Raw genomic sequence first — 53657 nt, forward strand, 5'->3', positions numbered from 1 at the left:
CGCTGCCAGAGGGTCCATCTTGATCGTGTGGATTGTCCCATTCTCCTGACTGAGGCGCGCTGAATGTCGAAGGCATGTTTTGTCCTGGCATTTGCAGCTATGTGGCTGACATCGCCGCTGGCGCATGCCGATAATGTCGATCTGGCGTTGGAAGCTTTTCACGGGATTTGTCTTGCGCACGGGCCAGATTTCGAGCGAACCGCCGCTGTTGCAAAGAAGCGTGGATGGACACCGCTGTCCGGCGACGCAGCGCTTGCTCCGGTCGATGACGTAAAAGCCTTCCAGGGTTGGGTGGCGGCCGGCGACGACCTACCGGCCAAAACCATGATCGCGGTGACAAAAGCCACCTTGAACGGCAGGGCCGTGCAAACCTGCTCAATCAGGCTGTTCGATGTCGACCGCGCGGCATTCGAGGAGCGTTTTTTCGCCCGGACGGACGCCGAAAAAATCGGCGAGGACAGAAACGGGGCTCACGTCTCCAAACTCTACATATTGATTGCCGGCAATCGAAAGCAGCTCGTCCATTTGACGTCGCCAAGGTCCCGGATCAAGTCGAGCATGATCATTGCAAGCTCGATAGCCGATGATTAATCGGGGTGAACAGGCGGCCGATGGCGACCAAGGGTAGTGATTCCGAGGGTGCTACTCGTGGCGCCACACCTTGTAGGCCGAGATGACGAGGATAGCAGCCAACAGAGGCAGCAGCACTTTCTCTGGCACGATGCCCAACAACATGCCGCCGATCCATGTCCCGACAATCGACCCCGCAGCAATCAGGACCACGAACCATTTGTTCCTCGCAATTACGCCAAAGCTTTGGTCCTGCGAATAGCGGGTGAAACCGACCATCATCGTCGGAAGGCTCACCGCAAGCGACATGCTCCCGGCAAGCTTGATGTCGATCCCGAAAAGCAGGACGAGCGTGGGGACAAGCAGTTCCCCACCGGCTACACCAAGCAGCGACGCCACGACGCCAATGGCGAACCCGATGATGATCCCGGCAATGATCAAGGCCGGCCCGCTGAAAGGCGGCAGGCTTGTTAAGCTCTGATCGTGGCCAAAGACCAAGATGAGGGCGATAAGCAACAGTAGCGCGGCAATTACCTTATAGAGCGTTTCGGATTTGAGCCCTGTTGCCCATCCCGCACCGAACCAGGCACCGGCTAGGCTACCCGCCAGCAGATTGAGAATGACCGGCCAATGAGCCGCGACGGCGCTTAGCGGCACTGTAGCGGCCCGGAAGGGCAGGGCAGACGCAACCACCACCAAACTGGTGGCCTTGTTCAGAATTACCGCTTCAAGAGCGGCAAACCGGAACAGCCCGATGAGGAAGGGAAGGCGGAACTCTGCCCCGCCAAGGCCAATTAGTCCGCCAAGCGAACCGACGACAGCACCAACCACAAATGCCAGTATTCCGCGTCTTTCGACCATGCGGACGATATGCAGCAAGGGTGTGTGAAATTCCAGTCCGCAATCCTCGATGGCCCGTCTCTCGTAGGAGACGCGGACTTTTTTTGCGTTTGCAAGGACCTCGCGGTAGGAAACATTCCTCGGCATCGATCCGGAGCAGGAAGTTGAGCGATAGGCAAAGGATCATCTGGATGATAGCGCCGGCAATCCTTGCCGGCATCGCGGTGATCATGCTCAACCACTGGCTGAAGGGCGACTTTGGGTAGCTGCTCCGGTATGTCACGCGCATGGACGGCACAGGGTATCGATACGTCCCAATTCGGCCTGCTTGCAATGCCAGACGTGCTGCCTGACCGGAAACGATGAAGTGCGAGTGAAAATGCGACTGACAGGCATGGTATCAGGCGTCGCGCTGTTGCTCGCTTCCGCCGGGGCGGCGAACGCCCATCCGCATGTGTTTGCCGAAGCGAAGCTGGATCTGACCGTCGGTCCAGACAGGATGGTCAAGTCACTTCGGCATCTCTGGCGTTTCGACGACCTCTTTTCCAGCACTGTGCTGATGGAATTCGACAAGAATTCCGACCTTGTCCTTGATGCCAAGGAACTCGATGAAGTCGCCCTCACCATCCATGCGTCGCTGGCCGAGTACAACTATTTTCAGATGGTGACCTTGAACGGCAAGGACGTGACGATGGCGCCGCCGCCGAAATTCAGCGTCAGCTATGAAAACGATCAACTCGTCGTCCAGTTCGAAACGCAGCCGAAGGACCCGTTGGCTCTTGCTGGAAAAGTCAGCATCGGCGTCTACGACCCGACCTTCTACACGGCGATCGATTTTACCGACGACGACAAGATTGCTGTGGCTGGCCTGCCTGAAGGCTGCTCGCGCGCGGTCGTGCGTCCAGATCCGGACACGGCCATCGCGCAGAACCAGAAGAGCCTGACAGACGCATTCTTCAGTGACCCGACGGGGACCAATCTAGGCAAGATTTTCGCGACACGCCTTGAACTGACATGCGGCTGACGGGAGCCGGTTCGTCGCGCTGGCGGCTGCCACGCCGGCACTCTAGCCGATCAGGCTCGCTGCCCTAAAACCAGTCACTGTTCATGAATCGGAGCTTGGCATACTCTGGGCGCCGATGCCTTTTCCCGCCATCCTCTGGAACAGGTCGTCAGCCTGTGCCGGTGAAAGGCTCACGTCAGTGGCGACCCACCAGGCGAGGATCGCAAGAAATGCGCCGGCGATGAACTGAATGGCGAACTCGGCGGGCATGACGCGATCGCCGATCCGTTTCTCGACGAGTTCTTCCCGGACAGCTCGCCGGATACGCTCACGCAATTCGTCGTGGATCGTATCGCCGCTGCTTGCAAGCAATGCGTGGTGAAGCGGTCGGAATGCATGGGCGTGCTCGAACATGGGCAGGCTGAACTCGAACAGGCGGCTACCTGTTTCTTGGCTTGCCGCCTCGCGCCTGCGGCCAATCGACCGCAGATGCGCCTCGATTGTCGCGCTGCGCAGAGCATCCTTGTCGGCATAGTGGGTATAGAAGGTCGACCTGCCGACATTGGCCCTCTGGCAGATGTCGTCGACGGTGATGGCAGCATATCCCTGCTCCGGGATCAGGGCGATGAGCGCGTCCTGCAGCAGGCCGCGCGTCCGCGCGACGCGTCGATCGATCGTGTTCCGCTCGCCCGCACGCTCGATTTTCATGGCCATGGCCCTCTACAGTGCCCGGTTTCGGACATTCGGCGGTCCGGTGTCTGACAACACCATTTCCAGACATTGTGTCCATTATGGTACGCCAAGTCCAGGAGCTCAAATCGGGTTTGGGCACGCCGCAAGGAAGCAGAAGGTCGCCAGACATGCATTCATCTGATCATCACGCCAATAACGGACCGCATTCGCGCAAGAGGGTGATAGCGTTGGTTCTGCTTGCCAAACTGTCGCTGGTTGCCGGCTTCCTCGTCCTCGCCAAATTGGGCATGGGCTATGTTCAGGCTGGCGCTTGGACGGCGGCATTCCACGGACTCGTCCTCGCGGTGATCGCGGGACTGGCGCTGTGGGGCAGCCTGCGTCACAGGGGGCTCGTCGGCAACGGTGCGCAGAGCGCGAGCGACAGGGGCATTGGCATCGTCCTGCACCGGGCGGCCGCCTATGACTTGCTCGCGCGCATTCTGACCTTCGGGCGCGAGGGCCGCTTTCGCGAGTTCATGCTTCGCCCGGCAAAGCTCCAGCCCGGCGAAGCGATGCTCGATGTCGGCTGTGGAACGGGCACCCTTGCCATTGCCGCGAAGCGGCTGGTCGGTTCGGACGGAAGCGTCACCGGCGTCGATGCGTCGGCCGAAATGATCGAGAGGGCGCGCGCCAAGGCCGAGCGGTCCGGTCTCGATCTGACGTTCGTCAACGGGACGGCGCAGAAGCTTCCCTTCAAGGACGCGCAATTCGACATCGTCGTCGGCACGCTGATGCTGCATCACCTGTCGAAGCCCGTTCGATCGGCCTTCATCCGCGAGGCGGCACGCGTCTTGAAGCCGGCAGGCCGGCTGTTGCTCATCGATTTCGGCAGGCCGGTGTCCAGATTACCCAGGCTCCACAAGCATGGTCATGTCGATATGCATTCGGTCGCCTCGCTGTTGACCGAGAGCGGATTCCAGGTCAGCGATATCGGCGCGGTCGGCACCAAGAACCTGAACTACATTCGCGCCACGACGAATAAGGACCAGCCAGGCCAGGCGTCGCCGGCATCGCCGTGATCATGCTCAGGCACTGGCTGAATGGCGACCCGTTCTGAGGCGAACAATCACATATGGGCGTTGGCACGTCCCAATTCGGCCTGCTTGCAATGGCAGCTGTCCTGCCTGAACAGGAAACCCGAAGTGAGTCTTCGCCATGCGCTTTGAATTGACCTGCGGATGAGGCCGGTTCCAGCATGATGTTCCAAACCCTAATCGAATTCCAGCGTACGATCTATCTGGCGCTGGGAGAGCAGATCAAGCTGCTCTCGGCCGGCGGCGGCTGGCTGGCCTTCACGGCGTTTCTGCCGATGGGCGTTCTGTTCGGCGCGGCGCATGCCCTGACGCCAGGACATAGCAAAGCCGTGCTTGCCACGTATCTCGCAGGATCGGATGTCAGTGTCCGGCGTGGGCTTCTGGTGTCGCTGACACTTTCCTTCACGCATGTGACGATTGCCGTGCTGATCGCGGCGCTTTCGTTGCCGTTGGTGTCCATTGCCCTGGGCAGTGTTGGCCGTGCGCCGCTACTGGAAGACGTCAGTCGCGGCCTGCTTGGCCTGATCGGTGTCTGGATGATCTGGCGTGCCTTCCGCCATGGCCATCATCACCACAAGCACGAAGGCGAGGCGGTGGGGGTCATGGCTGGCTTGATTCCATGCCCGCTCACGCTCTTTGCGATGACCTTCGCTATCTCCAGGGGCGTTCCGGTCGCCGGCATTCTCTTCGCGATCACCATGATGGTCGGGGTGGCGCTGACGCTGTCTTGCGTGGCGGTGTTGTCGATCCTGTTTCGGGAGCGTCTGGTGCATTTTTTCGACAGCCGGCCACGCTTGTTCGATGTCATTTCGCGGTCCATCGAAGGCATTGCCGGCCTTATTCTTGCCGGTGTAGCCGTCTGGCAAATCTCTGCGCGTTGAAAGACGCTCAAGCAGACAGCCGGACGCAAAGCGTGGACCTTGCCGATGGATGGCGGGCTGGACGGCGCAATAGCGCCATCCGTCCGAACTCAGCGTGACCGTTTGCCCGAGCCGCGTTGCAACTCGCCAGAGGCCGACCTAGCTCTTCTTGACCGCAACTTTGTCGAGGGCTGCGCGCAGACCTTTCGCCAGCTTCTGCGCATCGTCGTTCGCCCAGAAATGCATGAAGAAGAGCCGGGGCTGCTCATCGAGCATGTGGCTATGCAGCGCGGTGATCTCGATGCCGTCGTGCTGCATGGCTTTGATAACCGGATCGACCTCCTTTGCCGTCAGCACAAAATCACCCGTGATCGCCGCCTTGCCGCCACCTGTCGATTGGAAATTGATCGCTATTGCCGAGCCCATGGCCGCCTGCACTTCCATTCCATTTTCCTCGACCGGCTCGGCGCGCGGAATGGTGAATTGGTAGACCGCACCATTGGCCTTACCCTTGTAGCCCATGGTTTGGTCGACACCGGCGGCGTCGAACTCGATCTGCGGAGCGGTTTGCGGCTGGGCGCCGCCTCCCATCGGTGTTTTGCTCAGCGCCAATCCGGCATGAAGCGCTGTTGCGAGCGCAACTGGGTCGCCTTGGCCGAAGGCGTGCATGTAGAGTGTCATCGGCTCCGCGCGCAGCAAGTGGTTGTGCAACCCGGTGATTTCGATCCCACCCTCTTCAAGCTTCTTCATGACCGGATTCACCTCGTCCTGCGTCAGAACGATGTCGCCCATGACCATTGCCTGATCTCCCATGGGTTCGAACGCGATCCAGCCTCCAAGCGCAAATCCTGGTTTCAGGGATATGCCATCGAGCGATACCTTCAGGTCCGTTCGAGGCAAGCCGACCCGGTAGACACCGCCAGGCATTTGGGCTCCGGATTTGCCGAGCGCCTGTGCGATTGTTTGCCAATCGGGTGCCGCCGATGCCGGTTGGAGCAGCGCCGACATCGCAATCAGCATTGTTCCGGTCACGAGTTTTGCATGCATGGGATTTCTCCTTGTGATCTGCCCCCATTGCCCAATTCGTTATGCGGCTGCTGGCTTCGAGGCCGGCGGCCAGCTGTGCGTCTCCCCCTTGCGGCGCGAGGCCCAGGCATAGAGCGCGTCGTAGACGACGAAGCCGTGCTTCAGCACCTCGTGGTCGTCAGGCGTCAGGTCCCGCAAACCCATGGAGATCGCGAGCAACCCTGCCGACTGTGGCGTGAGATCGTGCCGGTCCGTGTCAGCACCGCGCACGATTGCGGCAATGGTCACGATCGCTGGGTCGCGCTCAAGGCCGTATTTCGAGACGAAGGTGTCGAAACTGCAGCCGTCACCGACATGCGTGAATTCGACGCCGGGCACATCATACGGTGTCGCGCCCGTCTCCTGGGCAACGGAGATCACCTGATCGGGCGGTGCGAAGAGGAACTCCGGTTCCTTGTCGATAAAGCTCGCAATCAGCCAGGGGCAGGCGATGCGGTCGATGACAGGCCGTTCTCGGGTAACCCATTTCATGACGCAATCCTTTCTTCACTCATCACCAGAGGGACGGTTGGCGCGCCGATCGCATGCCAGGCGGCGATGCCGCCTGAAAGCGCACTTGCATCGACGCCGCGGCGGCGCAGTTCGGCGACGGCGTCGCCGCTGACCTGGAAGCCGTAGACGCAATAGACGATGACAGGCCTGTCCTTCGGCAGTTCATCGGCCCAATCGGCGATGGTCTCGGGCGCGCGAACTTTGGCCCCTGGCACCATATCGCTGCGTTTCGCCAGATCGTCGGCCAGGCAGACGTCGAGCACGACGAGATCGTCTCCTCGATCGAGACGCGCACGCAGTTCCTCTGGCGCGATCGCTGGAACCTTTTCGTCCGATGCCGATCCTGCTGAAGGATCGCGCTGCGTGACGGCTCGGCGATGGCGGGCAGCGACCCGTTCCCAATGGATGTTCTTCATGAAGGCATCGACATAGGCGCCGGCCTTGGCGCCGAAATCCATGTGGCATGTCGAGCGCGAAGATCGGAATGCCGCCGGCAAGGCAGTTGGTGTGATCCGCTGCCCATTGGATCGTCAGCCGATCGCGGCGCTCCGACCAGGTCAGCAGGGTCCATCCCGAACCGCCAGCTTGCGCCTTCGCACAAGCCATGAACTTCGCGCGCCAGGCCGCCACACTGCCGAAGTCGCGCTCCAGGGCAGCCGCGAGATCGTCTCCGGCATCGCCGGAGCCACCGAGCCCATCGAAATAGATCTCGTGCAGGATCGCTGAATTGGCGGCGACCAGTTCCTCGCGCTTCAGACCGTTGATGTCGAAGACTGGCGCCGCGCCCCAGTCGAGTCCGTCGAGCCGCTGTTCGATTGCGTTGAGGCGACGAACGGCACCGCCGTAATTGTTTTCATAGTGGCTTGCCAACAGCCGCTCGGAGAGGCCGACGAGGCGAGGCGGCTTGAACGGCAGCGGCATGATCTGGTGTGGCATCGGTTTCCCCACTCTGCGGCACGGCCCATCCGTGAGGAGGCGAACGCTATGCCTGAATGGGAAATGATACAAGTGTTGCATTTACCTTTGTTCGTGATACGGTTCACTTATGAGTGAGGGGCAATCGCAGGAGCAGCGCTGGCTGCTCCTGATCCATCAACTGCCAAGCAAGCCCGCCTACTTCCGGGTGAAGGTCTGGCGACGGTTGCAAGGCATCGGCGCGGTAGCAGTCAAAAGCACCGTTTACGCCCTGCCGGCCAATGCCGAGATGCAGGAGGATTTCGAATGGCTTCTCAAGGAGATCGTTGCAGGCGGTGGCGAGGCCATGATGTGCGAGGCGCGCCTTGTGGATGGTTTGTCGGATGCCGGGGTCAGGGCGCTCTTCGACGCAGCCCGTGACGCCGACTATGCGGAAATCGCCGAGGAAGCGCGCGCTCTGGCCGCAGCAATCAAGACCGACGCGACAGCGGAAAAACATGCGGAAGCGCGTCCGCAACTTGGCCGCTTGCGCAAGCGGCTCGCGGACGTCGTGACGATCGACTTCTTCGGCGCCAACGGTCGTCTCGCCAGCGAGGGACTGATCGCCGAGCTCGAGGCACAGCTTATAGAGGACAAGGCCATGACCAAGGAACCGAAGAAGGCGGCCGAGCCGAGCGAGCTCAAGGGCCGGATTTGGGTCACGCGCCGGGACGTGTATGTCGACCGGATCGCCTGCAGCTGGCTGATCCGTCGCTTCATCGATGCCGATGCGATCATTCGATTCGTGGCGGGCAAGGGATACGTGCCGAACGAGGGGGAATTGCGCTTCGACATGTTTGAGGGCGAAATCACCCATGAAGGCGACCGCTGCAGCTTCGAGGTACTGCTGGCCCGCGCCGGCATTACCGATACGGCTCTGCAGGCCATCGCCGAGGTCGTCCACGATATCGATCTCAAGGACGGCAAGTTCGGCCGCGAGGAAACCACCGGCATCGCCAGCCTGATCGCCGGTATCGCCATGGCGAATGCGGGCGACGAGCAACGGATCGCCGAGGGCGCTTCGGTGTTCGACAATCTCTATCGATATTTCCGTTCGAAGCGCGGGTGATCCGAGGATCTAACGATGGCCAATGCAGAGAGCACCGTGACAGCACCAAACCGACCAAACGACACGCCGGGTCATGGCGTTTCGTTCGCTGAGGCCACGCGGGTGTGGGCCCGAGTGGCCGCGCTCAGCTTCGGCGGGCCGGCGGGCCAGATCGCCATGATGCACCGCATCATAGTCGAGGAAAAGCGCTGGATCGGCGAGACCAGGTTCCTGCATGCGCTGAACTATTGCACGCTGCTGCCCGGACCGGAGGCGCAGCAGCTGGCCATCTACATCGGCTGGCTCATGCACAAGACCAGAGGCGGCCTTGTCGCCGGGATTCTGTTCGTGTTGCCAGGCGCGGTCGCCATCATGGCGCTCAGCTGGATTTACGCCATCTTCGGCAACGTCGGCGCCGTTCAGGCTCTCTTCTTCGGTTTGAAGGCGGCGGTCCTCGCGATCGTGCTTGAGGCGGTCTTGCGGATCGGCAGGCGGGCCCTCAAGAACAACGTAATGGTCGGGCTCGCGGCGTCAGCCTTCATCGCTCTCTTTTTCTTCGATGCGCCGTTTCCACTGGTCATCTTGATCGCGGGCGTGATTGGTTACGTGGGGGGAAGAGCTGGGTGGGCTGCATTCCAGTCGGGCAATGGACATGGCAAGGTCGGCGGCAAGCAGGTCGCCGATGCCGATACAGCGCTCGGCGAAGGGGTGCCGGCGCACGCCCGGCCGTCCGTCAGTTGGTCGCTGAAGATCGCGGCAGTTTTTCTGGCGCTGTGGTTCGTGCCGGTCCTGGCACTTCTGGTGTTTCTTGGGCAAGGCAATGTCTTCACCGACATTGCGATCTTCTTCTCCAAGATGGCGATGGTTACCTTCGGTGGTGCCTATGCGGTGCTTGCCTATGTCGCGCAACAGGGCGTGGATCACTATGGCTGGCTGAAGCCTGGAGAAATGCTGGATGGCCTCGGCATGGCCGAGACGACGCCCGGTCCGCTGATCATGGTCACCCAGTTCGTCGGCTTCATGGGAGCCTATCGGGCGCCGGGCGTACTCAACTCCCTTGTCGCCGGAACGCTCGGCGGTCTTCTCACGACGTGGGTGACCTTCGTCCCCTGTTTCCTGTGGATCTTCCTCGGCGCGCCGTTCATGGAAACAATGCGCAGCAACAAGGCCTTGTCAGCAGCATTGTCTGCCATCACGGCGGCGGTGGTCGGCGTGATCTTGAACCTGGCGGTGTGGTTCGCGCTTCACGTGCTGTTTCGCGAGCTGCGTGAGGTCAGCTGGCTGGGCATGACGCTGGACGTTCCCGTGTTCAACTCCATCAACCTGCCGTCTCTGGTGCTGACGCTCGGGGCGCTGCTGGCGGTATTCCGTTTCAAGATCGGTATGATCCCAGTGCTCGCCGCATGCTCGATCCTCGGCTTGCTCTGCGGGGTGGCCAGCGGATCGATTTAAGCTGAGCGGTCGGTGTAACCATTCTCCCGGCAGGAGGCATCCTTGACAGCCCAAAGGCCGATGAATGCTCCGCACGAACCGGCTGCGAGACGGAGGGTTGCACTCCTGCCTTCCGGTGCCGGGCCGGCAGCTACGTACCTGCTGGCCTCGAGAGGATTGCGGGCGTTCGGCGATGGACTCGTCAGTCTTCTGCTTCCGGCCTATTTGGCCGCGCTCGGCTTCAACGCTTTCGAGATCGGGGTCCTCGCGACGGCGACGCTCGCGGGTTCGGCCGCGCTCACCTTGGCAGTCGGGTTTGTCGCGCACCATTTCTCTCGCCGCTCTCTGCTGATTGCAGCCGCCGTCCTGATGGTCGTCACGGGGATCGCCTTCGCGTTGGTTCACGATTTCTGGCCGCTGCTCCTTATCGCATTCGTCGGAACGCTGAACCCATCCTCGGGCGACGTAAGTGTGTTTCTGCCGTTGGAGCATGCGCAACTTGCCCATAGCGTCACCGATCGCGACCGCACCGCGCTCTTTGCCCGCTATAGCCTTGTCGGTTCACTCATTGGGGCCGTCGGTGCTCTGGCGGCCGGAGCCCCCGATATTCTCCGACATGTTGCCGGGCTGGATATTAAGCAAGCGCTCCAGATCGCCTTCCTGCTTTATGCCTTTCTGGGAGTAGGTGCGCTGCTCCTTTATCGGCAACTGCCGGACGAGCCGCTCGATGCGAATGCGGTACCGGCGGAGCCATTGCGCAAGTCTCGAGCCATCGTCCTCACGCTCGCTGCGCTCTTTAGCCTGGATGCCTTTGCGGGAGGCTTCGTGGTCCAGTCATTGTTGGCTCTTTGGCTTTTCCAACAGTTCGGCCTATCGCTCGCTGCTACAGGTGCGATCTTCTTCTTGACGGGCATCCTGTCCGCCGGGTCGTATCTGCTGGCAGTGCAAATCTCCAAACGGATCGGGCTCGTAAACACCATGGTGTTTACGCACCTGCCTTCCAGTCTTTGCCTTTTGCTCATTCCCTTCATGCCGAGCCTCGGTCCAGTCATCGTCCTACTGCTGATCAGGAGCGCCTTGTCGCAGATGGATGTACCGACCCGCACCTCCTACGTCATGGCGGTGGTAACGCCGGGTGAGCGGGCCGCAGCGGCGAGTGTCACTGCCGTGCCTCGCAGCCTCGCGGCGGCCGCCAGTCCGATGCTTGCCGGCTCGCTGCTCGCAATGTCCGGTTTCGGTTGGCCGCTGCTCATCGCGGGCGTCTTGAAGATTGTCTACGATGTGCTTCTGCTTGCAATGTTCCGCAAGGTTCGCCCGCCGGAGGAACGACGGGACGGGCAGTAGCAGGTGCAAAATGCGGCCGAGCAGATCACTCGTCCCGTCGAGGGCTTGGTTGACGCTGCGTGGATCGCCCTCGCGATCCACGAAATCTTGCTTCGCTGATTTGACGAAGGCACGACTGAATGCGCGTTCCCCCGAGGAAGTCCTCAGCCGAGAATTAGGCCTGCCACGGCCACTTTGAACATTCATTCCGAATCTGCGCAGTGGTCAGACCCAAGTCTCCCAGCTGATGGTCTTCGAGTTCGGCCAGCTGTTCCCGTTGGCGATGGATTTCGATCCAGCGCGCCACCGATGCCATCGAGCGCACTAAATTTTCAAGGACGCGATGGGCACTTGCCTGTGGCGATGAACGCCTCGGCGTCTCAATCAGCAGGGGGTTCAACATTTCTCATCCTTCCGCGGTGCGCTGGTTGACGTGTGGTGCGGAAATGCTCCAATCTGCCCACGGGCGCAAAGCATGGTTTCTCGTGCTTGGCCCAATTTTTCTCATGACATGGTGCGAAATTGGCCCGCCGACTGCCATCACTCAACGCCCTCAAAGCCTTCGAGGCGGCGGCGCGCCACGAGAGCTTTACTAGGGCGGCGGACGAACGTTCCGTCACGCAGGGTGCGGTGAGCCATCAGGTGAAGGCGCTCGAACTCGAATTGGGCATCAGGCTGTTCGATCGCGAACATCAAAAGCTGAGCATCACGCGGGCCGGCCTCTCCTATCTGGAGGTGGTGCGCGATGCCTTCGACCGCATAGCTCTCGGCACGCAACGCATCCAGCATCTATCCCGGGCCGGAGCGTTGACGGTCAGCACGTCGCCCGACTTTGCCGCCAAGTGGTTGGTAAACCGCCTTGGCAGGTTTGCCGAGACGCACCCCGACATTGATCTCAGAATTTCCGCAACCATGCATCACGTCGACTTCGCGAGAGAGGACGTCGATCTTGCCGTGCGGCATGGCGATGGCAACTGGGCGGGGCATGATGTTGTCCGCCTGTGCTCCGAGCAACTGTTCGTGGTCTGCAGTCCCAAACTTCACCAGCGGATGCGCGAGCCGTCCGATGTGCTGAACTTTCCGTTGCTGCATCTTGATGACCGAAAGGACTGGTCGGGATGGCTCGAGGCCGCTGGCGTGGTCGATGCCGAACTCTCCCATGGGCCGGTCTTGAACCGCGCCAGCATGGTCATAGACGCCGCTATCGACGGCCAGGGCGTCGCACTCGCCCGCACCACGCTTGCGGCTTGGGACCTCATCAACGGGCGCCTCGTAAGGCCGTTCGCCACGACGCTGCGATTGTCCAAGACCTACTGGATCGTCTGTCCCAAGGCGACGTCGACGCTCCCTAAAATTACGACATTCCGTGACTGGCTGTTGGCTGAGACCGCCGATGATGTGCGCCGCCTCAAAACGCTCGGTCCATAGGCTTGAAGGGCTCAATTGTGCAACGGGCTTCTGCGACGGGCGAACGTCCGATTACCGGCCGCGAGAGGTAATTCGGACGAACGGCGATAAACGTAGATAAGAGTCCGCTAGCGCGCCAGCGCGACCTTCAGGATGGTGAGCCGCGATGTCCGGGGTGGCTATTCATACTGAGTTCTACCGCAGTCGGCGAGACCGGATGCTGGCTCGCACCAGGCCCTATGGTGCGCCTCGGGAGATGATGAGATGACCGATCTTCAGAAGATCATTTGGATGATAGTGCTGGCGATCCTCGCCGGGATCGCGCTGATTTTACTAAATCACTGGATCAGGGGCGACCTATCCGCAGCGCTGCCATTGACTTTGATCACCGAGAAGCCAGTTTGAGCTCGGCCGTCTGCAGAGAGGATTTGGTCAATCTGCCACTCATTGACCGGCAGTCAGCGACGCTGTTCAAGGCCGAACGGCGGTTGCGCGATAGCGGCAAATACGCTTCAGAGATGACCGTAGCTTTTTCATACAGAGGATATCATGCCGGCGGACGATGGTAGTCTACGCGACATTCTTGGAATTTTGTTGGTTCTCGTACTCGTAGGCGCAAACGGCTTCTTTGTCGCCGCCGAGTTTGCCCTGGTAGCGGTTAGACGCAGCCGCGTCGACGAGCTTGCAGCTGCCGGGCGTTTGAACGCCGGGCAGCTTCAAAAAACCTTGGTCAATCTAGATGCCAATCTGGCCGCGACCCAGCTCGGCATCACCATTTCATCGCTGGCGCTCGGCTGGGTTGGCGAACCCGCACTTGCCCATCTGATCGAGCCACTGCTCTTAGGAGCAATGGGGTCGCTGGCCACGGCAGCTTCGCACACGATCGCCGTCGCAATCGCTTTCATCATCATCACCGCTCTTCACATTGTCCTGGGCGAGCTGGCGCCGAAAAGCCTGGCGCTCCAGCGCAGCGAGGGCACCGCACTCTGGGTCGTACGCCCGCTCGGCCTGTTCCTTTTTCTGCTCAGGCCGGCGATCCTCGCTCTGAACGGTCTCGGCAATCTGGTGCTGCGTCTGTGCGGTCTGCGGCCGGGCACAGGCGAGGAGTCCTTGCATTCACCCGAAGAGCTGAAGCTGCTTGTGGCGGCAAGCCAGGAGGCAGGGTTGCTCCACCAGACTCAACAGGAACTGGTCGAGCGCGTGTTCAACATCGGCGATCGGCGCATCGCCGACATCATGACGCCGCGCCGCGATATCGACTGGATCGACACTGACGACAGCCCGGACGAGGTTCTGCGCACCATCCGCAAATGTCGCCATGAACAGCTTCTGGTCGGCCGTGGCGGGATCGACGAACCGCTCGGCATGATTCTGAAGAAGGATCTCCTCGACCAGGTGCTCGACGGGAAAACGCTCGATCCAATGGCGGTCATCCGCGACCCCGTGATCGTCCACGAAGGAACGCCAATATTCCGCGTCCTCGATCAGTTCAAGCGGGCGCCGGTGCGTCTGGCGATCGTCATCGACGAATATGGCGCACTGGAGGGGATCGTCACCCAGACCGATCTGCTCGAAGCCATTGCAGGCGACCTTCCGGACCTGGATGGTGAAGACCCCGATGTCCTCGAGCGTGATGACGGTTCCCTGCTGATCGATGGGATGATGCTGGCGCACGATGCCTTCGCTCGCCTGGGCTTTCGATCAGGGGCGGCAGAGGGAGATTTTCATACGATCGCTGGATTCGCTTTGTCCCAGCTGGGTCACCTTCCGGAAGCTGGCGAGCACTTTGACTATCAGGGCTGGCGCTTCGAGATCCTCGATATGGACGGAAGGCGGATCGACAAGCTGCTCGCCCGGCGTGAGTCGCCTACATCCAAGCCTGCAGCCATTTGAGGCCGAACGCACCGGGCGCGAGTATCGCTGTCGCCCACAGCAAGGCCGAGGTGACGTTGGCGATCTGAAACGTCAAAGTAGGCATCTCACAGACGCCCGCAACCAATGGAACGGAGGCGCGCAACGGACCTGAGAAGCGCCCGATGAACACCCCCAGCCCACCCCAGCGTTCGAAGAAGGCGCGGCCACGGGGCATCAGGTCCGGCTACCGCTTCAGCGGCCAGTAGTGCGATACCCTGTCGCCCAAGCGAGTGCCGATCCAGAAGGACAGCCAGTCGCCCAGCACAGCGCCGACGATAGCGGCCAGCCATAAGGGCCAGAACGCGATTCCGCTTTCGCCGATCAGGAAACCGACGCCAACAAGGATTACGGTTGCGGGAAGCAGCAGCGAAATGAACGCCAGCGATTCCCCGAAGGCCAGCATGGCCACCACCGGAATGCCCCATGCCTCATGCGCGCGGATAAAAGCGATCGTCGCTTGAGTGGTCTCGTCGAGGCTCATTCGCTGGTTCCCGCTTCACCCCTGCAAAGGGGCGCATCCCGATGCTTAGCTAGAACCATCCCCGCCACTTGAACCACGCCAGTGGAACAATGGCGCTGAGGCCGATCATTGCCAACCCATAGGGGTAGCCGAAGGCCCAGTCATATTCGGGCATGGTCTTGAAATTCATGCCGTAGATGCCCGCGATCAGCGTTGGGGGAATGCCGACGATCGAGACGATGGTGAGGATCTTGAAGATGTCGTTCTGGGCGATGCCGATCAGCCCGACCATGGCATCTAGCAGGAATTGCACCTTGTCAGAGAGATGGACCTCATAGTCGTCGAGCGAAGCCACATCTTGCTTCAGGCCGTTCATTCGCGACGCGATTTGCACGTCGCCCCAGTCAGCGGTCATCCCGCATGCGAAATCGATGGCGCGCCCAAGGCCCAGTAACGCATCGCGCTTTTCCGAAAGATAGTCACCCAGCCGGCCGACATGGCGCGATAGAGGACCTCGCCGCGTCGATCGCACGGCGCGGCCTGCTCCAGAGCCTTAACGTCCGGCCAGTATTGGATGGCGAGGGTAACGAGACCGGCATGTTTGAGGTGCCGGCTGGCTGGCGCCGCTATCGCGCGCTGGAACTGCTGGTCAAGCAGAAGCGCATGATCAAGACCGAGCCAGTTCCCTGCGTCGTCAGCGACGCCCACAGCGCGGTCCCGATCGAGGAGGACTCGCTGGCCGAGAATTTTCAGCGCGAAGATTTACATCCCCTGGATATGTTCCGGGCCTTCCAGACCCTGCACGATCAGGGCGCCAGTCATGAGGAGATTGCGGCACGCTTCTTCGTGTCCGCTACCTTTGTCCAGCAGCGCCTGCGGCTCGCAAAAGTTTCGCCCAAGCTGCACGAGGTCTACGAGCAGGAGGGAATGCAACTCGAGCATCTCATGGCCTTTACCGTGACCGACGATCACGCCCGTCAGGAGCAGGTCTGGGAGGCGCTCGAAAACTCCTGGTCGAAGGAGCCGCAGCAGATCCGGCGCCTGCTGAGTCAGCTGAAGGTCTTCCGGGAAGTGTTGCGGGCCGGTTCGACACGGCGAGCAGCGGCAGCGCTCGGGATAAGCCAGCCGGCCGTCAGTCAACATGTCAAGCAACTCGAGACCACGCTCGGCATCACACTCTTCAAGAGATCAGCCAACCGCATCGTCCCCTTGCAGGAAGCCTGGGAACTCCTACGAAACGTAGAACTTGCCCTAACGTCCCTGGATCGGCTGGAAGCGTCGATCTTCGCTATGAAGAACGAGGAAAAGCAACGGATTGCGATTGCCGCGCCCTCTGTTTTCGGTTTCGTGACCTTGCCCAAGGTTGTGGCGATCATCCACTCAAAGACCGCTTCGAATGTCCGCTCGATTTCGGGAAGCTACGAGCAGATCGGCGAGCACATCCTGGCAGGGCGGGCGGATCTCGGAATTTCGAGATTGCCCCTGGATCCACGTCTGTTTGAATGGGCGCCGCTCGGGTCGGCACGAAACGTATGCATCTTTCATCCCGACCACCGTTTCTCAAAACAGACCTGCATTGAGGCTCACGACCTGGCAGGCGAAACGATCGTCGATATCGATCCCCAGTTCGCCGCCCACCAAATGAACTTCAATGCCTTGCGCTTCGCCGGCGTTGAGCCGGACATACTCGTGGAATTCGATTGCAACGGTCACGAAGCCGGATACGTTTCGGCTGGCCTAGGCATTTCGATAACCAATGAGATCATCGCGCGTGAATACGCGGCGTTTAACCTCGAAGCAAAACCGGTGGAACCGTCCGCGCTCTATCACTACGTCGCGATTTGGCAGAAGGGCCGGACCTTTTCGAATGCACTGAATGTGTCGCTCGAGGCGATCATCGCCGCGTTTTTGCAGATGCCATCTGTGAGCGGGTGATCATCCCTAGAGGATGGTGTCTTCAACAGCGGCTGCCTTTGAATGAGGGGTAAGGGTTCATCCCTATCAGAAAACGATCAGCCCGCACCCCTGCAACAGAACGCGGGCTTTTGAGCAAAATTGTCCCGATGTTAGCTCGTCTTGATGCCGATCTTGCGGCGCTTCGCTGGCGCCGCTTCAGGCTCAGGCGCTACAGGCTTGCGGCCCAAGCCGATCGCCTTCGCCATCGCCGATCGCACCGCGGCGTAGTTCGGCGCAACCATCGGATAGTCGGAGGGCAGGCCCCATTTCGCGCGGTACGCATCCGGTGACAGACCGTAATGGATGCCCAAGTGTCGTTTGAGCGATTTGAACTTCTTGCCGTCTTCCAGGCAGATGATGAAGTCAGGCGTCACCGATTTCTTGATCGGGACAGCAGGTGTAGGCTTCTCTTCCGCTTTGGGCGGGGCTGCTCCCTGCAGCTTGCGGATTGCTCCGTAGGTATCGGAAATTACGCGAGCGAGTTCCGCGATTGGAACCGGGTTGTTGCTGACATAGGCGGAAACGATGTCAGTGGTCATCTCCAGCAATTCCGCGTCGGACTTGATAAGATCTGAAGGCATTTGGCCAACCTTTCATTTGCTCTCCAGGTGCCGTAGCCCCGATCTACCTCAGCAACCTCGCTACAGCAAAGCGCACCCGTTGCACAAGACAAGAAGCTGCAATGATGAACGCGGGCAGCAGTGTATGCCCGCGACTCTGCGGGCGACCTTTTGACACTCACATCTATGCGGCGCGCGCTGCCAACAGCGCGTGAAGAGCCTCCGGCTTCAGATGGGTGTAGCGCTTCAACATTTTCCAGTCCTTGTGCCCAGTTACCAGCGCAACTTGTTCGATCGTGAACCCGGCCTCGAAAAGGCGGCTTGTCCCTTCGTGCCGCAAGTCATGAAAATGAAGGTCGTGGATGTCCAGGTCCGCGCACCCTCGACGGAAGGCGGTGCCGACTGACCTATGATTGAAGGGGAAAATTCGATCATCGTCATTGCTTCGCTTGGCCAGTCGGTCCTCGACAATGGCCCATGCGTCGTACCCAGTTGCCGCGAACAAGGGCATGCGTTGATTGTTCCCGTTTTTATTTCGCGGGTCTTTCCGGTCACGGATGAGAAGCATCCGCGTGCGGGCGTCCATGTCGGACCACCGCGCCTTGCAGATTTCCTCCTGGCGCATCGCCGTTGCGACGGCGAAACGTATGATCTGACCAACCGGCGCTATTTGACGAGGATTTGCATCGAAGTGGGCGATGAGCCTGTCGAGTTCATCCTGAGTCGGCCTCCTATCGCGCTGATTGCCCTTACCAAGGAGGCCAAGCCTCTTTAGGGCAATACGCGCGAGATCAACCGGTTCGACCTTGACGGGCAGGCCGTGCACCGCAGCGGCATGAGCCAGTATGAGTTTTACAAAGCCGATGTCGATGCCGAGCGTCATCGGTCCGGCACCTTGGGCGGCCCGGTCGCGCCCAAAACGAATGAGCCGTTCGCGATCGAGAGCCGCGATGTTGCACTTCCCCAGATGTCTTTGGATCATATCGAGAGCCGCAGCCTTGGAGCGGCGAGGGGACTTGCCTACATCACACATGTCGTCGATATGAAGGTCGATGAGTTCACCGAAAGTTTTCAGGCGCGCTATACGGGACTTGGTCGGCGTCTCACCACGATCGACTTGGCGCTCGGCTTCGGTTGCCCAGCGCCGTGCGTCGTCTCGGCGCAGGAAGGTCTCGCTGACGTAGCGACCCTTGCGACGGACTTGGACGCGCCAGGAACCGGACGAGAGTTTTGTGTAGGTGGCCATTTTTTCGTGTGCGCTCTGTGTGCACTGAGAGATCGAAACGTGGAGAAAAGGGTCGTATTCTGGCGTAAATTCGTGTGCACTCGGTAGGTTCTAACGATTTGATGTTAAAGAAAAAATGCTGAAAAATCAAGAGCATAGACTGGCTATTGCACCCATGATGGACTGGACGGACCGGCACTGCCGGTTCTTCCATCACCAATTGACGCGCGAGGCGCTGCTCTACACTGAGATGGTGGTGGCAGATGCGGTCATCCACGGCGCACGCGAGCGGCTGCTCGGCTTCGACGACAGCGAACATCCGGTGGCGCTGCAGCTCGGCGGCGCCGATCCGGGAAAGCTGGCCGAGGCGGCGCGCATCGGCGAAGCCTTCGGCTATGATGAAATCAACCTCAATGTCGGCTGTCCGTCCGACCGCGTCCAGTCGGGCACGTTCGGCGCCTGCCTGATGAAGACGCCGGTGCTCGTCGCGGATTGCGTCGCTGCGATGAAGGCGGCGGTGAAAATACCGGTTACCGTCAAGTGCCGCATCGGCGTCGACGAGCAGGATCCGGAACCGGCACTCGATGCCTTGGCCGACGGTGTTTTCGCGGCCGGCGCCGACGCGCTGTGGGTGCACGCCCGCAAGGCCTGGCTGGAAGGTCTGAGCCCAAAAGAAAATCGCGACGTCCCACCGCTCGACTATGGCCGCGTATATCGGCTGAAAGCCAGAAAACAAAACAAATTCATCGGCATCAATGGCGGCATTCAATCTCTTGCAGAGGCGCTGAGGCATCTCGACCATGTCGATGGCGCTATGCTCGGCCGCGCCGCCTATCACACGCCCGGGATACTGACCGGCATCGATGCCGCGTTTTACGGCGGCACGGCTGAGCCGTTCGATTTTGCCGCGCTGATCGATGCCATGGCGGATTACGCGGCACGCCATATCGAGCAGGGTGGACGCCTCGGGCATGTCACCCGGCACATGGTCGGGCTGTTTCACGGCCTGCCCGGTGCACGCCGCTATCGGCAGATCCTTTCCACCGAGGCGACAAAGCCGGGTGCCGGACCGCAGGTGCTCAAGGCGGCTTTCGCAGAAGTCGATTTCGGCAGGACCGCAGAGGCGGCCTGAGGAAAGAAGTTAATCCCGCAAAATCATGCGATCGCCACGGACGTCGAAGCCCGATAGCGAGCCGATGAAATTCATGCCGAGCAGGCTCTGGCCGAGCGTGCCGGGTGCGGCGATCATGATGGGCATGTCCTTGCGCACGATGCCGCCGATCGACAGCTCATCGGTTTTTACGGCGGCGGCGCGTGTCATGCCGTTGGCGGTAGAGATCGGTATGGTGAAGCGGAGAGCCGCCGAATTGAACCCGACCGCCAGTGCGTCCTCGGCGGTCAGCACGGTGCTGGTCGCGCCGGTATCGACAACCGTCAGGATCGGCGTTCCGTTGATCGTGACACGCGCTTCGAAATGGCCGTTGCCGGCCTTGTCCAGGGTGACGGTGGCATGGCCTTCGTCCACGCCCAGTGCCAGCGGACTGCCGGGAACAAAGCCGGCGGTGACGCGGCTGGCGAAATCCTGCAACTCATAGCGGTACTGATAGCCGGCGATCAGCGCCAGCACGATGGCACCCCAGGCGCCGAGGCTGCGGGCCATGGTGCCTAACGGCCTGCCCGATCTGAGCAGGCCGGCGCCGACGAGCGCCGCTAAAGCGCCAAGCCAGATCAGCTGGCTGAAATCGTAATTCTCAATGCCGAACGTGCTGCCGGCGGAATCGTTGAGCATGAGCAGGAGCACACCCGCCCCGATCGCGACGATCAGAATCCACAACAGTCGGTTCATCTCTGCGGCCGGTTCACGAGAGGGCGTCGCGTTCGCGTGCCATGCGGCTGCGACGGGTTTCCCGGCGGGGGCGTCGCTCGACCGTTTCCAGCCTTGCCGGCAGCTCGGCCATGACGCTGCGGCGGGTTTGCGGGGTCATGTCGATCCAGGCGGCGATTTCCTCGCGCGTGCGCCCGCAACCGAAACAGAAACCGGTTTTCATGTCGATCGAGCAGACCAGGATGCACGGGGATTCAATGGCCGTCATGAGGATTTCCTTGGCTAGCCTCCACATGGTGCAACGACAAAGTCAATGCAAGCCCTCCGGGGTGCGCCGCCAACAAGTGCTTTCGCGTCAATACCGCCAAGTTACGCCGAGGTTGTGCCGGCTGGCCAAGGCGGCTATGCCGCTCACCAATTCACAGGGACGATCGCCATCGACATGACCAGCGCGCTGCCTTTCGACGATTTTCGCGACCTTCTGGTGAGCCTGCCGCCGGCAGATATGGCGGCCAACGCCCGCGTGCGCCAGTTGTTTGCCAAGGCAGACAAGCCCAAAGGCTCGCTCGGCCGCATCGAGGACGTCGCCGCCTGGCTCGCCGGCTGGAGCGGCCGCGCGCCACCGGCGGTGACGCGGCCATTGGTGGCGCTCTTTGCCGGCAATCATGGCGTCACCCGCCACGGCATTTCGCCGCGCCCCGCCGCCGCCACGGCAAATGCGGTCGAGCTCTGCGCCGCCGGCGGTGCAGCGATCAACCAGATCTGCATCGCCAACGATCTCGGCTTGAAGGTGTTCGATCTGGCTCTGCACATTCCAACAGCCGACATCACCGAGGACGCGGCACTGGACGAGCGCGGTTGCGCCGCCACCATGGCCTTCGGCATGGAAGCGATTGCCGGCGGCACCGACCTGCTTTGCCTTGGCGACCTCGGCGTCGGCAATTCGACTGTCGCCGCGGCTCTTTGCGCGGCGCTGTTCGGCGGCACCGGCGCCGACTGGGTCGGCCCTGGATCGGGGGCCAACGCAGCGATGCAGAGGCGCAAGGCGGAGGTGGTCGATGCCGCGATGGCGTTTCACGGCGCGAGCCTCAAGGATCCGCTGGAAGCGCTTCGCCGGGTCGGTGGACGGGAATTCGCAGCGATCTGCGGCGCCATTCTGGCGGCGCGGATGCAGAAGATCCCGGTGCTGCTCGATGGGTTTGCGGTGACCGCGGCCGCTGCCGCCCTATATGCCGCCAACCCCGCCGCGCTCGATCATTGTCTCCTCGCAAGCCTATCGCCGGAGCCGGGCCATGCCAAGGCCGCCGAGCGCCTCGGCCTTCGCGCGCTGCTCGATCTGGGCGTCAGCCAGGGCGAGGGGGTAGGGGCGGCTCTTGCCGCTGGACTGGTCAAGGCGGCCGCGCTGACCAGCTCCGGCATGGCAGCCGCGGTCCGCGGTTAAGCATTCAGCGCCGGCGCGAAGCAACCGCCTTGGTCGGCAGCGCCGGCAGTTCCTCCATCACCCGGCTCAGCGGGAAGATGGCGATCGCCTCGGTGCCTTCGCGTAGCCTGGAATGGAGCTGGAATTCGCCGCCATGCATGGCCAGCAGGCCCTGCACGATCGGCAGGCCAAGCCCGGTGCCCTGTTCGGCGCTCTTGATGGCGATCGAGCCCTGGCCGAAGGCCGAGAGTACGATCGGGATCTCGTCTTCCGGTATGCCCGGCCCATTGTCCTTGACGGAGAGATATTGCCCGCCGCCCGCCGTCCAGCCGACGCGCACGCGGATTTCGCCGCCGGTGGCGGTGAACTTGATGGCATTGGACAAGAGGTTGAGCGCAATCTGCCGCACCGCGCGTTCGTCGGCGAACAGGCGCGGCAAGGCGTTTTCGAAATCCTGGACGATGCGGATGTCCTTGTTGCGCGCCTTCAGCTCCATCATGTGGCAGCAATCCTCGACGACGGAGAGCAGCATCATCGGCTCCTCATTGAGCTGGTAGCGACCCGCTTCGATGCGCGACAAGTCGAGGATTTCGTTGATCAGGTCGAGCAGATGCTGTCCGGAGTCATGCACGTCGCGGGCATAGTCGCGATAGGTCGGGTTGCTCATCGGGCCGAGCACCTCGTTGGCCATCACTTCGGAAAAGCCGAGAATGGCGTTGAGCGGCGTGCGCAGTTCGTGACTCATCGAGGCCAGGAAACGTGATTTCGCCAGATTTGCGTCTTCCGCCCGCCGCCGTGCCTCGTCCGACATCGATTTCGCCGTCTCCAGTTCGGCGATCAGCGCGTCCTTTTCGGAGCGGAACGACAGCAGCATCAGCGAGGAACGGTTGAGCTGGCGCGCCACATAGGCGAAGAAAGGCAGCGAAGCGATCAGCAAACCTGCCATGATCACCTCGACGGGCAGCCATAGTTTCGCACTGGCATAGGCATAGATGGCGACCGGGAGGGCGAAGGTCGCCAACAGCGCACCGCGCAGGGACGATGCCAGGATCGCGGTTGCCGACATGGCGAGCAGCAGCACCACCGCCTTGGCGACCTGGAACTGATCGATTTGGCAAGTTTCGCAGCCGAGCCATGCGAACCAGGCCCAGCCAAGCCCGCAAAGAAAATGGCCGATCAGGAAATCCCTATGCGTTTCCAGCGGGTTGAGCTCGGACGCCTGAGTGACGCGTCTCGCCATGAATGCAACGATGGTGTAGCAGATGAATGTGAACAGCGCCCAGACGCCGATCTCCTTGCCGACGCCCGCGAGCAAGCCTGCGGCGGCAGTTGCCAGAACGAGCAGCGGGACGACGATCACGCCGCCGGTCATCGACAGCGCGTGGAGCTTCAACAGCTCGCGGTCGAAGTCGGGATTTCCGGCTTGCTGCGAAAGACGGTCGCGCGTCTTGCGGACCGCGCGCGCGACATCGCTGTTGCGATGGCGTTTCCTGCGGTCCACAATAAACTTGTCCGCCGTGGTCGAGCGTTGCAGGGGCATGAAGTCTTCAATTTACGCGGGCAGCAATTTCAAATCGTTAAGCTACGTTCGAATGATTAACCAACGGTTTGCCATATGAGCCGTTCGTGGTCGCGATGGCCGCGCCAGCGATACTATGCGCCGCGCCCGCGAAGCCGGTGGCGCAGGCTGATGGACTATGGGCTGACGCTCATCGTGCTTGGCCTGCTGATCCTCCTGGCGGCGCGCCTCGACCGGGTGGAGACGCGCAAGGCGGAGGGCGCCGCGCTCGTCAATGACGGCGATAGCATCACCCTCGGCAGCGAGCGTGTCCGCATGCGCGGCATCGACGCGCCGGAATATTCGCAGATCTGCCGCAAGGACGGTGCCGACTATCCCTGCGGCAAGCTCGCGCGGCAGTCCCTGGTGCGGTTGATTGCCGGCAAAGCGGTTTCCTGCAGCGGCCGGCAGCGCGACCGTTACGGCAGGCTGCTCGGCGATTGCAAGGTCGGCGGCAAGGATCTCAACCGCGCTCAGGTCGAGGCCGGCTGGGCGGTCGCCTTTGGCGACTTCGAGACCGAGGAAGCCGCTGCGCGCGCAGGCAAGGCCGGCATCTGGGCCGGAACTTTCGACGAGCCGAAGAACTGGCGCGAGAGCCACGGGCACGAGCTGGTCGAAAGAAAACACGGGACCTTGGCGTCGATCGGCGACGCCCTGCGGGAGATTTTTCGCTTCTGGTGAGCTGCGCCTATAATTCGTCGTACGGACGAGGAGGATAGAGATGAAGCTGTTCGACGGCGGGCGCGCGCCCAATCCACGTCGGGTTCGGATTTTCCTGGCTGAAAAGGGAGTTGAAGTTCCGCTGGTGCCGGTCGACATGGGTGCGCTGGAGCACAAAGAGCAGCCGGTCAGCTCGCGCAATCCGCTGAAGCGTCTGCCGGTGCTCGAACTCGACGATGGCACCATCATCACCGAGTCCGTCGCAATCTGCCGTTACTTCGAGGAACTGCACCCCGAGCCGGCTTTGTTCGGGCGTGGTGCGCTGGGCAAGGCAATCGTCGAGATGTGGCAAAGGCGCGTGGAGTTCAATCTGTTCGGCTGCGTCTCCGCGGCGTTCCGGCATATCCATCCCGCAATGAGGGAATGGGAGATCCCGCAAATCCCCGAATGGGGCGAGGCCAACAAGCCGAAGGCGATCGAATTCCTGAGATTTCTGGACACTGAGCTCGCCGGCAGGGAATTCGTCGCCGGCGATACCTATTCGATCGCCGACATCACCGGGCTGGTCGCCATCGACTTCATGAAGCCGGCTCGCATCAAGGTACCCGAAGAGTGCACCAACGTGCTGCGCTGGTATCGGGCAATCTCAAGCCGGCCGAGTGCCGCCGCCTGACAATGAGTTCCGAATGAGCGAAGAGTTGGAAGCCTTGGCAGCGAGGGTACGCGCCTGCCGCATCTGCGTCGATAAGCCGGCCGGCAGGCCATTGCCGCACCAGCCGCGTCCGGTGCTCAGGCCATCTTCGAGCGCCCGCATCCTGATCGCCAGCCAGGCGCCGGGTACCAAGGTCCACGTGTCAGGCATGCCGTTCACCGACGCCTCCGGCGACCGGCTGCGAAGCTGGCTCGGCGTCGGCAGCGAGGAATTCTATGACACGGACAAGTTTGCCATTGTGCCGATGGGCTTTTGCTTTCCGGGTCAGGACGCCAAGGGCGCCGACCTGCCGCCGCGCCGCGAATGTGCGCCGGCCTGGCGCGTATCGCTGATGGCGCTGATGCCGCAAGTCGATCTGGTGCTGACGATCGGCATCTACGCGCAAAGCTGGCATATGGGCGCGGCGCGCCGTCCCTCGCTGACAGAAACAGTCTTGGACTGGCGCGCCATCTGGACGGCACCGACTGAGCCGAAAGTCCTGCCGCTGCCGCACCCGTCCTGGCGCAACACCGGCTGGCTGAAGCGCAATCCATGGTTTGAAATGGATTTGCTGCCCTTTCTGAGATCGGAAATCCGCTATCGCATCGGCTAGGCTTTCAGCAAGAAATCACTCGCTTTCGCGCTATCCGACAGAATTTCTTTCTTGTAAAAGGCCATGACAAGAGGGAATATGGTAATCTATTCCTCGAAGCGCGTAGCGCATGAGGGGACGCGTTAAATTCTTGTTTTTATGCATATCGTTGTGCCAAAGCCGCTGCGCACTTTGGACGACTTGCATCAGGGGGAGCACCCAATGGACCGCCTCGATAGAAAAATCCTCCGCCTCCTGCAGGAGGATGCGACGCTTGCGGTCGCCGACGTCGCCAAGAAGGTCGGCCTGTCGACGACGCCGTGCTGGCGGCGCATCCAGAAGCTCGAGGAAGAGGGCGTCATCAAGCGGCGCGTCGCCATCCTCGACCATGAAAAGGTCAATGTGCGGGTCACGGTGTTTGTGTCGATCCGCACCAATTCGCACAGCCATGAATGGCTGCGGCGCTTTTCGGAGGTCATCCAGGAATTTCCCGAAGTGGTCGAATTCTACCGCATGAGCGGCGATGTCGACTATCTCTTGCGCGTCGTGGTGCCCGACATCGCCGCCTACGACGCCTTCTACAAGCGGCTGATCGCCAAGATCGAGATCCGCGACGTGTCGTCTTCCTTCGCCATGGAGCAGATCAAATACACCACCGAGATGCCGCTGGATTACATGGTGCTCGACAAGGAGTCCGGCGCCAACGCCGCTTGAGATTCTTCTGCTTAGTTCTTCTTTTTGTTGAGGAAAGTCCAGGGCGAGTTGACCGGCAGCGTGATCGTGTCCGGCACGGTGTCGACGTTGACCACCTCGGCCTTGCGCACAGTGTAGCCCGACTGGATGACACTGACGCCGTCAAGGATGAAAAGCTGGCTCTTCTCCATGCCTGGCTCTAGTGCGCCAGTTATCGAAACCGGCTGGTAGGCCTCGGACATCCGGTAGGGTTGCGCAGGCGTAACGAGGACGATCTGGTTGGGCGGCGGCGTCGGCATATGGCTGCAGGCCCCTGTCCAGGGCACCAGCAGGAATTGATAGACGAGATCACCGTCGCGATCGACCGGCAGTGCGTAGCCCGCGAGCTGCACGGTCTGGTCCTGCAAATCGTGAGAGAGCGTTTCGCCATGATCCGGCATTTTGGCCGCGATCATTGGCAGTCCGACGCTTTCGGCGGCTGCCTGGGTCGCTGGGCGCAGATCCTTCCAGAAAATGTGCATGGTCCCAGCGGAAGCGCTTGCCGCGATGGCGGACGCCAACAAGGCAGTCGCCAAGACCGCGCCTGATTTAAAACGGTTGCTCATCGCTGCTCCGCTGTTGAGCCTTGATCTGCGGACATCAAGTAAAGCTGCCGCTGTCCACTGGTCAACGCTCAAGCCGCATCACATGCCGGCGCGAGCCGGCTATGCCAATCTCGCGAAAGCCACGGGCGACGAACATGCCGCGAAACCCCATGAAGCTGTAGCTCGGCGAAGCATCGTCGACCGGATAGGCTTCGATCATCCTGGCGCCTTTGGCAACGGCGTGATCGATGGCCGCGTCGAGCAATGCGCTTGCCAGCCCGCCACCGCGCAGCGCTCTCGGTACATAGAAGCAGACGATCGACCAGATGCCCATCTCGCTATCGTCCTGCTGCCGCGACAGCCTGCGGTAGGTCTCGCGCGGCGCGACCGAGCACCAGCCGACGGTCCGGCCATCGATCTGGGCGACAATGCCGACCGGCGTGCCAGCCTCGATCAGCGCCATCATCGCGCGTTTCTTCTCGTCGTTCTCGACATGCTCGCGGCGGTCGAGGTTGCGCCAGGCCATGCACCAGCAATATTTCGGCCCGCCGGGTTGCTCGAACAGGTTTTCGAAATCAGCGCGCGTCGATTGCGTCACCTCCGTGAAGCGCACTTTGCTCAGGTCAAGCTTTTCTGGCGGCGAGCCGTTCGAGCGTCTTGGCATCGGAAAGTTCCTTCACGGCGTCCTTGCCGATCCAGCGCGCAGTCCTGTCTGTCGAGGCCGCTAGTTTTTGCGCCAGGGCAAGGGCAGGGCCGTGCAAATTCATCGATCGTTTGCCGATCGAACGAAGCGCCCAGTTCACCGCCTTCTTCACAAAATTGCGGCCGTCGGTCGCATGCGCTTCGATGATCGACAGGAATTCGAGGAAGGTCGCCTCGGGTTCCTTCTTCCGGTGGACCACCGACCAAGCCATCATCGCAAACGCCGTGCGCCGAACGAATTCCCGTTCGTCGACCGCGAATTCGGCGATCAGTTCCCTCCAGCAATCCGTATCGACAAAGAGATCGGAGACCCCGTCGACGATATCCCACGAGTCGAAAGTCGCCGCCCATCGTCTTGCATCCGCGGCGGAGAACCGCTCTGGATCGGCGGTCACGGAGGCGATGAACTGCGCCTCCATGATGCCTGTCTGCCAAAGCTCGAAGGCACGGTCATGGTTGCGCTTGATCTTCTTGGCAATCTGCCGCTGCACGCCATGCGAGATACCGAGCGCACGTTCGATCTTGATGCCGTAGCGCAGCATGCCAAGTCGATTTTCCTCCGAGGCGATCGAGCGCAAATGAGCGACGATTTCGGCGGCGCTGGATTGAGGCGAAAGCTCGGCCACGGTGAAATCCTACTTCTCCAGTCTTGCCAGCAGCGAGGACGTGTCCCAGCGCTTGCCGCCCATTACCTGGACGTCCTTGTAGAACTGGTCGACAAGTGCCGTCACCGGCAGTTTGGCGCCGTTGCGGTCGGCCTCGGCGAGGCAGATGCCAAGATCCTTGCGCATCCAGTCGACGGCGAAGCCGAAATCATATTTGCCGGCATTCATCGTCTTGTGGCGGTTCTCCATCTGCCAGGAACCAGCGGCGCCCTTGGAAATCACCTCGATGACCTCTTCGATGTCGAGCCCGGCCTGCTTGCCGAAATGGATACCTTCGGCCAATCCCTGAACGAGGCCGGCGATGCAGATCTGGTTGATCATCTTGGTGAGCTGGCCAGCCCCTGCCGGTCCCATCAACCCGACCATGCGGGCATAAGCATCTATGACCGGCTTGGCCCTGTCGAAGGCGTCTGGCTCGCCGCCGACCATCACGGTCAGCACGCCGTTCTCAGCGCCTGCCTGACCGCCGGAGACCGGAGCGTCGAGGGACGAAAACCCGAGCGCTTGCGCCTGCTGCGCCAGTTCGCGCGCGACCTCGGCCGATGCCGTGGTGTTGTCGACGAAGATGGCGCCTTTCTTCATGGAATTGAAGGCGCCTCCGGTGGCGGTCGTCACGGAGCGCAGATCGTCGTCATTGCCGACGCAGGAAAAAACGAAGTCCTTGCCCTCGGCCGCCTCCGCTGGCGTCGCTGCGAAGCTGCCACCATGCTGGGCAACCCACTGCTCGGCCTTGGCCCTGGTACGGTTGTAGACGGTGACGTCGTGACCGCCCTTGTTCTTGAGATGCCCGGCCATCGGATAACCCATGACGCCAAGACCGAGAAATGCCACCGAAGCCATGTTTTCGAATCCCTTAGAAACCTGCTTTGCGGCCTTCTTATCGGATCAGGCAAGGGGATGGGAGTCAGCGGTGCAGATGGATGGTGATACGCCGTTCGATCCACTCGACGCCGTGGCGCAATGTTTCGACGATGACCAGATAGATGATCGCCGCCCAGATATACGACTGAAAGTCGAAGGTGCGCGCATAAGTGAGCCGGGTGATGCCCATCAAATCGTAGACCGTGATGATGGCGACGATTGCCGAGCCCTTGATCATCAGGATGATCTCGTTGCCATAAGGGCGCAGCGCCACAATCAGCGCCTGCGGCAGGATGATTTTCCACATCGTCTGCAGTTTGTGCAGGCCGAGCGAGGCGGCACCTTCCCATTGGCCCCTTGGCACGCTCTCGATCGCGCCACGCAAAATCTCGGCCTGGTAGGCGGCCGTATTCAGCGAAAAGGCGAAGATCGCGCAGTTGAACGCTTCGCGGAAGAAGCCCCACAGGCCGACCATCTCGAGCTCCGGTCGGAAGGAGCCGACCCCGTAGTAGACCAGGAAGGTCTGCGCCAACAGCGGCGTGCCGCGAAAGAAATAGACATAGGCATAGGCGAACCCCGAAAGGATCGGATTGTTCGACATACGTGCATAGGCGATCGGCACCGACAGGATCGCACCAAGCACAATCGAGATGGCAACCAGCAGCAGGGTGATGCCAAGGCCGGATATGTAGCCGGGTGCATATTTCTGGAAGAACTCCGGGTTCCACGCAGTGACCAGGTAGACGACCACGCCAATGCCGAGAGCGATCCACAGGCCGACCAGGACATGGCCGAGGATGCGTTGGCGCGACCAGCCGCGTGCGGGCGGCGGCGGCCGGTCAACCTTCAGCGTGTCGGTGGCCAGGCTCATCTCTTGACCTCGCTGCCGCCAACCGCTCGTTCGATCGCATTGATGCCGAAGGAGGAGACGATCGCTAGCAGGAGATAGATCAGGCCGGCAAAACCGTAAAACAGGAAGGCGTGCTTGGTGACGCGAGCGGCAACCCCGCTCTGCCGGAGGATCTCGTTGAGGCCGACGGCCGAGACGAGCGCGGTGTCCTTGAGCAGGATCAGCCAAAGATTGGCAAGTCCGGGCAATGCGATGCGGATTAACTGCGGCAGTACGATCAGCCGCATCGTCTGGCCGCTGGACAGGCCAACCGAATAGCCTCCCTCATATTGCCCTTTTGGAATCGCGCGGAAGGCGGATAAAAACACCTCGCTGGAATAAGAGGAGAAGATGAAGCACAGCGCGATCATCCCGGCGACGAAGCTGTTGACGTCGGCCGATGTCCCGGGGCTCACCAGCCGGACAATGTATTGCAGGATTAATGGGATGCCGAAGAAGATCAGAAACAGCGTGAGCAGCTCGGGTATTCCGCGAAAGATCGTGGTGTAGATGTTCCCGGCCAGTCTCAGCGACGGCTCTTCCGACTGTTTGGCCAGCGCCACGAAAAAGCCGAGCGTCAGCCCGAAGGGCAGCGTGGCCAGCGCAAGACATACTGTGACAAACACACCCGCGGCGATGTCGTCGAGCCAGCCTTCGGGTCCCCAACTGAGAAGCGTCAGTGCGCTCTGCATCCGCCTGCCTGTTCTCCTTAAGGCTCGTTGAGACCCGTACCGCATCACCCCTCGTGCGCGGCATCCTTATAAGAACGGCGGGAATCTCCCGCCGTTCACGTTGTCCTATGTCGGTCGATCAGGACTCGCCGCCGTAAACGTCATATTTGAAGTATTTGTCGTTGATTTCCTTGTACTTTCCGTTTGCGCGGATCGCGTCGATCGCCGCATTGAACTGGTTGACCAGGTCGGTCTCGCCTTTGCGCACGGCAATGCCGGCGCCCGGACCGTGGATTTCGATGACGGGCTTGATTGTGCCGACCAGCTTGCAGCAGGCGCCGTCCGGCGAATCCAGCCATTGCTGCAGCACGACGATGTCGTCATTGGCGGCATCGAGCCGGCCATTGGCCAGATCGAGCTGGTATTCCTGCGCGGTCGGATACGGCTTGACGGTGCTGTCGGTGTAAGTCTTGGTCGAATAGTTGAAATGGGTGGTGGATGCCTGCACGCCGATCGTCTTGCCGGCCAAATCTTCCTTGGTGACACCCTTGATATCAGTGTCCTTAGGCGCGGCGATTGCCGGCGGCGTATTGTAATATTTGTGGGTGAAGTCGACCTTCTCGGCGCGTTCCGGGGTGATCGACATAGACGCGACAATGGCGTCGAACTTGCCTGCCTGAAGGGCTGGAATGATGCCGTCCCAGTCCTGCGCGACAAAAGTGCACTTCACCTTCATCTCGTCGCACAGTGCCTTGGCGATATCGATATCGAAGCCCACGAGCTGGCCGTCGGCGGTGAGGTTGTTGAATGGCGGATACGCTCCTTCGGTGCCGATCCTCAAGGTTTTTTCCTGGGCCTGGGCAACGCCAAGCGTCAGCAGCGCAGCCGATGCGGCGAGCGCGATACGCAGTGCAATACGCATAATGGTCCTCTCTGTTGGTCCCGGCCGTCGTTCCCGAACGGCTCTGTGGGCGGTGCTTTTGACCGCCCGCTGGCGCGATACTCCCATTCTTTCCCAAGAAAAAGCAACTGCAAAACCGCCGCTTGAGGGAAGGTCATGTTCAGAAAACGGTGACGCTGGGTCAAACGCCTAAATGGAGAGAAAGTGGCGGGAAGCTCCCCGCGGCCGCAGTCTCAGCGCGTCAGGCCGGTGGCGCGTTCGATGAAGTCGGCTATCGAATTCGTGTCGTCGAGATCGAAGACCGGCAAGTCTTCGCCGACAATGGGAAAGTCGGAGGCGACGGCGATAATGTGTGGATCGCCTGCCGAGAGCGGTGTCCGGTCCTTGGCCTCGAGCCGTCGCGTCTCGATTTTCTTGTGCGCCTCGCGCTTGTAGCCCTCGACCAGCACGATGTCGGAGGGTGCCAGCCGTGACAGGATCGCCTCCAGCGTCGGCTCGTCCTCGCCACGCAATTCGTGCATCAGCGCCCAGCGCCTGCCCGACACGATCGCCACCTCCATCGCTCCCGCCTGGCGGTGGCGAAAGCTATCCGCTCCAGGTTTGTCGATGTCGAAATCATGATGGGCGTGTTTTACAGTCGACACTTTCCAGCTGCGCCGGACGAGTTCGGCTACCAGCTTTTCGGTCAATGTCGTCTTGCCGGAGTTCTTCCAGCCAGTGATGCCGAAGATACGTCTGTTCATGGCTCGATGCTCTGCAACAGATGCGCGGCCCGGGCAAGGTCGTCGGGAGTGTTGATGTTGAAGAAGGGATCGATCTCGGCCCCTCTGGATTTCAGGATGGGAAAATCCACTTCGACAAAACCGTGCCGGTCGATGAACGCCGAAACGCGCCGGTTGTCTTCCTCGACGAGAAATTGGCGCAAGGCCTGGTCGAGCCCCAGCGGCCAGAGCGCAAACGTCGGATGCCGTTTGCCGCCGGAACAGGCAACGGCGATCGAGCCCGGGCGTGCATAGGCTGCCGCGAGCAGCCGCTCGACCATATCCTTGGGCAGGAAAGGCGTATCGCCTGCAGCCGTGACCAGCGCCTGGCAAGTGGTGTCGGAAGCCCATTCGAGGCCGGTCAGGATCCCGGCAAGCGGCCCGGCATAACCCTTGACGGTGTCGGCAAGCACGGGAAGCCCCGTCGCGGCAAACCGTGCCGGATCGCCATTGGCGTTGAGCGCCAGCGGGCCGACCTGCGGGCCAAGGCGCGAAACGACACGGTCGAGCAGGGTCCCATCGCCAAGCGCAAGCAGCGTCTTGTCGCCGCCGCCCATCCGGCTCGACCGGCCGCCGGCCAGAATGATCCCTGCGATATCTCGGCCCATCGTTTGCTGCTAGACCCTATGACCAAAATCAAGTTTTCAAATCAGACGGTCGTCAACGGTCGCGCCTATATGCCGTCCGGCGCCATGTCCGGTCCAGCGCTTTCGGCAGCTGTCTTTCGCCGGCCGACGATCCGTTCGCGGTAGAGCGCATAGAGGCCTGAGGCGATGATGATCGTGGCACCGACGATCATCGGCAGATCGGGGACATCGCCGAAGATCGTGAAGCCAAGCAGGATCGACCAGAGCAGGGCGGTGTAGCGGAACGGCGCGATGAAGGAGATATCGCCCACCCGCATCGCCATGATGATGAACTGGTAGCCAATGAGCACGAGCACCGCCGCCAGCGCCAGGAATGCCGTGCTTTTTCCCGTCATCGGCGTCCAACCGCCCATCGGCGAAAGCAATGCTGCGCCCAGAACGGTCATGGCAAGAGCGGTGGCGGTCGACACCAGCAATGTCGGAATTGCCTGCGGAATCCGCTTGGTGGCGAGGTCGCGCACCGCGCAGCATGCCACGCTAGCCAGTGCCAGCAGAGAAAACATGCTGAACCCTTCGAAGCCCGGCCGCACAATGATCAGCACGCCGGCAAAACCGACGGCAATGGCCAGCCAGCGCCGCCAGCCGACGCCCTCGTTGAACACAAGCGCGGCGCCCATCGTCACAGCCAGCGGCAGCGCCTGCAGCACGGCGGACACATTGGCGATCGGAAGATGTGCCAGAGCAACCAGGAACGACACCGTGGCGCCGGCCTCGCTGGCGACGCGCAGCGCAACTGTCGGCTGCAGCATCGAGCCAGGCCGGGCAAGCGCGCCGCGTTGCCACGCAAGCAGGGCAACGAAAAGCGAAGCGAAGGCGCCGCGGATCAGCATGACCTGCGCCATGTTCATCGATTCCGACGAGAATTTGGTGATTGCATCGTTGAGGGTGAAGCCAATCATGGCCACCATCATGAACAACGCGCCGCGCAGATTTGGCGAAAGAGGCAAGGCGATTACCGGGTGAGTCCTGCAGCAAGCGTCTAGCAGGCACCCGCAAAACAGCAACGTCAAAGGGCTGGGCCACAGCCTTTCTGTGGCCCGTGACATCTACCTCGCAAGAGCGGCAGGCTTATTTGCGCGTCAGCACCTCGGTGCCGTTGCCTTCCTTGCCGGCAATCGTCCACAGGCCATGCAGCGAGCCGTCTTCCTGCACCTTGTAGACGACAAGGCCAACCGCCTTGCCCATGACATAGCCGGCGGAGAAGGCATCGTCGTTGCGCATGCAGATGCCGTCCGAGGACGAGCCGCCTGTCTCCCAATGGATCGTGCAGGTAGTCTCGCTGGTCAGCGTGATCGTCGCGTCGCCACCATAGGACGATCCATCGAAGTTGGTGCCGGCCACGGCATAGGTGCCGCCGATCGACTGGGCCGCCGCGGGTAGGGCCGCGAAGCTGAGCAATGCAACAGAAAGAATGAGTTTGTGCATATCGTATTCCCCCACTGGGCGAAGAACCGCTCCAGAGCAGAGGCTAGGCCCGAACGGGCTTGCGGTAAATCCGGTAACCGTTTGCGGACAAGACCTTTTCTGGGTGTGATCCCGAAATGTGCCGTTCCAAAGGATGGGTTCGGAGGGCAAATCGATCACACTGCGGCTCGAGGAAAATTTTTCGACGAGATCAAATTTGCTCGGCAAGATTCACCAAATTGGTCATTGTAGGCTTCTGATCTTGTCTGGGGAGGTGGTCCATGATGAATGCACGAGGCAATGCGGACATGCTTGGCACAGGCAGCAGGCGGCACGTTTCGTCGGCTTCCCGGTTCTCTTCTGCACTGGCGGTTATCCTCATGGCGATGGCGCCTGCCTTCGCCGAGAACGGCGCTTCGGCGTCGGCAGTCGAACGGATGTCCACGCCGGGTCACGAAGCGGATGAACTCGCTCGCCGCGTCGGGAAATGGTCCGTCGTCAACACGATCTGGCCAACGCCCGGCGCCCAGCCGATTGTGATGACCGGGCTGGTGGCCGAGCGTACGATGATCGGCCCCTTCATGCAGGAGGTGATGCGACCGGCGCCCGGGTCGAAAATCCCAGACTTCCAGCGGATAGCCTATTTGAGCTATGACCGCGTGGAGGGCCGCTGGAAGTATGTCTCGATGGATACCCGTTTCCCGGCAGGGATCATGCCCGCCTGGAGTTTTGGTGGCGAGGAGGACGGCAAGATTTCGCTGCTTTTCGAGCCGCTTGGTTTCGTCGGCTTCGGGCCCGAGGTCGAAGGGCGGTTCACTGCCTCCGATTTCGTCATTTCCAGGGACGGCGACAATCACGAAGTGGCCGAGCAGCATTTCCTTCAGGCCAATGGCAGCGGCAAGAAATGGCTTGCCGTACGATACGACTACACGCGTCAACCGTGACTCGTTAGCAAAAACAACGGGTTGCGAATATGTTCCGAGGTCGCCGGATGCTCACGGTCCCCTGAGGCTGCCGGCGATCGCTCCGATAAGCGGGTCGTATTTCGATTTCAAGGCTGGCGGATAGTCGATCCAGACCGTACGGATGACACCGTCTTTTCCGAACAGGCGGCGTTCGTAGAAGATGTTCTCGCCTTTGATGCCCGACAGCACCGCCCAGTCCTTGCCGGTCTTGCTGTAGGTAATCTTGTAGCCAGGTTCCTTGCTGCCCCTCTGGGCGGAGACGAAGGCTGTCGGAGTTTCATCATCGATATTGAGGATGCCTGAACAGATCAGGCTGGCGCCATCAGCCGTGAGCCATTGTTGTCCATCGCCATTGTCCGGCTCAGGCTGGCGAAGAGTGAAGATCTCATCCGGAAAGGTGCAGACGGTACCGAAGCGCTCGTTCGTATAGGTGAGTGGCGCGGCAACTGCCATGGTCCCCGCCATCACTCCGAAAAACGTCGGGATTGCAAAAAGCCGCTGCATGAGCCTTGCCTCGAAGCCGATGCCAAGGCGATTATTCTTGCACGAAATCGGTGACAAATCAGCCGCCGGTGACGCTCATATGCCGCGACACCGATGGGCGGTTGGTGCGGCGATCAATGATGAAGTCGTGGCCTTTCGGCTTGCGGCCGATTGCTTCGTCGATGGCGTCGGCGACCAGCTCGTTGCCTTCGGACGCACGCAGTGGTACGCGCAGGTCGGCTGCATCTTCCTGGCCGAGGCACATGTAAAGCGTGCCGGTGCAGGTCAGCCGGACCCGGTTGCAGCTTTCGCAGAAATTATGCGTCATCGGCGTGATGAAGCCGAGCCGCCCGCCGGTCTCGGCGACGTGGACATAGCGGGCCGGGCCACCGGTCTTATAGGGAATATCGCTCAGCGAGAACTGGCGCTCGAGTGCTGCGCGCAGCAGCGACAGCGGCAAATACTGGTCGGTGCGGTCGGCGTCGATCTCGCCCATCGGCATTGTTTCGATGACCGTCAGATCCATGCCGCGGCCATGCGCCCAGCGCAGCATTTCCGGCAATTCGGCGTCATTGAAGTCCTTCAAGGCCACCGCATTGAGTTTTACCTTCAGCCCCGCCGCCTGCGCCGCGTCGATGCCGTCCATGACCTTATCCAGATTGCCCCAGCGGGTGATCTGGCGGAATTTGTCGGCATCGAGGGTGTCGAGCGAGACGTTGATGCGTTTGACGCCGCAGTCGGCGAGCTCGGCGGCAAAGCGTGAAAGCTGCGATCCGTTGGTGGTCAGCGTCAGCTCTTCCAGCGCACCGCTCTCGAGATGCCGCGAAAGCTGGCGCACCAGATGCATGATGTTCTTGCGCACCAGCGGCTCACCGCCGGTGAGGCGGAGCTTGCGCACGCCCTTTTCGATGAAGACCGTGCAAAGCCGGTCGAGCTCTTCCAGCGACAGCAGGTCCTTCTTGGGCAGGAACGTCATGTCCTCGGCCATGCAATAGGTGCAGCGGAAATCGCAGCGGTCGGTGACCGACACGCGCAGGTAGGTGATCGTGCGACCGAAAGGATCGATCATATCCATGCTTATGCGCTTCCCGTGGCCGTGAACGGCTTCGTTATATATGGCTATGTGATGCGAGCCAACTTGCCATTCAAGATAGAAGCTCGCGATCTGCGGTAACACCCCGACGCCGACAGATCATGTCGGAACTTTCCATGCGGCCTTTTCCCTCAACGCGAAGCGGCGTAGGGAAGGCTGTCTTCCGCAGGATCCACCAGCATGACAGCGCCAAAGGAACTCAGGGTCTCGAAGGACCGCAAGCTGCTTTCCGTCACCTTTCCGGGCCATCAGCCGTTCGAATTGCCAGCCGAGCTGCTGCGTGTTGCCTCGCCGTCGGCCGAGGTGCAGGGCCATTCGCCCGAACAGCGCGTCACCGTTCCCGGCAAGCGCAATGTAGCGATCCTTAAGATCGAGCCGGTCGGCAACTATGCCGTGCGCATCACCTTCGACGATTTCCACGACACCGGCATCTTCACCTGGAATTACCTGCATACGCTGGGTCATGAGAAGGATGCACGCTGGGCCGCCTATCTCGCCGAGCTGGAAGAGAAGGGGCTGAGCCGCGACCGCTGACTGATTTCGCGGGACGCTCCGGTCAACGCAGCATCGCCAGTATCTCGCTGGTGTCGTGATAAAACGGCGTGCCTTCGATCAGCCGGTCATCCTTGAAGCGCAAGACTTCGGCAAACGGCTGCTTGATGGTTGCACCATTGGCCCGCGATGTCAGCGAAAGCGTGCAGCTCATGAACACCATGTCATCGTTTTGGGCGACCTGGAGGTCCTCCACCGCCACGTCGCTCCAGATTTCCCGCATCTTGCGGAAAAGGGCGCCAACGCCGTCGAGGCCGTTCCAGTCACCGGCATAGGGCAGGGAGCGAGGCTCATGCACGACAATCTCGACATGAAATGCGCTTGCAAGCATATCGAGGCTCTCCGACCCTGATTGCAGGAAACGCATTTCAACATTGAACATGTTTTCAATAAGTTCCATGGCGGTGCGTCGCCGGCCGAGCGGTTTCTCCATTTTTGACCTCCGTTTCTGTCAGCACGAAAGCGGTTTGCGCTTGTTCGCGGTCCCTCGACACCCGTTTCCTGATGACCGACAAACGGGCATCGTGTCGTGAAAATGTCATGCGTCTGGAGTAGCGCCGGCAAAGCTTTGGAGACGAAAACATGTCCATGATCACCAGCATCGAACAGCTTGAAGCGCTCTATGGCCTGCCCGGCGAGGCGTCGGTGGTCAAGGAACTCGACCAGCTGATTCGCGAATACGCAGCTATCATCGAGGCTTCGCCGTTTGCCGCGCTCGCAACCTGCGGGCCAGAAGGGCTGGACTGCTCGCCGCGCGGCGATCTCGCCGGGTTCGTCCGCATCCATGATCCGAAAACGCTGATGATGCCGGACCGGCGCGGCAACAACCGTGCCGATTCGCTAAGGAACATCCTTCGCGATCCGCGCGTCGCGCTCCTGTTCCTGGTGCCGGGTTCCGGCACGACGCTGCGCGTCAATGGCCGCGCCCACATCACCACCGATCCCGGGCTCTGCGCCTCGTTCGCCGTCGAGGGCAAGCCGGCGCGCTCGGTGACGATCATCGAGATCGATGCGGTTTATTTCCAGTGCGCCCGCGCCATCCACCGATCGGAACTGTGGAATCCGGCAAGGCATGTCGACCCAAGATCGCTGCCGACCGCCGGCCAAATCCTGGAAATCACCAGCCGCAAGAACATCGACGGCGAGGTCTACGACAGGGAATGGCCGGAGCGCGCGAAAAAATCGATGTGGTGAAGAAATTTGGTGGTGAGGGAATTTGGTGGTGAAGCACTGGGCCGTCAGGCGGTCTTCAACACCTCGGCAATCTTGCGCATCTGTTCGCCGATCATGTCGCATTGTTCCGGCGTCGACTGGCTCATCGCCTTTTCGATCAGCGTCATGTGGACCTTCAGGGCCTGCATCAGCAGTGCTTCGCCTGCCTCAGTCAACGTCAGCCGCAGCACGCGCTTGTCCTTCTCGTCGCTCTCGCGGCGCAGTAGGCCGCGGGTCTCCAACTGCGGCAAAAGCATGGTGATGTTGGAGCGGCCGACCAGCAGGCGGCGAGCGAGGTCGTGCTGCGACATGCCGGGATGGCGGTAGAGGTTCATCAGCACGTCCAGCTGCGCCGGCTTCAGGTCGAGCGGCGCCAGCTTCACCGCCAAGGTGCGTTCCACCACGTGGCAGGCGCGCGCCACCGCAACCCAGTTGCGAAAACGCGGGTTGTCCCAGGGCAGGTCTTGCTTAATGTTCATGTTTGAACTATTATGTTCATGCTTGAACCAATGGATGGATCGCCACTATGGCATCATTTGGACTGAAGGTCATCCGCGGCACGTTCGGCGTGGCCGAGCATGTGGCGCCGCGACTCACCGGGCGCGCTGCATTCGAGCTGTTCTGCCGCACGCCGCACGAAAAGAGCTTGAGCCATGGTGAGCGCCGCGCAATCGATCGCGCCGCCGATTTCATGACCGAAGCGCGCCATCACCGGCTAAAGACCAGAACCGGCTGCGTCATGGTGCATGAATTCCGGCCCGAGCCGGGCAGGGCGGCTGCAGGCACCGTGCTCGTCATCCATGGCTGGCGTTCGCGTACCGAATACATGCGCACATTGATCGAAGCCTATCGCGATGCCGGCTACAAGGTGGTCTCGCTCGATTTGCCGGGCCACGGCCAGTCGCAGGGCCGCCGGCTGACCCTTGTCAGTGCGGTCGATGCAGCACGGGTTGCCGGCGAATGGTTCGGCCCATTTGCCGCCATCGCCGGCCATTCCTTTGGTGGTGCCGTCGCCGCCAATGCCGTCGCCGGTTCAATCAGAAATATCCCGCCGTTGACGGCCGGGCGGCTGGTGCTAATCGCTGCGCCGAGCTCGCTTCCTGCGATCTTTGCCGATTTCAGCCGCATGCTGAATGTCGGCTCGCGCTCGCAGGTCGCCATGGCCGACCGGGTCGAGCGCATCGCCGGCCGGCCGCTGCACGAATTCACCGGTGACCGCCAACTGGCAAGCGCGCCGCTGCCGACGCTGGTGATCCACGCGCCGGACGACCGCGAAGTGTCCGCCGATCATGCAAGGCTCTACGCGCGTGCCGGCGACCATGTGCGGCTGTACTGGGCCGACGGGCTCGGCCACCGCCGCATTCTCGCGGACAAGGGTGTGGTGGAGCGCGCCGTTGGCTTCGTTGCCGGCAGGCTGGAGCCGTCTCTGCAGTGACCTGAATGTCTGTTCTTGTCTGCCGGGTTCGACCGTCACGCCGCCCCGGTGCTGGCCATCGCTATCCAAGCCGCCATTGCCCCGGCCACCGTCTCCAGAAGAGCCGAGCGCGACGCGCCGTCGCGCGCCTGGATCGACATGCCGTGCTGTACGGTCGCATAGAAGGTCGCGGCCGTACCGCAGTCGAAATCGGCCGGCAACTCCCCCTCGGCCACGCCACGCTCGAGGCGTCTCAGCAAGGCTTCGCGGTTTTCGGCACGGCGACGGCGCAGATCATCGCAGATGGCGCCGCGGCTCGAGTCCTGGTGCAATGCGCCGAGCGCGATAAGGCAGCCTTGCGGACGGCCGGTCTGCGAATAGGCCCTGGCCGTCTGGCGCAGGAATCGCTCGACCGCCTGGCGTGCGGTCGGCGCCTTTTCCAGCGCAGACCAGATATCGGTGCCTTCCACCTGCGTGTAAAGCTCGGTCGCCTCGAGGAACAGCGCTTCCTTGCTGCCAAAGGCTGCGTAGAGGCTGGGTGAGTTGATGCCCATTGCAGCGGTCAGGTCGCTTATCGACGCGCCCTCATAACCCTTGGCCCAAAACACTTCCATTGCCCGCCGCAAGGCGGCGGTTCGATCGAAGGTGCGGGGGCGGCCTCGTTCCGGCATGGTGTGCTTTCTGTGTTGATCGATACATAATTCAGTTGACGTGGTTCAGCAAGGCTGGCAGATATTTATGTATCAATCACTACAAAATGGAGAAGCAAATGTCATCCAGGAGCTTGAACGGCAAGGCCGCCCTCGTCACCGGCGGCAGCCGCGGCATTGGTGCGGCGATCGCACGAAGGCTCGCGGCCGACGGCGCGGGCGTGGCGATCACCTATGTGAATGGCGAGGAACGGGCGCGTTCGGTGGTCGGGGCAATCGAGGCGGCCGGCGGCCGGGCCTTCGCCATCAAGGCCGACAATCGCGATGCTGCCGCGATCGAGGCGGCAGTCAATGAGGCGGTAAAAGCCTTCGGACGGCTCGATATCCTCGTCAACAGCGCCGGCATCTGGCGCGCTGCGCCGATCGATGCCCTGTCGCTTGCCGACTTCGATGAGACAATGGAGGTCAACCTCAGAGCCCCGTTCGTCGCCGCCAAGGCAGCAGCGGCGCATATGGGCGAGGGTGGCCGAATCATCTCGATCGGCAGCAACCTGGCCGAGCGTGCCACCGATGCCGGCCTGAGCGCCTATTCGGCCAGCAAGGCTGCCTTGGTTGGCCTGACCAAGGCCTTTGCACGCGATCTCGGTCCGCGCGGCATCACCGCCAATGTCGTCCATCCGGGGTCGACGGATACCGACATGAATCCAGCAGGCGGCCCGCACGCCGAGCATCAGCGCCAGAAGATGGCGACGCCTCGCTTCGGCACGGCCGACGAGATCGCCGGCATGGTCGCCTGGCTTGCCGGCCCCGAAGGGCGCTTCGTGACAGGCGCGGCATTGACCATCGACGGCGGCGCCAACGCTTGAGGCTTGGCTCGCGGGCACTACCATTGGTCGGGGGCGAAGGCGGATTGGCTTGACCCGTCACGATGTTGTGAAACCGTTCTGCAACAGACGTTCCGAAATTTATGGAAGCTTAACGAAATCAGTATGAATCAGTATAGTCACGCCTTACATCCGCCATGCGGTGGGCGAGACCGTGAAAGCGGTGCGGAACGGGATCCGGGTTCAACCGGAGCGGGTGATCCATGAAACTCCTTGGAAACAAAGCCACCGTGCTGCCGTTTGCGGTGGCCGTGGCAATGCTGGCCTTCGGCGCGCCGCAGGCTGAAGCACAAGGGTTCTTCGACATGCTTTTCGGCGGCGGCGTCAAGCACGCACCGCCGAAAGGTAACTTTCCCCCGCCACCGTCAAAATACAAGCCGAGGCCCAAGGCGCCGGCCGCTTCCGGTGGTGGCGGTGGTGGTGCGCAAATCAGCAGCCCGTCCTATTACACCTACAAGAGCGATCCGCTGGTGCGCGTCGATTTTTCGGCACTGTCGGCAGCGCCTGAACCGGCAACGCCGCAGGATGCTGCGTTCGAGCCGGCGGCCACCGGGGCTGCATTCCGCGAAGCCATTGCCGGGCTCGACGGCTATGACCTCTATGCCGAGAAGGACATCGCCAAGGCGCTGATCGCCTACTACTCAGCCAATCCGGATTTCATCTGGGTGACGGGAACCAGTCCCAGCAGCCGTGCGCAGGATGCGGTGCGGGTGCTGGGCGAAGCCGCGAGCTACGGCCTGACGCCCGCCGACTACACCGTCGAAATTCCGGCAGCAGGCACATCGGCGGGCGATGCCGATGAACGCCTGAAAGAGCTGGTCCGCTTCGAGATGGCGCTGTCGGCACGCGTCCTGCGCTACGCCCGTGACGCACAAAGCGGCCGCGTCGATCCCAACCGCATGACCGGCTACTACGATTTTCCGCCGAAGCCGCTCGACATGGAAGGGGTGCTGAAGACGCTGGCCCATACCCAGCAAGCTCGCACCTACCTCGAATCGCGGCATCCACAGAACGCCGAGTATCAGGCGCTGCGCGTCGAACTGGAAGCGCTCCAGGCCAGCGCCGAAGACGAAATCACCATCGATCCCAATCTGCTGCTGAAGCCGGGGCAGACCAGCCCCGAGCTGCCGAAGCTTTTGACAAAGATCGCGCGCAATCTCGATGACGAGATGGGCGGCGCCTATGGCGAGGTCCTGGCGAGGCTCGCCACCAGCGAGGTCTACGATCCGGAGCTGGTGCCGGTGATCAAGGCGGTGCAGAAACGGGCCGGCATGAAAGGCGACGGCGTCATCGGCCCACGTACCGTTGCATCGTTGGCCGGAACGTCCAAGGCCGACAGGGTTCAGAAGGTTCGGGTCGCGCTCGAAGAGTTGCGCTGGCTGCCTTCCGACCTCGGCAGCCCGCGTGTCTTCATCAACCAGCCGGCTTTCACCGCGAGCTATATCGACGATGGCGAGGAGAAGCTGAAGACCCGCGCCGTCGTCGGCAGGCCCACCAACCAGACTGCTTTCTTCTATGACCAGATCGAGCAGGTCGACTTCCATCCCTATTGGGGCGTGCCGCAGTCGATCCTGGTCAATGAGATGCTGCCGCGGCTGCGCCGGGATCCGGGCTATCTCGACCGCGCCGGCTATGAGGTGGTCAATGCGCGCGGTAAGCGCATTCCCTCCTCCTCGGTCAATTGGGGCGCCTATGGCGCGAAGATACCCTACGGCGTGCGCCAGCTGCCGAGCGAGGCCAATGCGCTGGGCGAGTTGAAGATATTGTTCCCCAACAAGCACGCCATCTACATGCATGACACGCCGCAGAAGTCGTTTTTCCAGCGCGACATGCGCGCGCTCAGCCATGGCTGCGTGCGCTTGCAGGATCCGCGCGGTATGGCGGCTGCCGTGCTCGGCACCTCGGTCGACTACATCGAGGACAGACTGAAGCTCGGACATTCGACCGAAGACGTGACACGCAAGATCCCGGTCTATGTCGCCTATTTCACCGCATGGCCGGACCTGTCCGGCAATGTCGAATATTTCAACGACGTATACGGCCGCGACACAAGGCTGCAGCAGGCGCTCGACAGCACGGAAGCGGTGCGTTCGCCGGCAAGCTGAGGAATGCGGGTCTAGCGCTGAAAGAGCGGACGCCGGAAGCCGGCCTCGCGCCCGGCGATCAGCCAATAAACCAGGCCGGGTACAACGCCTGCCGCGGCAATGATACCGACATCGGCCCAGCGCTCCGGGTTCGTATCGTCTGGTACACTGGGCCAGATCAGGGCGAAGCCGCCAACCGCAGCCGCGGCGCCGAAGATCATATGCAGCCAAAAACTGCGCAGCGAGAAAAACTCGGCAATCAGTGCGAAGATCAGCGTCTGCAGGCCGGTCAGCACGATCGTCAGAAAATAGATGAACATGCCGAGCGGCGGCAACAGCAGCACCGCGACGGGGGTGACACCCATGACGTCGAAATAATTCGGCGCATTTGGCAGCGAGCTCAGCCCGCCATAGATCGCCGCCACCGCGATCAGCCCAACCAGTACCGCTATGAAATAACCCGCGAGCATCATCAGAAAGCGTTTCAATACGTGCTTTACCGTCGCCATGCCCACCCCCGCGCGCAATGATAGCACTCAGTCAGCCATCAAAGTCATATCTGCGCAAGGGTCTGTCGAAGGCCGGGGGCCTTCGAGGCGCGCTATTTTTTGGAATCTGGACCGTTGGCGGGACAGCTTCATTTCGGCGCGGCTGTCACCGGATCATAGGTGATTTCGACTTTGGCCTTGTCGTTCGTGTAATAAATGACGGTGTAGGCGCCGCTGTCCCAATCGATTTCCTTGATGTAGCGGAAGTCGTCGCGCTGCTCGACTTTGGCAATGATTTCCGACAGCTTCTTGGCATTCTGCGCCGGCACCGGATTGTCGTCCGCGGCAAAGGCCGATCCGCCGACAAGCAGCACGGCGGCCGCCAAAACAAGTCTGGACATGGCTTTCCCTCACATCTCGATCAGCAGAAACTCGTTTCCATGCAGGTTTGTTCCGGGATCGCGGAGCGTTGCGCTACAAGGAGGCACCGTCCGTACCTGATTTATGGCCGCCGAAAAAAGGCGACTGCTTAAAATCATGATGCGTCGCCTCAACATCGCGGCCATAACAGTGCCGACGGTCACTCGGGGGTCTACATGCAAATGCGTCATGCCATCATAATTGTACTTTTCATATCCTCCATCCCGGACGTTTCGATGCCTGTGCAGAAAGCCGAGGCGCTGGAACCTGAACGCTATACAGTCTATTGTGCCGACGACCGTATCGGGGTTTCGTTCTGGGATATCGAGCAGATGAAGGTGCGGGCCGGCTCCAACGTTTGCCAGTTCCAGAGCTATACGAGCTACAGCAGCGCCTTGAATTTCGCCCAAAAGAATTTTGGCGGCGAGGGGGCGACCTGCAGCTGCTAGCCGCTCTGGCTTGAAGGTGTTGCGTTAGGACGAAGCCTTCTGCGCTCACTTCACATCCCCACGCAGATCCGCAAGCGTAGGTTTCTCAGGCTAGAGCTTCCCAGACAGGCGCAAGCATAGAGAGACCTCGCCTTTCCAGCCGTACATCGACATTGGTGAGAAGGTCAGTCCGTGTCTTCCTGCCTGCGAAACCTGTGTGACCTGCCACTTCTGGTCGTACTCGGTGAAGTCGTGCTTTTCATCGTCTGGTAGATCAGCCACGCGCCAGAAGACAGGCTCCCGGTATTCCCAATTCTTGCTGTCTTCTTCGGTGCTTGCGTTAGTGGCGCCGCGCATTGCCAGAAACACGAAGGTTCCGGGCTTTGCGATCTTGATTCTGAACTCGTGATCTTTCGAAATCGATGTCCAGCACCCGGTTTCCTTGTCGACCGTGATGGAGATCGGCGATTTCGTCTGCGCCGCAACACTGGCGACAAGAACCCCGAGCAACACGCCTTTCGACAGTAGCCTCTTCATCAAACGCCCCGTTTTGGTCCGCGCGCCGGCCGCTATATTCTGCTTTGAAATATGAGAAGTCGCCCATAGAGGCTGGAAAGGAGAGGACGGCTAAGCAATGCAAATGGTGGGCGATGCAGGGATTGAACCTGCGACCCCACCCGTGTGAAGGGTGTGCTCTCCCGCTGAGCTAATCGCCCGCTCGTTGCCCGAAGGCCAAGCGCGCCGCGATATAAGGGAGGCCGGCCCGCGAAGTCAACCACTTGTCGGTCGGCATCTGGCGGTCCGGACTATGGCCGGCTTCAGCCCTCTGCCGCGGCCATCAGCCCTTGTACCATATCGAGCGTCAGCGAATCGAAATGCGAGATCACCGCCGACGGTTCAAACTCCCGCACATGACGGTCGGTGTAGCCGAAATCGACTGCCACCACCGGAATGCCGGCCGCCTTTGCCGTGTCGATGTCGGTCTGCGAATCACCGACCATCAGTGCACGGTGCGGGTCGCCGCCGGCACGCGCGATGGTCTGCGTGAGATGGCGCGGGTCTGGCTTGCGGAACGGAAAACTGTCCTGGCCGCAGATCGCCGCGAAATGCCTGGTCATGCCGAGCGCCTCGATCAGTGCCACCGAATTGGCCTCGTATTTGTTGGTGCAGATGGCCAGCAGGTACCCGGCCGCCTCGAACCGCGCGATCGCCTCCGGTACGCCCGGGTAGGGGCGCGATTTGCCGGGAATGTTAACGGTGTAATGGTCCAGAAACAGCTTTAGCAGGCGGTCGTGCTCCTCCACTGCCAGCGACCTGTGCTGCGCTGCATGGGCGCGCTCTATCATCACCCGGCCGCCATGGCCGACGAAGCGCTTGAAGCCGGCTTCGTCGACGGCCGTGAGCTGGCTGGCGGCAAGGCTGTGGTTGAGGCTGTCGAGCAGATCCGGCGCCGTGTCGATCAGCGTCCCGTCGAGGTCGAACACGATGATCGGTCGGGTCATGGCCTGTCCTGTGACGATTTGATTGCCGGCAGGCGATAACCGCTGCGGCCCGTTCAGGCAAGCCGGCTTATGCATCGCGGGCAAGGTCCTTTGACCAGCCCGGCAAAAATGCTACGAGCGCCGAAACGAATCTCGGGACCCGGCATGGATGCGAGGCAATTGAAGGTTGAGGCTGCGCGGGCAGCGCTTGCCCATGTCACGGACGGCATGCGGCTCGGCATCGGCACCGGCACGACAGCGGATGAGTTCGTGCGGCTGCTCGCCGACAAGGTCGCCACCGGCCTGACTGTCATCGGCGTGCCGACCTCGGAGCGCACCGCCGTCCTTTGCACCGAGCTTGGTGTGCCGCTGTCGACCCTCGAGGAAACGCCCGAGCTCGACCTCACCATCGACGGCGCCGACGAGATCGATCCGGCGCTGACACTGGTCAAGGGCGGCGGCGGCGCGCTGCTGCGCGAAAAGATCGTCGCGGCGGCCTCCGCCCGCATGATCGTCATCGCCGACAGCTCCAAGATGGTCGAGATGATCGGCCGTTTTCCGCTGCCCATCGAAGTCAACCGATTTGGCCTGCGCGCCACCGAAATTGCAGTTGGCGCAGTGGCTGCAAACCTTGGCCTTTCCGGCCCTGTTACACTGAGGATGACGGGGAGCCAGCCATTTGTTACAGACGGCGGCCATTTTATCCTCGATGCATCTTTTGGCCGCATTCCGGATACAAGAGCGCTTTCGAATGCTCTCCACGCCATTCCGGGCGTGGTCGAGCATGGTCTTTTCATCGGGCTGGCATCAACGGCCATCATAGCCGGCGGCGACGGCATCCAAACCGTCCATGCCGCCCGAAAACCAGGGAGTTTTACCGATCATGATGTTGCATAACCGGGTTGGCCGCTTTTTTGCCATTCTGGCGGCCTCGGCCGTTTTCGCGTTTTCGTCGCCGGCGTTTTCGCAGGATGTCACTGATGCGCATTTGAAGGCGGCGCGCGCCGCGGTCGCGGCGATCCATGCGACGGATACGTTCGACAACATCCTGCCGCAAGCTGCCGCGGCGCTCGAGCAGCAGCTGATCCAGAAGAACCCGGACATGCAGGAACTGATCGCCAAGACGATCAACGAGAAGGCGATGGCCCTGGCATCGCGCCGCGCCGACCTGGAAAAGGAAGCAGCGCTTGCCTATGCAAAAGTGTTCTCGGAAAAGGAGCTCACTGAAATCGCCGCCTTCTACAACTCCGATACCGGCAAGAAGCTGCTCGACAACGGCTCGATCGTGACGCGCGAGCTGGTGAAGGCTGCCGACATCTGGCAGAACGGCCTGGCTCGCGATCTCGCCCAACAGGTAGGCGAGACCCTGGGTGCAGCGGCGAATGCCAAGGCGCCGGCCGCACCTGCCGACGGTGCCGCCCCGGCCGATGGCGCTGCTCCTGCGGACGCGACACCGAATTGATCGCGAACTTCCGAGCGGCCTGACCGCCACTGGACCAGAAAGCCCGGCAAGTCCGGGCTTTTCTTTTGATGGTCGGCAGCCTACCTGTCTCGGTGTTTGAGGGGCAAGGAGTTCAGCCATGGCCGGTTACGACTACGATCTTTTCGTCATCGGCGGCGGCTCCGGCGGGGTGAGGGCGGCGCGCGTCGCGGCAGCACTCGGCAAGCGCGTCGGCATCGCCGAGGAATACCGCTATGGCGGCACCTGTGTGATCCGCGGCTGTGTGCCGAAAAAGCTCTATGTCTATGCCTCGCAATTCCCCGAGCATTTCGCCGACGCCGCCGGCTATGGCTGGACGGTGCCTGAGGCGCGTTTCGACTGGCAGACGCTGGTCGCCAACAAGGATCGCGAAATCAGCCGGCTGGAGGCCATCTACCAGAACAACGTGCAGGGCGCCGGCGGCGAAGTCTTTCACTCACGCGCCGTGCTGGTCGATCCGCATGTGGTGCATCTTCTCGGTGAGGATCGCACCGTTACCGCCGACCAGATCCTGATCGCTACCGGCGGGCGTCCGGCACCGCACCCGGCATTGCCCGGCCATGAGCACTGCATCTTCTCCAACGAGGCCTTCGACCTCAAGGAGCTGCCGAAGGCAATCATGATCGAGGGCGGCGGCTATATCGCCGTCGAATTCGCCAACATCTTTCACGGGCTTGGCGTCGACACGACGCTTGTCTACCGCGGCAAGGAAATCCTCAGCCGTTTCGACATGGACCTCAGACGCATGCTGCACGAGACGATGGAAAAGAAGGGGATAAGAATCCTCTGCCACGCCGTGTCAGAGTGGGTCAGGAAGCGGCCTGACGGCCGGCTCGACGCGCTTGTCACCGGCGGCACGGTGCTGACGGTCGATCAGGTCATGCTCGCCATCGGCCGCATTCCCAATACCGAGAACATGGGCCTGGAAGGCGTCGGCATCGAGATGACCAAGACCGGGGCAATCCAGGTCGACGGATACTCCCGCACCAATATCGACAACATCTGGGCGATCGGTGACGTCACCCACCGCGTGCAATTGACGCCGGTGGCGATCCACGAGGCGATGTGCTTCGTCGAGACCGCCTTCAAGGACAAGCCGACGGCGCCCGACCACGACACGATCGCGACCGCGGTCTTTTCCCAGCCCGAGATCGGCACGGTCGGCCTGTCGGAGGATGAGGCGGCAAAACGCTTTTCGGATCTCGAAATCTACCGCGCCACCTTCCGGCCAATGCGGCACACGCTTTCCGGCCGCGATGAAAAGATGCTGATGAAGCTGGTCGTCGACGGCGCCTCGAAAAGAGTCCTCGGCGCCCACATCCTCGGGCCGGATGCCGGCGAAATGGCGCAGCTTCTCGGCATACCGCTGAAGGCCGGGCTGACCAAGGATGATTTCGATCGTACCATGGCGGTGCATCCGACCGCGGCGGAAGAACTCGTCACCATGTACAAGCCGACTTACCGGGTGAGAGATGGTGAGCGCGTCTGACGCGACAAGAACCCATCGCGGCAACGGGATTGCCGCGATGGAAGTGCGTGAGTTTTTTTACAGCAGCGTTCCGCGCAGGATCACCAGCGCCACAGAAAAATAAATCACCAACCCGGTGACGTCGACCAGCGTGGCGACGAACGGAGCCGATGCGCTGGCCGGATCGAAGCCGATGCGCTTCAGGGCGAACGGCAGCATCGATCCAGACAGCGAGCCGAAGGTGACGATGCCAACCAGCGTGGCGCCGATCGTCATTGCGATCAGCGGCCAGTGGGGGCCGTAGTCGTAGAAGCCGAGATACTGCCAGAGCGCGATGCGGCAAACGCCGACTACGCCAAGGATCGAGCCAAGCACCAGACCAGTCGGCAGCTCGCGCAGGGCCACCCGCCACCAGTCGCCAAGGCCGATTTCGCGCAGCGCCAGCGCCCGGATGACCAGCGAGGTCGCCTGCGAGCCGGAATTGCCGCCGGAGCTCATGATCAATGGAATGAATAGCGTCAGCACGATCGCCTTTTCCAGCTCGCCCTCGTAGCTCTGCATCGCGTTGGCTGTCAGCATCTCACTGACGAACAGCGCGCATAGCCAACCGGCGCGCTTCTGGATCATCGCCAGAAAGCTCATCTTCATGTAGGGCTCATCCAGAGCTTCCATGCCGCCGAAGCGATGCACGTCCTCGGTCGTTTCCTCGATCATCGTGTCGATGATGTCGTCGATGGTGACAATGCCGAGGAGTTTGCCGTTGTCCACGACCGGGACGGCGAGCAGATCGTATTTCGAGATCAGCTGTGCGACCTTCTCGCTATCGGTCAGCGGCGACACGGTAATAGGCGCGCGATCCGGCGCAACCGCCATGATCAGCTCATCCGGCTCACCGGCAATCAGCCGGCGCAAGCTGGTCGAGCGCAACAGGACATGCGTTTTGGGATCGACGATGTAGATCGCATAGACGGTTTCGCGTGTCCGACCCACCTTACGGATGTAATCCAGTGTGCGGGCCACGCTCCAGTCCGGCGGCACGCTGACATATTCGGTCGTCATGAGCGAGGCGGCGCTGCCCTCGGGGTAGCCTAGAATGGCAAGCAGCGTCGCGCGCAGCGGCGGCGCCAGGCACCCAAGCAGTTCGGAACGAGCCGGTTCGTTCAGAGCGCGCAGTATGTCGGCGGCGCGGTCGACCGACATGGCGGCAAGCAGCCTGCCTGCCCTGCTGCGGGGCAGCGCCTCGACCAGTTCGGACGCGCCGTCGAGTTCAGGCTGGTCGAAGATCTCGACCAGCCGCTCGAACGGCACTTCGCAGAGCAGATCCGATGCTGTCTCGCGGGGCTCCTGATTCAAGGCCTCGACGATGTCGGCGACGTGTTCGTTGGCAAGTACGCGAGCGATGGCGATGGCATCGCCGCCCGCAACGGGGGAAAACTCGTTCATGGCTCACTCCTTGCCGTCCGGCAGGACGTGAGCCGGTCAGGTCACGTCAAGCGGACGGCGGTTGCGTTCGACTGTGACTGTCGCCAGGCATGGCGCGGTGACCTTTCTGCTCGCGGGTTCGGGTTGGGATCTCTGCGAGCCGGCGCAACATAGGAGCGCGCCTTGCCGAGTCAATCACGAGAGCGGGTTAAAACGGCGGCAAACCGACTGGATCGCGAGACTGTGATCGGGCTACGTGGCAGGCTGGCTGGATGCCGGCAGTGGTGCCGCGGCTATCTCTGCTTCAGCCGGCGGGGAAAGCGCAGCCATTTGTCCTCGGCCGGCCGCGTCGGCTGCGTGAGGATGGTGGTGAGCTCGACCGGCAAGCTCGGAACCAGCGGCTTCTTGGTGGCGACGCCGTCGGCGATCGCAACCACGCTGTGGTAGAATTCGGTTCCCGCGACCGATCTCGGCGGCGTCGCCTCATGCATGATCGAGATCACGGTTGCGTCGGGGCAATTGTCCTTGATCGCTTGGTGGAAGGCGATCTTTCCATCGGGGTCGAGCGCGCCGGTGGCTTCATCGAGGAACAGCAGTCCCGGTTGCTGCAGCACGATGCGGGCGACGACCAGCTTCTGTTTTTGCCCACCCGAAAGGATCTGATCCCAGATCTTTCCTTCACGGCTCTCATCGGCCAGATGCTCGATGAAGTCGCCGAGGCCGGCCTTGTGCAGGGCGGATGCGACCTGCACGTCGGCGTAATCATGTTCGGAACCGGGCAGGCAGACCAGTTGCTTCAGCGAAACCTGCTGCAACTTCACCTCCTGAGCGGCGTAGAAACTCCTGACCCCTTCCGGGAAGACGATGGTGCCGCGGCCATAAGGCCACAGCCCGTTGATCGCCTTGATCAGCGAGGTCTTGCCGCAACCGGATTCGCCCTTGAGGAACGTCCACTCGCCACGCCGGAAGCGCAAGTTCGCGGCACTCAGGAACGGCGTTGCATCCTCACCCTGATGCGCCAGTTCGAGCTTCTGGATGGTTAGGCCGAAGACCGGGTTCTGACGATCGTAGCGGAAGTCGGACCGGCCGGTCTGCTGGTAGAATTCCTGCGGCTGCTGGACGTTTTCGATCGCGTTTGCGAGTTCGGTCACGCGCTGGCTGTTGGCCCGCAACGTGGCAAGACTTGGCATGACATGGATGAACCACGAACACTTACTGATCAGCGCGTTGACTTGTTCGGAACATGTTATGTAACCCTTGAGGTCGAGGCCGTTGTGGATGAACGGCACCAGGCCAGGCCCGTAAGCGACAATTTTGGCACCGACAAAGTTGTAGACCGATTCGAATCCGGAATAGATGGTGTTGACGATGTTGAACCTCGACCACGTGCTATCGATGTCGAGATAGAGCCGGCCATGTATCGTCTTCTGCACGTTTTCGCCTTGCGAGGCCGCGATATGGAAGCTGCGGCGCAATAACGTGATCAGTTCGCCGCGATAGCTGCCTTCGGCCTTCTGCATCCTGATGTTGAGCGACTCCAGCATTCCGCCGAGTTTGACTGCGATCCAGGTGTTGAACGGCACGTAGATAGCTACCGCCAGCAGATCATGCACGACGCTCCCGTTGGTGCCGAGGAACTCGAGTCCTTTTACCTCCACAGAATTTGCCAACAAAGCTCCACCGACAAAGTAGAGCGAGGTGAAGACACTGAATACGCCCATGGCAAGCCCGATAGCGCCGCCCGTCATATCCTTGATCGATTCCTGCACGCGCTGGTCGAAGTTATCGGGCGCTGCCGTGCCGGACGAGCCATGCTGGGCGTGGTAGTGTGAATGGTTGGGGTCGAGTAGCGCCTCATTGAAGCGGCCGTTCAGCCAGCCACGCCATTTGCGATGCAATGTCGCCGATACAAACTTGCAGGTACCTGTGATGCCCATGTCCTTGAGCACGACCAACAGCACGAGCAAACCGGCATTGGTCAGTACTGTCTTGAGCGGCGTGGTATTCGCGGCATCGTGGAAAAAAGCGATCGAAGTCGCCAGCTCTGCCCCAGCCACGGTAAACCAGACGTCGGCTTTGCTGGAGAGCGCGGTGAGCAACGCGATCACCAGTGTCAGCGTCCAGGCTTCCACCCACTTGTCTGAGAACCAGTAGGCCCGCATCAGGCCCCAGAAGCTGCGCATCGACGATACGGGCGTCAGGGGCGACTGCCTTGCGGCACCGCGGAGCCATTTTTCCGATATTGAATGTCGCGTTGGTCTATCGACCCGAATCACTATCCCGCCCAAACGGTTTTTCTTTTGTTACGGACAGTAACACCAATTGATCATTTTCCATTAGCTTTTCTCCAGCCGCAGGTGGATTGGCTGGCCGGCCGTTGCAGTGGAGCAACAGAATGAATGCTCACGGCGCTAAGCTGTCACGTTTCGAGGGGCGGAATATCAACGCAATTTCAAACAGTTACTTGCCCGCCCCAGAGCAGGTAGACACCTTCCCCTAGGGAAGGTCTTCACACAGCTTTGTGAACATAGAAGCGCCGTCCAGCAGTCGATTTTCACAAGCTGAACCGATCTTCAGCCCGCCTTTACGGTCAGGTCCGACCTCGTCGGTGGCCAGAACGTGACCGTATGATTCGTGGTTGAAGCCGCCTTGTCACGAACCCGTAATCAGCCAAGCAATGACTTCTCCGGCACAGTCTAGGATGCGGACCAACA

The 53657-nt window shown here is 61.3% G+C and carries 59 protein-coding genes, 1 tRNA gene and 5 pseudogenes; 28 read left to right on the forward strand and 37 right to left on the reverse strand.

Features of this window, described 5'->3' with window-relative positions:
- The first annotated feature begins 63 nt into the window (after positions 1 to 63).
- Complete coding sequence (locus NKI01_RS08285) at positions 64 to 591, forward strand: hypothetical protein (RefSeq protein WP_352962726.1); 528 nt, start codon at positions 64 to 66, stop codon at positions 589 to 591.
- 51 nt (positions 592 to 642) lie between these two features.
- Here NKI01_RS08285 and NKI01_RS08290 read toward each other — a convergent pair whose 3' ends face one another.
- A complete protein-coding gene (locus tag NKI01_RS08290; protein ID WP_352962898.1) occupies positions 643 to 1431 on the reverse strand; it encodes a sulfite exporter TauE/SafE family protein in 789 nt (262 codons plus the stop codon).
- Between the two features lie 358 nt (positions 1432 to 1789).
- On the opposite strand from NKI01_RS08290, the gene NKI01_RS08295 reads away from it, so the two are divergent.
- Positions 1790 to 2434 carry a DUF1007 family protein gene (locus tag NKI01_RS08295; protein ID WP_502899425.1) on the forward strand — a complete coding sequence of 215 codons (645 nt, stop codon included), beginning with the start codon at positions 1790 to 1792 and terminating at the stop codon, positions 2432 to 2434.
- 81 nt (positions 2435 to 2515) lie between these two features.
- Here NKI01_RS08295 and NKI01_RS08300 read toward each other — a convergent pair whose 3' ends face one another.
- The gene (locus NKI01_RS08300; RefSeq protein WP_352962729.1) at positions 2516 to 3127 is read right to left on the reverse strand and encodes a TetR/AcrR family transcriptional regulator; all 612 of its coding nucleotides are present in this window, start codon (positions 3125 to 3127) and stop codon (positions 2516 to 2518) included.
- A gap of 146 nt (positions 3128 to 3273) precedes the next feature.
- On the opposite strand from NKI01_RS08300, the gene NKI01_RS08305 reads away from it, so the two are divergent.
- Positions 3274 to 4164, forward strand: a complete 891-nt coding sequence (locus tag NKI01_RS08305) for a class I SAM-dependent methyltransferase (RefSeq protein WP_352962732.1) — start codon at positions 3274 to 3276, stop codon at positions 4162 to 4164.
- 179 nt (positions 4165 to 4343) lie between these two features.
- Positions 4344 to 5060 (forward strand): HoxN/HupN/NixA family nickel/cobalt transporter, encoded by a 717-nt coding sequence (locus NKI01_RS08310; protein ID WP_352962901.1) that lies wholly within the window; start codon positions 4344 to 4346, stop codon positions 5058 to 5060.
- A 138-nt stretch (positions 5061 to 5198) separates the two neighbouring features.
- On the opposite strand, the gene NKI01_RS08315 is transcribed toward NKI01_RS08310, so the two are convergent.
- The 4 genes and pseudogenes from NKI01_RS08315 to NKI01_RS08330 all read right to left on the reverse strand — a co-directional run.
- On the reverse strand, positions 5199 to 6086 hold the full coding sequence (locus tag NKI01_RS08315) for a DUF1259 domain-containing protein (RefSeq protein ID WP_352962735.1): 888 nt from the start codon (positions 6084 to 6086) through the stop codon (positions 5199 to 5201).
- 39 nt (positions 6087 to 6125) lie between these two features.
- Positions 6126 to 6596, reverse strand: coding sequence for a chromate resistance protein ChrB domain-containing protein (locus NKI01_RS08320; RefSeq protein ID WP_352962738.1), 471 nt, complete (start codon positions 6594 to 6596; stop codon positions 6126 to 6128).
- Positions 6593 to 7075 (reverse strand): rhodanese-like domain-containing protein, encoded by a 483-nt coding sequence (locus tag NKI01_RS08325; RefSeq protein WP_352962741.1) that lies wholly within the window; start codon positions 7073 to 7075, stop codon positions 6593 to 6595. Before NKI01_RS08325 ends, NKI01_RS08320 begins: the two co-directional genes overlap by 4 nt.
- Positions 7076 to 7139: 64 nt before the next feature.
- Positions 7140 to 7634 (reverse strand): annotated as a pseudogene (locus NKI01_RS08330) (Fe-Mn family superoxide dismutase); the annotation flags it as partial.
- A gap of 28 nt (positions 7635 to 7662) precedes the next feature.
- Between NKI01_RS08330 and NKI01_RS08335 the strand changes: the two are divergent.
- The 3 genes from NKI01_RS08335 (at position 7663) to NKI01_RS08345 (ending at position 11394) form a co-directional block, all read left to right on the forward strand.
- The gene (locus NKI01_RS08335; protein WP_352962744.1) at positions 7663 to 8640 is read left to right on the forward strand and encodes a chromate resistance protein ChrB domain-containing protein; all 978 of its coding nucleotides are present in this window, start codon (positions 7663 to 7665) and stop codon (positions 8638 to 8640) included.
- A 15-nt stretch (positions 8641 to 8655) separates the two neighbouring features.
- Complete coding sequence (gene chrA / locus NKI01_RS08340; protein ID WP_352962747.1) at positions 8656 to 10071, forward strand: chromate efflux transporter; 1416 nt, start codon at positions 8656 to 8658, stop codon at positions 10069 to 10071.
- A gap of 156 nt (positions 10072 to 10227) precedes the next feature.
- Positions 10228 to 11394 (forward strand): MFS transporter, encoded by a 1167-nt coding sequence (locus tag NKI01_RS08345; RefSeq protein WP_502899426.1) that lies wholly within the window; start codon positions 10228 to 10230, stop codon positions 11392 to 11394.
- Positions 11395 to 11548: 154 nt separating this feature from the next.
- Here NKI01_RS08345 and NKI01_RS08350 read toward each other — a convergent pair whose 3' ends face one another.
- Complete coding sequence (locus tag NKI01_RS08350) at positions 11549 to 11776, reverse strand: DUF1127 domain-containing protein (RefSeq protein WP_352962750.1); 228 nt, start codon at positions 11774 to 11776, stop codon at positions 11549 to 11551.
- A gap of 119 nt (positions 11777 to 11895) precedes the next feature.
- Here NKI01_RS08350 and NKI01_RS08355 point away from each other — a divergent pair, with 119 nt between their 5' ends.
- The 3 genes from NKI01_RS08355 to NKI01_RS08365 all read left to right on the forward strand — a co-directional run bounded on the left by NKI01_RS08355 (position 11896) and on the right by NKI01_RS08365 (position 14673).
- On the forward strand, positions 11896 to 12801 hold the full coding sequence (locus NKI01_RS08355) for a transcriptional regulator GcvA (RefSeq protein ID WP_352962753.1): 906 nt from the start codon (positions 11896 to 11898) through the stop codon (positions 12799 to 12801).
- Positions 12802 to 13044: 243 nt separating this feature from the next.
- Positions 13045 to 13185 (forward strand): hypothetical protein, encoded by a 141-nt coding sequence (locus NKI01_RS08360; protein WP_352643287.1) that lies wholly within the window; start codon positions 13045 to 13047, stop codon positions 13183 to 13185.
- Between the two features lie 144 nt (positions 13186 to 13329).
- On the forward strand, positions 13330 to 14673 hold the full coding sequence (locus NKI01_RS08365) for a hemolysin family protein (RefSeq protein WP_352962757.1): 1344 nt from the start codon (positions 13330 to 13332) through the stop codon (positions 14671 to 14673).
- Here NKI01_RS08365 and NKI01_RS08370 read toward each other — a convergent pair.
- Positions 14648 to 15175 (reverse strand): annotated as a pseudogene (locus NKI01_RS08370) (DedA family protein). The gene NKI01_RS08365 and the pseudogene NKI01_RS08370 overlap by 26 nt on opposite strands.
- A 49-nt stretch (positions 15176 to 15224) precedes the next feature.
- Positions 15225 to 15686 carry a CorA family divalent cation transporter gene (locus tag NKI01_RS08375; protein WP_352962760.1) on the reverse strand — a complete coding sequence of 154 codons (462 nt, stop codon included), beginning with the start codon at positions 15684 to 15686 and terminating at the stop codon, positions 15225 to 15227.
- On the opposite strand from NKI01_RS08375, the pseudogene NKI01_RS08380 reads away from it, so the two are divergent.
- Together NKI01_RS08380 and NKI01_RS08385 are read left to right on the forward strand one after the other, a co-directional pair.
- A pseudogene (locus tag NKI01_RS08380) lies at positions 15656 to 16351 on the forward strand (LysR family transcriptional regulator); the annotation flags it as partial. The gene NKI01_RS08375 and the pseudogene NKI01_RS08380 overlap by 31 nt on opposite strands.
- Positions 16352 to 16462: 111 nt before the next feature.
- A pseudogene (locus tag NKI01_RS08385) lies at positions 16463 to 17089 on the forward strand (LysR family transcriptional regulator substrate-binding protein); the annotation flags it as partial.
- 131 nt (positions 17090 to 17220) lie between these two features.
- Here the strand turns inward: NKI01_RS08385 and NKI01_RS08390 are convergent.
- A complete protein-coding gene (locus tag NKI01_RS08390) occupies positions 17221 to 17649 on the reverse strand; it encodes a Ros/MucR family transcriptional regulator (protein WP_502899427.1) in 429 nt (142 codons plus the stop codon).
- Positions 17650 to 17854: 205 nt separating this feature from the next.
- A complete protein-coding gene (locus NKI01_RS08395) occupies positions 17855 to 18916 on the reverse strand; it encodes a site-specific integrase (protein ID WP_352962766.1) in 1062 nt (353 codons plus the stop codon).
- A gap of 115 nt (positions 18917 to 19031) precedes the next feature.
- On the opposite strand from NKI01_RS08395, the gene dusA reads away from it, so the two are divergent.
- Positions 19032 to 20027 carry a tRNA dihydrouridine(20/20a) synthase DusA gene (gene dusA / locus NKI01_RS08400; RefSeq protein ID WP_352962769.1) on the forward strand — a complete coding sequence of 332 codons (996 nt, stop codon included), beginning with the start codon at positions 19032 to 19034 and terminating at the stop codon, positions 20025 to 20027.
- A 9-nt stretch (positions 20028 to 20036) separates the two neighbouring features.
- On the opposite strand, the gene NKI01_RS08405 is transcribed toward dusA, so the two are convergent.
- Complete coding sequence (locus NKI01_RS08405; protein WP_352482604.1) at positions 20037 to 20741, reverse strand: TIGR02281 family clan AA aspartic protease; 705 nt, start codon at positions 20739 to 20741, stop codon at positions 20037 to 20039.
- 13 nt (positions 20742 to 20754) lie between these two features.
- Entirely contained in the window at positions 20755 to 20988 is a 234-nt protein-coding gene (locus NKI01_RS08410) for a DUF1289 domain-containing protein (RefSeq protein ID WP_031193575.1), read from the reverse strand.
- A gap of 174 nt (positions 20989 to 21162) precedes the next feature.
- Here NKI01_RS08410 and NKI01_RS08415 point away from each other — a divergent pair, with 174 nt between their 5' ends.
- Entirely contained in the window at positions 21163 to 22161 is a 999-nt protein-coding gene (locus tag NKI01_RS08415) for a nicotinate-nucleotide--dimethylbenzimidazole phosphoribosyltransferase (protein WP_352482679.1), read from the forward strand.
- A gap of 4 nt (positions 22162 to 22165) precedes the next feature.
- On the opposite strand, the gene NKI01_RS08420 is transcribed toward NKI01_RS08415, so the two are convergent.
- Positions 22166 to 23680, reverse strand: coding sequence for a sensor histidine kinase (locus NKI01_RS08420; RefSeq protein ID WP_023717647.1), 1515 nt, complete (start codon positions 23678 to 23680; stop codon positions 22166 to 22168).
- Positions 23681 to 23755: 75 nt separating this feature from the next.
- Here NKI01_RS08420 and NKI01_RS08425 point away from each other — a divergent pair, with 75 nt between their 5' ends.
- The 4 genes and pseudogenes from NKI01_RS08425 to NKI01_RS08440 all read left to right on the forward strand — a co-directional run bounded on the left by NKI01_RS08425 (position 23756) and on the right by NKI01_RS08440 (position 26355).
- Complete coding sequence (locus NKI01_RS08425) at positions 23756 to 24379, forward strand: thermonuclease family protein (protein ID WP_352962772.1); 624 nt, start codon at positions 23756 to 23758, stop codon at positions 24377 to 24379.
- Positions 24380 to 24419: 40 nt separating this feature from the next.
- Positions 24420 to 25031, forward strand: coding sequence for a glutathione S-transferase (locus NKI01_RS08430; protein WP_023717645.1), 612 nt, complete (start codon positions 24420 to 24422; stop codon positions 25029 to 25031).
- Positions 24971 to 25662 (forward strand): annotated as a pseudogene (locus NKI01_RS08435) (uracil-DNA glycosylase family protein). Before NKI01_RS08430 ends, NKI01_RS08435 begins: the two are co-directional and overlap by 61 nt.
- Positions 25663 to 25863: 201 nt before the next feature.
- Positions 25864 to 26355 (forward strand): Lrp/AsnC family transcriptional regulator, encoded by a 492-nt coding sequence (locus tag NKI01_RS08440; protein WP_006333679.1) that lies wholly within the window; start codon positions 25864 to 25866, stop codon positions 26353 to 26355.
- A gap of 11 nt (positions 26356 to 26366) precedes the next feature.
- Here NKI01_RS08440 and NKI01_RS08445 read toward each other — a convergent pair whose 3' ends face one another.
- From NKI01_RS08445 to NKI01_RS08495, 11 genes are all read right to left on the reverse strand, one after another.
- Complete coding sequence (locus tag NKI01_RS08445) at positions 26367 to 26939, reverse strand: DUF3299 domain-containing protein (protein ID WP_023717643.1); 573 nt, start codon at positions 26937 to 26939, stop codon at positions 26367 to 26369.
- Between the two features lie 61 nt (positions 26940 to 27000).
- Entirely contained in the window at positions 27001 to 27582 is a 582-nt protein-coding gene (locus tag NKI01_RS08450; protein ID WP_352482601.1) for a GNAT family N-acetyltransferase, read from the reverse strand.
- A complete protein-coding gene (locus NKI01_RS08455) occupies positions 27542 to 28246 on the reverse strand; it encodes a DNA alkylation repair protein (protein WP_352962775.1) in 705 nt (234 codons plus the stop codon). Before NKI01_RS08455 ends, NKI01_RS08450 begins: the two co-directional genes overlap by 41 nt.
- A 9-nt stretch (positions 28247 to 28255) precedes the next feature.
- A complete protein-coding gene (locus NKI01_RS08460; RefSeq protein WP_352962778.1) occupies positions 28256 to 29125 on the reverse strand; it encodes an NAD(P)-dependent oxidoreductase in 870 nt (289 codons plus the stop codon).
- A 64-nt stretch (positions 29126 to 29189) separates the two neighbouring features.
- The gene (locus NKI01_RS08465) at positions 29190 to 30017 is read right to left on the reverse strand and encodes an ABC transporter permease (protein ID WP_023717639.1); all 828 of its coding nucleotides are present in this window, start codon (positions 30015 to 30017) and stop codon (positions 29190 to 29192) included.
- Positions 30014 to 30727, reverse strand: coding sequence for an ABC transporter permease (locus NKI01_RS08470; RefSeq protein ID WP_023675013.1), 714 nt, complete (start codon positions 30725 to 30727; stop codon positions 30014 to 30016). The genes NKI01_RS08465 and NKI01_RS08470 overlap by 4 nt, the downstream gene beginning before the upstream one ends.
- Positions 30728 to 30845: 118 nt before the next feature.
- On the reverse strand, positions 30846 to 31628 hold the full coding sequence (locus NKI01_RS08475; RefSeq protein ID WP_023717637.1) for an ABC transporter substrate-binding protein: 783 nt from the start codon (positions 31626 to 31628) through the stop codon (positions 30846 to 30848).
- Between the two features lie 212 nt (positions 31629 to 31840).
- Positions 31841 to 32350 (reverse strand): molybdopterin-guanine dinucleotide biosynthesis protein B, encoded by a 510-nt coding sequence (gene mobB / locus NKI01_RS08480; protein WP_023717636.1) that lies wholly within the window; start codon positions 32348 to 32350, stop codon positions 31841 to 31843.
- Positions 32347 to 32976: a molybdenum cofactor guanylyltransferase MobA gene (gene mobA, locus NKI01_RS08485; RefSeq protein ID WP_352482600.1), complete on the reverse strand. Its 630-nt coding sequence runs from the start codon at positions 32974 to 32976 to the stop codon at positions 32347 to 32349. Before mobA ends, mobB begins: the two co-directional genes overlap by 4 nt.
- 65 nt (positions 32977 to 33041) lie before the next feature.
- A complete protein-coding gene (locus NKI01_RS08490; RefSeq protein WP_023717634.1) occupies positions 33042 to 33962 on the reverse strand; it encodes a DMT family transporter in 921 nt (306 codons plus the stop codon).
- A gap of 121 nt (positions 33963 to 34083) precedes the next feature.
- Positions 34084 to 34440, reverse strand: coding sequence for a hypothetical protein (locus NKI01_RS08495; RefSeq protein WP_023717633.1), 357 nt, complete (start codon positions 34438 to 34440; stop codon positions 34084 to 34086).
- A 260-nt stretch (positions 34441 to 34700) separates the two neighbouring features.
- Here NKI01_RS08495 and NKI01_RS08500 point away from each other — a divergent pair, with 260 nt between their 5' ends.
- Positions 34701 to 35363: a DUF1579 family protein gene (locus NKI01_RS08500; RefSeq protein ID WP_031193573.1), complete on the forward strand. Its 663-nt coding sequence runs from the start codon at positions 34701 to 34703 to the stop codon at positions 35361 to 35363.
- 51 nt (positions 35364 to 35414) lie between these two features.
- Here NKI01_RS08500 and NKI01_RS08505 read toward each other — a convergent pair whose 3' ends face one another.
- On the reverse strand, positions 35415 to 35888 hold the full coding sequence (locus NKI01_RS08505; protein WP_023717630.1) for a hypothetical protein: 474 nt from the start codon (positions 35886 to 35888) through the stop codon (positions 35415 to 35417).
- A gap of 58 nt (positions 35889 to 35946) precedes the next feature.
- A complete protein-coding gene (moaA, locus tag NKI01_RS08510) occupies positions 35947 to 36942 on the reverse strand; it encodes a GTP 3',8-cyclase MoaA (RefSeq protein ID WP_352494639.1) in 996 nt (331 codons plus the stop codon).
- A gap of 198 nt (positions 36943 to 37140) precedes the next feature.
- On the opposite strand from moaA, the gene NKI01_RS08515 reads away from it, so the two are divergent.
- Entirely contained in the window at positions 37141 to 37494 is a 354-nt protein-coding gene (locus NKI01_RS08515; protein ID WP_023717628.1) for a gamma-butyrobetaine hydroxylase family protein, read from the forward strand.
- Positions 37495 to 37516: 22 nt separating this feature from the next.
- Here the strand turns inward: NKI01_RS08515 and NKI01_RS08520 are convergent, their stop codons facing one another.
- The gene (locus NKI01_RS08520) at positions 37517 to 37945 is read right to left on the reverse strand and encodes a nuclear transport factor 2 family protein (protein ID WP_352494640.1); all 429 of its coding nucleotides are present in this window, start codon (positions 37943 to 37945) and stop codon (positions 37517 to 37519) included.
- A 149-nt stretch (positions 37946 to 38094) separates the two neighbouring features.
- On the opposite strand from NKI01_RS08520, the gene NKI01_RS08525 reads away from it, so the two are divergent.
- On the forward strand, positions 38095 to 38706 hold the full coding sequence (locus NKI01_RS08525; RefSeq protein ID WP_352962781.1) for a pyridoxamine 5'-phosphate oxidase family protein: 612 nt from the start codon (positions 38095 to 38097) through the stop codon (positions 38704 to 38706).
- Positions 38707 to 38750: 44 nt separating this feature from the next.
- Here NKI01_RS08525 and NKI01_RS08530 read toward each other — a convergent pair whose 3' ends face one another.
- On the reverse strand, positions 38751 to 39203 hold the full coding sequence (locus NKI01_RS08530) for a MarR family winged helix-turn-helix transcriptional regulator (protein ID WP_352494642.1): 453 nt from the start codon (positions 39201 to 39203) through the stop codon (positions 38751 to 38753).
- A gap of 47 nt (positions 39204 to 39250) precedes the next feature.
- On the opposite strand from NKI01_RS08530, the gene NKI01_RS08535 reads away from it, so the two are divergent.
- Positions 39251 to 40159: an alpha/beta hydrolase gene (locus tag NKI01_RS08535; RefSeq protein WP_352482593.1), complete on the forward strand. Its 909-nt coding sequence runs from the start codon at positions 39251 to 39253 to the stop codon at positions 40157 to 40159.
- A gap of 35 nt (positions 40160 to 40194) precedes the next feature.
- On the opposite strand, the gene NKI01_RS08540 is transcribed toward NKI01_RS08535, so the two are convergent.
- Positions 40195 to 40809 (reverse strand): TetR/AcrR family transcriptional regulator, encoded by a 615-nt coding sequence (locus tag NKI01_RS08540; RefSeq protein ID WP_023717623.1) that lies wholly within the window; start codon positions 40807 to 40809, stop codon positions 40195 to 40197.
- Between the two features lie 98 nt (positions 40810 to 40907).
- On the opposite strand from NKI01_RS08540, the gene NKI01_RS08545 reads away from it, so the two are divergent.
- The gene (locus tag NKI01_RS08545; RefSeq protein WP_352790022.1) at positions 40908 to 41654 is read left to right on the forward strand and encodes a 3-oxoacyl-ACP reductase family protein; all 747 of its coding nucleotides are present in this window, start codon (positions 40908 to 40910) and stop codon (positions 41652 to 41654) included.
- Positions 41655 to 41875: 221 nt separating this feature from the next.
- Positions 41876 to 43777, forward strand: coding sequence for a L,D-transpeptidase family protein (locus NKI01_RS08550; protein ID WP_352962785.1), 1902 nt, complete (start codon positions 41876 to 41878; stop codon positions 43775 to 43777).
- A gap of 11 nt (positions 43778 to 43788) precedes the next feature.
- Here the strand turns inward: NKI01_RS08550 and NKI01_RS08555 are convergent, their stop codons facing one another.
- Complete coding sequence (locus NKI01_RS08555; protein ID WP_352962788.1) at positions 43789 to 44265, reverse strand: hypothetical protein; 477 nt, start codon at positions 44263 to 44265, stop codon at positions 43789 to 43791.
- Positions 44266 to 44393: 128 nt separating this feature from the next.
- Positions 44394 to 44645, reverse strand: coding sequence for a PepSY domain-containing protein (locus NKI01_RS08560; RefSeq protein ID WP_352494647.1), 252 nt, complete (start codon positions 44643 to 44645; stop codon positions 44394 to 44396).
- Positions 44646 to 44900: 255 nt separating this feature from the next.
- Here NKI01_RS08560 and NKI01_RS08565 point away from each other — a divergent pair, with 255 nt between their 5' ends.
- A complete protein-coding gene (locus NKI01_RS08565) occupies positions 44901 to 45113 on the forward strand; it encodes a hypothetical protein (protein ID WP_352962791.1) in 213 nt (70 codons plus the stop codon).
- A gap of 90 nt (positions 45114 to 45203) precedes the next feature.
- Here the strand turns inward: NKI01_RS08565 and NKI01_RS08570 are convergent, their stop codons facing one another.
- The 3 genes from NKI01_RS08570 to NKI01_RS08580 all read right to left on the reverse strand — a co-directional run bounded on the left by NKI01_RS08570 (position 45204) and on the right by NKI01_RS08580 (position 46594).
- Complete coding sequence (locus NKI01_RS08570) at positions 45204 to 45629, reverse strand: hypothetical protein (RefSeq protein ID WP_352962794.1); 426 nt, start codon at positions 45627 to 45629, stop codon at positions 45204 to 45206.
- A gap of 104 nt (positions 45630 to 45733) precedes the next feature.
- Positions 45734 to 45808: transfer RNA gene (locus NKI01_RS08575), tRNA-Val, on the reverse strand.
- Between the two features lie 102 nt (positions 45809 to 45910).
- Positions 45911 to 46594, reverse strand: a complete 684-nt coding sequence (locus NKI01_RS08580) for a phosphoglycolate phosphatase (RefSeq protein ID WP_352482587.1) — start codon at positions 46592 to 46594, stop codon at positions 45911 to 45913.
- 144 nt (positions 46595 to 46738) lie between these two features.
- On the opposite strand from NKI01_RS08580, the gene rpiA reads away from it, so the two are divergent.
- The 3 genes from rpiA to gor all read left to right on the forward strand — a co-directional run bounded on the left by rpiA (position 46739) and on the right by gor (position 49542).
- Positions 46739 to 47470, forward strand: a complete 732-nt coding sequence (gene rpiA / locus NKI01_RS08585) for a ribose-5-phosphate isomerase RpiA (protein WP_023717615.1) — start codon at positions 46739 to 46741, stop codon at positions 47468 to 47470.
- A complete protein-coding gene (locus NKI01_RS08590) occupies positions 47457 to 48035 on the forward strand; it encodes a DUF2059 domain-containing protein (protein WP_352494650.1) in 579 nt (192 codons plus the stop codon). Before rpiA ends, NKI01_RS08590 begins: the two co-directional genes overlap by 14 nt.
- A gap of 118 nt (positions 48036 to 48153) precedes the next feature.
- Positions 48154 to 49542: a glutathione-disulfide reductase gene (gene gor, locus NKI01_RS08595; RefSeq protein WP_352790013.1), complete on the forward strand. Its 1389-nt coding sequence runs from the start codon at positions 48154 to 48156 to the stop codon at positions 49540 to 49542.
- A 57-nt stretch (positions 49543 to 49599) separates the two neighbouring features.
- On the opposite strand, the gene mgtE is transcribed toward gor, so the two are convergent.
- Together mgtE and NKI01_RS08605 are read right to left on the reverse strand one after the other, a co-directional pair.
- Complete coding sequence (mgtE, locus tag NKI01_RS08600) at positions 49600 to 50964, reverse strand: magnesium transporter (protein WP_352962797.1); 1365 nt, start codon at positions 50962 to 50964, stop codon at positions 49600 to 49602.
- 272 nt (positions 50965 to 51236) lie between these two features.
- Positions 51237 to 53126: an ABC transporter ATP-binding protein/permease gene (locus NKI01_RS08605; protein ID WP_352962800.1), complete on the reverse strand. Its 1890-nt coding sequence runs from the start codon at positions 53124 to 53126 to the stop codon at positions 51237 to 51239.
- Positions 53127 to 53657: the final 531 nt, after the last annotated feature.

It is taken from the genome of Mesorhizobium sp. M0815 (assembly GCF_040319995.1).
Taxonomy (GTDB): Bacteria; Pseudomonadota; Alphaproteobacteria; order Rhizobiales; family Rhizobiaceae; genus Mesorhizobium.

Coding starts and splice junctions, on each gene's coding strand:
- NKI01_RS08365 (WP_352962757.1), top strand. CDS start 13,330: ATGCCGGCGGACGATGGTAGTCTACGCGACATTCTTGGAATTTTGTTG.
- NKI01_RS08465 (WP_023717639.1), bottom strand. CDS start 30,017: ATGAGCCTGGCCACCGACACGCTGAAGGTTGACCGGCCGCCGCCGCCC.
- mobA (WP_352482600.1), bottom strand. CDS start 32,976: ATGGGCCGAGATATCGCAGGGATCATTCTGGCCGGCGGCCGGTCGAGC.
- NKI01_RS08470 (WP_023675013.1), bottom strand. CDS start 30,727: ATGCAGAGCGCACTGACGCTTCTCAGTTGGGGACCCGAAGGCTGGCTC.
- NKI01_RS08395 (WP_352962766.1), bottom strand. CDS start 18,916: ATGGCCACCTACACAAAACTCTCGTCCGGTTCCTGGCGCGTCCAAGTC.
- rpiA (WP_023717615.1), top strand. CDS start 46,739: ATGGATGCGAGGCAATTGAAGGTTGAGGCTGCGCGGGCAGCGCTTGCC.
- NKI01_RS08350 (WP_352962750.1), bottom strand. CDS start 11,776: ATGTTGAACCCCCTGCTGATTGAGACGCCGAGGCGTTCATCGCCACAG.
- NKI01_RS08285 (WP_352962726.1), top strand. CDS start 64: ATGTCGAAGGCATGTTTTGTCCTGGCATTTGCAGCTATGTGGCTGACA.
- NKI01_RS08300 (WP_352962729.1), bottom strand. CDS start 3,127: ATGGCCATGAAAATCGAGCGTGCGGGCGAGCGGAACACGATCGATCGA.
- NKI01_RS08560 (WP_352494647.1), bottom strand. CDS start 44,645: ATGTCCAGACTTGTTTTGGCGGCCGCCGTGCTGCTTGTCGGCGGATCG.
- NKI01_RS08320 (WP_352962738.1), bottom strand. CDS start 6,596: ATGAAATGGGTTACCCGAGAACGGCCTGTCATCGACCGCATCGCCTGC.
- NKI01_RS08310 (WP_352962901.1), top strand. CDS start 4,344: ATGTTCCAAACCCTAATCGAATTCCAGCGTACGATCTATCTGGCGCTG.
- NKI01_RS08430 (WP_023717645.1), top strand. CDS start 24,420: ATGAAGCTGTTCGACGGCGGGCGCGCGCCCAATCCACGTCGGGTTCGG.
- NKI01_RS08305 (WP_352962732.1), top strand. CDS start 3,274: ATGCATTCATCTGATCATCACGCCAATAACGGACCGCATTCGCGCAAG.
- NKI01_RS08550 (WP_352962785.1), top strand. CDS start 41,876: ATGAAACTCCTTGGAAACAAAGCCACCGTGCTGCCGTTTGCGGTGGCC.
- mgtE (WP_352962797.1), bottom strand. CDS start 50,964: ATGAACGAGTTTTCCCCCGTTGCGGGCGGCGATGCCATCGCCATCGCT.
- NKI01_RS08420 (WP_023717647.1), bottom strand. CDS start 23,680: ATGCCCCTGCAACGCTCGACCACGGCGGACAAGTTTATTGTGGACCGC.
- NKI01_RS08390 (WP_502899427.1), bottom strand. CDS start 17,649: ATGACCACTGACATCGTTTCCGCCTATGTCAGCAACAACCCGGTTCCA.
- mobB (WP_023717636.1), bottom strand. CDS start 32,350: ATGAACAGACGTATCTTCGGCATCACTGGCTGGAAGAACTCCGGCAAG.
- NKI01_RS08555 (WP_352962788.1), bottom strand. CDS start 44,265: ATGGCGACGGTAAAGCACGTATTGAAACGCTTTCTGATGATGCTCGCG.
- NKI01_RS08450 (WP_352482601.1), bottom strand. CDS start 27,582: ATGCCAAGACGCTCGAACGGCTCGCCGCCAGAAAAGCTTGACCTGAGC.
- NKI01_RS08415 (WP_352482679.1), top strand. CDS start 21,163: ATGACCAGCGCGCTGCCTTTCGACGATTTTCGCGACCTTCTGGTGAGC.
- NKI01_RS08335 (WP_352962744.1), top strand. CDS start 7,663: ATGAGTGAGGGGCAATCGCAGGAGCAGCGCTGGCTGCTCCTGATCCAT.
- NKI01_RS08520 (WP_352494640.1), bottom strand. CDS start 37,945: ATGGAGAAACCGCTCGGCCGGCGACGCACCGCCATGGAACTTATTGAA.
- NKI01_RS08515 (WP_023717628.1), top strand. CDS start 37,141: ATGACAGCGCCAAAGGAACTCAGGGTCTCGAAGGACCGCAAGCTGCTT.
- NKI01_RS08440 (WP_006333679.1), top strand. CDS start 25,864: ATGGACCGCCTCGATAGAAAAATCCTCCGCCTCCTGCAGGAGGATGCG.
- NKI01_RS08580 (WP_352482587.1), bottom strand. CDS start 46,594: ATGACCCGACCGATCATCGTGTTCGACCTCGACGGGACGCTGATCGAC.
- NKI01_RS08445 (WP_023717643.1), bottom strand. CDS start 26,939: ATGAGCAACCGTTTTAAATCAGGCGCGGTCTTGGCGACTGCCTTGTTG.
- NKI01_RS08425 (WP_352962772.1), top strand. CDS start 23,756: ATGAGCCGTTCGTGGTCGCGATGGCCGCGCCAGCGATACTATGCGCCG.
- NKI01_RS08530 (WP_352494642.1), bottom strand. CDS start 39,203: ATGAACATTAAGCAAGACCTGCCCTGGGACAACCCGCGTTTTCGCAAC.
- NKI01_RS08410 (WP_031193575.1), bottom strand. CDS start 20,988: ATGACGGCCATTGAATCCCCGTGCATCCTGGTCTGCTCGATCGACATG.
- NKI01_RS08495 (WP_023717633.1), bottom strand. CDS start 34,440: ATGCACAAACTCATTCTTTCTGTTGCATTGCTCAGCTTCGCGGCCCTA.
- NKI01_RS08525 (WP_352962781.1), top strand. CDS start 38,095: ATGTCCATGATCACCAGCATCGAACAGCTTGAAGCGCTCTATGGCCTG.
- NKI01_RS08535 (WP_352482593.1), top strand. CDS start 39,251: ATGGCATCATTTGGACTGAAGGTCATCCGCGGCACGTTCGGCGTGGCC.
- NKI01_RS08360 (WP_352643287.1), top strand. CDS start 13,045: ATGACCGATCTTCAGAAGATCATTTGGATGATAGTGCTGGCGATCCTC.
- NKI01_RS08315 (WP_352962735.1), bottom strand. CDS start 6,086: ATGCATGCAAAACTCGTGACCGGAACAATGCTGATTGCGATGTCGGCG.
- NKI01_RS08405 (WP_352482604.1), bottom strand. CDS start 20,741: ATGAACCGACTGTTGTGGATTCTGATCGTCGCGATCGGGGCGGGTGTG.
- NKI01_RS08590 (WP_352494650.1), top strand. CDS start 47,457: ATGATGTTGCATAACCGGGTTGGCCGCTTTTTTGCCATTCTGGCGGCC.
- NKI01_RS08540 (WP_023717623.1), bottom strand. CDS start 40,809: ATGCCGGAACGAGGCCGCCCCCGCACCTTCGATCGAACCGCCGCCTTG.
- NKI01_RS08565 (WP_352962791.1), top strand. CDS start 44,901: ATGCCTGTGCAGAAAGCCGAGGCGCTGGAACCTGAACGCTATACAGTC.
- NKI01_RS08325 (WP_352962741.1), bottom strand. CDS start 7,075: ATGGATTTCGGCGCCAAGGCCGGCGCCTATGTCGATGCCTTCATGAAG.
- NKI01_RS08570 (WP_352962794.1), bottom strand. CDS start 45,629: ATGAAGAGGCTACTGTCGAAAGGCGTGTTGCTCGGGGTTCTTGTCGCC.
- NKI01_RS08500 (WP_031193573.1), top strand. CDS start 34,701: ATGATGAATGCACGAGGCAATGCGGACATGCTTGGCACAGGCAGCAGG.
- NKI01_RS08460 (WP_352962778.1), bottom strand. CDS start 29,125: ATGGCTTCGGTGGCATTTCTCGGTCTTGGCGTCATGGGTTATCCGATG.
- NKI01_RS08475 (WP_023717637.1), bottom strand. CDS start 31,628: ATGCGTATTGCACTGCGTATCGCGCTCGCCGCATCGGCTGCGCTGCTG.
- moaA (WP_352494639.1), bottom strand. CDS start 36,942: ATGGATATGATCGATCCTTTCGGTCGCACGATCACCTACCTGCGCGTG.
- NKI01_RS08295 (WP_502899425.1), top strand. CDS start 1,790: ATGCGACTGACAGGCATGGTATCAGGCGTCGCGCTGTTGCTCGCTTCC.
- NKI01_RS08505 (WP_023717630.1), bottom strand. CDS start 35,888: ATGCAGCGGCTTTTTGCAATCCCGACGTTTTTCGGAGTGATGGCGGGG.
- dusA (WP_352962769.1), top strand. CDS start 19,032: ATGCTGAAAAATCAAGAGCATAGACTGGCTATTGCACCCATGATGGAC.
- NKI01_RS08605 (WP_352962800.1), bottom strand. CDS start 53,126: ATGCGCAGCTTCTGGGGCCTGATGCGGGCCTACTGGTTCTCAGACAAG.
- NKI01_RS08290 (WP_352962898.1), bottom strand. CDS start 1,431: ATGGTCGAAAGACGCGGAATACTGGCATTTGTGGTTGGTGCTGTCGTC.
- NKI01_RS08545 (WP_352790022.1), top strand. CDS start 40,908: ATGTCATCCAGGAGCTTGAACGGCAAGGCCGCCCTCGTCACCGGCGGC.
- gor (WP_352790013.1), top strand. CDS start 48,154: ATGGCCGGTTACGACTACGATCTTTTCGTCATCGGCGGCGGCTCCGGC.
- chrA (WP_352962747.1), top strand. CDS start 8,656: ATGGCCAATGCAGAGAGCACCGTGACAGCACCAAACCGACCAAACGAC.